Here is a 57671-nt window from a genome sequence, read left to right as displayed (position 1 = left end):
TCCTCGGCGGACGGAGGATCTGCAGCGTCGTCGACGACGGCCGCCTTGGCTGGCCTGTTACCCCCACCTTCAGTCATGGGCTCACTGTAGCAATGGCGGCAGTGGCAGGGGAGATCAGGTTAAGGTAGGCAGCATGACTGCAGCCCATGTGACCTTGTGCTTCCTCCTCCGCGACGGCGCGGACGGCGGGCACGTCCTCCTCGGCACCAAGAAGACTGGCTTCGGAAGGGGCAAGGTAGTGGGGGTCGGCGGCCATGTGGAGCCGGGGGAGACCGCCTCTCAGGCCGCATGCCGGGAGGTCATGGAGGAAATCAACGTGGTGGTTGCCGCGAAGGACCTGATTCCGGCGGGCACTGTGGACTTTGTGTTTCCGGCAAGGCCGGAGTGGAACATGGCCACCACCGTGTTCCTGACCCGTACGTGGGAGGGGGAACCTTCGGAAAGCGACGAGATTGCGCCGGCATGGTTCCCGGTGATGCAACTCCCGGTGGACCGGATGTGGGCCGACGCCGAACACTGGCTGCCGGCCATGATCGCAGGCCAGCGCATTGCGGTGCGGGTGGCCTTGGCAGCAGATAACGAGAGCGTGGCTGACGTCCACACCATTGAGTGGGTGGAGCAGCCGTAGCAGCTACGTGGAACGTACGACGCCGGGCCGGTCGCCTTTCGGTGACCGGCCCGGCGTCGTACATTTCCTGCACTAACCCGAAACGTTAGGGAACGTGCCGTTCTTCAGGCCCGTTGTATTCGCTCAAGGGACGGATGAGGGAGTTGGAGGCCACCTGTTCCATGATGTGGGCGGTCCAGCCGGTGATGCGGCTGGCGACGAACAGCGGGGTGAACGTCTGGGTGTCGAAGCCCATCAGGTGGTAGGTGGGGCCGGCCGGGTAGTCGAGGTTGGGCTTGATGGCCTTGGCCTCGTCCATGGCCTGCTCCAAGCCGTTGTACAGCCCAAGGAGTTCCGGGCGCCCGTAGTGGGCGATCATCTTGTCCAAGGCGGCCTTCATGGTGGGCACGCGGGAGTCGCCGTGCTTGTAGACACGATGTCCGAATCCCATGACTTTCTTTTTCTGCGCCAGGGCGTCTTCCATCCAGGCCCGGGCTCGGGTGGCGGCTTCGTCGAGGGACTCTTCGCTGCGGATGCCGATCTCGTCGAACGTGTGCATCACTGCCTCGTTCGCGCCACCGTGCAGCGGACCCTTCAATGCGCCGATCGCGGCGGTCACCGCTGAGTGCAGGTCAGCGAGCGTGGAGGTGACCACGCGGGCGGTGAACGTGGAGGCGTTGAACGAGTGCTCGGCGTAAAGGATCATGGAGACGTTGAACGCCTCCACCACTTCGGGCACCTGTTCCTCGCCGAACGTCATCCAAAGGAAGTTGGCCGAGTAGTCCAAGTCCCCGCGCGGTTCCACGGGTTCCTGGCCGCGGCGTCGGCGCTGGTCGTAGGCAACCACCGAAGGCATGGCAGCCCAGAGGTCGATTGCCTTCTTCATGTTTGCTTCGGGTGATGAATCCTCAGCCAGTTCATGCCGGGCGCCGAGCACGGATGCTGCCGTGCGGCACACATCCATGGGGTGGGCGCTGGTGGGCAGGGCATCGATAACCTGTTTGACCACGGGGTCCAGGGTGCGGCCGGCGCGTTCCCGGGCAGTGAATTCAGCCAGTTCTGCGTCGTTGGGCAGTTCGCCGTTCCACAACAGGTACGCGACTTCTTCGAAGCTGCATTTGGCGGCCAGTTCCTGGACCGGATACCCGCGGTAGAGCAGCGAGTTGGTGTCCGGGTTGACCTTCGAGACGGCGGTGTAGTCCACCACGACTCCGGCAAGGCCTTTTTTGACGTCTTCAGCAGCCATGCTGAACTCCTTCGTTCATAATGCAGGCGCACCGGTGATTCCGGAGTACCTGCTTTCCCCTTGATGAATCCGGTACCTAGCGGATGCCAGGAACCTGGAAGTTAAAAACGCCGGTATCGAATTGGTTGTATGCCTCGTAGTCGACGAGTTCGTAAAGGCGTGCACGCGTGAGCATGTTTTCCACTTCCGCCTCTTGGGTCCCCGCAGCCCTGATCGATTCCAGAGTACGCTCTGCAGCGCCCATGGCAATGCGGAGGAGTGTGACGGGGTAGATGACCATGTTCACGCCGACGCTGTGGAGTTGGTCCACGGTGAAGAGCTCGCTTTTGCCGAACTCTGTCATGTTGGCCAAGATGGGCACGTCCACGGCGTCGCGGATGGCTTGGAACTCGCTCAGGTCGCGCATGGCTTCGGGGAAGATCGCGTCGGCGCCAGCGTCCACGAGTGCTTTGGCGCGGTCCTGAGCGGCCTGGATTCCTTCGACGGCGCGGATGTCCGTGCGGGCCATGATGAGGAAGTTCGGGTCCCGGCGGGCGTCTGCCGCGGCACGGATGCGTTTGGTGGCGGTGTGGATGTCGACGACGTTTTTGCCGTCCAGGTGGCCGCAGCGTTTGGGGTTGAATTGGTCCTCGATGTGGCAGCCGGCCAGTCCGGCGTTTTCGAGTTCCTGGATGGTGCGGGCCACATTCATGGGTTCACCGAAGCCGGTGTCGGCGTCCACCAGGGAGGGCAGGTCCGTCATCCGGGCGATCTGCCCGGCCCGGGTGGCCACCTCGGTCAGAGTGGTGAGGCCGATGTCGGGCAGGCCGAGGTCGTTGGCCAGGACGGCACCGGAGATGTAGACGCCGGCGAAGCCCTTCTCCTCGATCAGGCGTGCCGAAAGCGGGTTGAATGCCCCCGGGAACTGCTGCACGGTCCCGGAGGCGAGGAGTTCCCGCAGCTTGAGGCGTTTCTGTTCGGGGGTGACTTTGGAGTACAGCATTTAGAACAGTCCCTTGGGTGCGTTGTTGAGGTCGATGACGCCGGGTGCTGCGGTGATGTTGAGTTGGTCCAGTTCGCCTTCGCCGAGTTCGGTGACGCGTTCGACGGCGGCGAGGAACCTTTCGATTTCGGCTTCCTCCACGAGACCGGCAGCGAGGGTGCGGAACTTGTTGATGTACTGTTCGCGGGCGAACGGCCGGGCGCCGAGCGGGTGGGCGTCGGCCACGGCGATCTCGTCCGTGACAACAGACCCATCCGTGAGTGTGATGACAACAGTGCCGCCGAAGGCCTTCTCCGCGATGTCCAGGGAGTGGTACCGGCGGGTCCATTCCGGGTCTTCCACCGTGGTGACCTTGTGCCACAATTCCACGGTGTCCGGGCGGGCGGCGCGTTCGGGGGCGTAGGAGTCCACGTGGTGCCACGCGCCGTCCTGCAGAGCGACGGTGAAGATGTACGGGATGGAGTGGTCCAGGGTTTCGCGGGATGCGGTGGGGGAGTACTTCTGGGGGTCGTTAGCCCCGGAACCGATCACGTAGTGGGTGTGGTGGCTGGTCTTGATCAGCACCGATTTCACGTTGGCCGGGTCAGTGGTTTCCGGGTGCTCTTTGTGGAGTTTGCGGGCGAGGTCGATCCATGCCTGGGCTTGGTACTCGGCGGAATGTTCCTTGGTGTAGGTGTCCAGGATGGCGCGCTTGGCTTCGCCGGGCAGGGGGAGGGGTACCTCGTAGGAGGCGTCCGGGCCGTCCAACATCCAGGCGATCACGCCGTCTTCGCCTTCGTAGATCGGCACCGGGGAAGTCTGTCCCCGCATGGAGCGGTCCACGGCTTCGACGGCCATCTTGCCTGCGAAGGCCGGGGCGTGGGCCTTCCAGGTGGAAATTTCGCCCTTGCGGGACTGCCGGGTGGCGGTGGTGGTGTGAAGCGCCTGGCCCACGGACTGGAAGATCGTCTCAACGTCCAAGCCCAACAACGTGCCGATACCAGCGGCGGCGGAGGGGCCGAGGTGGGCCACGTGGTCGATCTTGTGCTTGTGCAGGCAGATGGCCTTGACCAGGTTCACCTGGATCTCATACCCGGTGGCGATGGCACGGACCAGGTCCGCGCCATTGGAACCCACGTGCTGGGCAACAGCCAGGATCGGCGGGATGTTGTCCCCGGGGTGGGAGTAATCCGCAGCCAGGAAGGTGTCGTGGTAGTCGAGTTCGCGCACGGCCACGCCGTTGGCCCAGGCGGCCCACTCGGGGGAGACCTGCTCGCTGATACCGAAAACATGGGAACCCTTGCCGCCGGTGGAAGGGCCGTGAGTGAGGGCCTGCGCGCGGGCCGCGACGATCGGTGCCCGGTTCAGCGACGCGATGGCCACGGAGGCGTTGTCGATGATCCGGTTGATCACCATGTCGGTGACCTCGGGGGTGACTTCGACGGGGTCGGCGGCGACCACGGCGATCTTGTGCGCCAACTGCTCCTCGCGGGGCAGGTTCTCTTCGCTCTTGTAGACACGGACGTGATGGTTCTTAACCATGGTGCTCCTTCTAGGCAGGGTGTTTCAGGGCAGTGTGGGTGGCTTTGACGTGGGTGAGGCTGCGGTGCAAGTGGACTGTGGTGGCGGCCTCGGCCAGCCGGGAGTTGCCCGCGGCGATGGCCTCGGCAATCGCGGCATGTTCCGCAGCTGCGGCATGAAGCCGGGAAGAGTCATCGGCTGCCAGACGCCGGACGCGAACCAGATGGACGCGCAGGCTCCTCATGGCATGTGCCAGGTAGGAATTGGAGATCGCAGCATCGATCGCGTCGTCCAGGCGGCTCACCAAGGCGTAGTACTCGTGGCGTGCGGGATCGTCGTCGCTGAGCAGCTCAGGCGCCAGCAGCAGCTGGGCATGCAACTCGACGAAGACACCCGGCTCACCACGTTCGGCAGCCAGAGCGGCGGCCCTCACTTCCAGGGTTTCGCGCAGTTCGAAGAGTTCGTCGATGCTGTCCAGCGAGATATCGGTGACGACGACGCCGCGGCCTCCTGCCGCCGTCGTCAATCCTTCCGCGGTGAGCCGGCTCAGCGCCTCCCGGACCGGGGTGCGGGACACTCCAAGGCGTTCGGACTGCTCCACTTCGGCGAGGACCGTGCCCGGCCGAAGACGCCATTCAATAATGTCTTCACGGAGGGCGTTGTAAGCCCGATCACTGGCACGCATATCCTCAGTGTATACATGAAGGGGGTCATATGGCACTACTGGGGGCAAGAATTCATTCTGTGTATACATTCAAGCCAGCGCGATGAAATACGCGTTGAACGGGTCCTCCTCCAGTTCCTTCACCTTCACGGACCGGAAACCGGCATCCCGAAGCATGTCCGCAGCCCGCTCCCTGCCCCATACCGTGCCCAGGCCCTCGCCGCCTTGTCCCAGGGAGACGGCCATGCAGTGGAACGAAGAGATGGTGTACAGAAACGCAGCCCAGGGGAGGTGCACGTTCTCCTCAAGCCGGCTTGAAGCGTTGATGTCCACCATGAGGAAGGTTCCGCCCGGTTTGAGGGCAGCGCAGATGTTCTTCAGGACCTCTGCCGGGTGGGCTTGGTCGTGGATGGCGTCGAACGCTGTCACCAAGTGGAACGCCTCCCGAACTTCCAGGCGGCCAACATCCTGGAGTTCGAAGCGGACGTTGGACAGTCCCAAGGATGATGCCTCTGCCGTGGCGGTTGCCAACGCTTCGGCGGAGAAGTCGTACCCGGTAAAGGTGCTGTCAGGGAAAGTGGCCCCCAGCAGATTCAGGGCATGGCCCTCCCCGCAACCGATGTCGGCTACGGAAATGCCGCTGCGCAGTGCCCCCAGGCAACCCGTCAGGGGGATAATCGCCTCCACGAGTGACGCGTCGTTCACGGCGGCGCTTTCAGAAGCCATGATGTGATGGAATCGCGGGTAATCCTCGTAGCGTGTTCCCCCGCCCGCCCGGAACGCGTGGAAGATCTTCGGGGCGACTTCTCCCATGAGCGGCACGTACTGCAGTGTGCGCGCGAGATTTTCGGTGCCGGCACCGGTGAGGACAGGAACGAATTCCGGACGCAGGAAATACGTTCCATCGACCGGTTGGTAGTCCACGAACCCGGCCGAGGTCATGCCGCCCAACCATTCCCTGACATACCGCTCATTGAGGCCGGCGGCATCGGCAATGAGGCCACTTGGCGCCGCCGGGAGGGCAGACAGCGTCTCGAACAGGCCTGTTTGGTGGCCCAGGGCCACCAAAAGGGCGATGGAAGAATCGTTCAGGATTCCGATTAACCGGCCGGTGGCCTGTTGGACGGCTTCCGCCGCCGTGGATGCTTCCTGCTGCTCAGCCTGGGTACTGTTCATCGCTGGTCCCTTGATGATCCGGAGGCCGGCTTGTGCCGGCCGGTTGTCCGTACTTCAAGGTATGGCTGCCGCCGTGGCCGCAGCGTCCGGGAAATGATGCATTTTTATGCTCTCCGTGGGCAAAAATATGCAGGCCTCAAGCCGGGGGGCGCTCTGATATTCCGTGGTGACGCGCCCAAGCGGCCGCCGCGGTCCTCGAGTTGACGCCGATCTTGGTGAAAATGTTCGCCAAATGGCGGCCGGCTGTTTTTTCGGAGATGGTGAGGGTTTGAGCTATTTCCCTGTTGCTGGAGCCGGACAGCACGCAGCCCAGTACTTCCCTTTCCCGGGCTGTCAGCCCCTCCGGCCCGTGATCAAGAGCCGGCACGGACAACGGGACAGCGCCGAGTTGGGCACGGATGGCGACGGCAGTGGAGCGCTCGGCGTCGGCCGGGCCGGACTCGCCGAGCGCTGCCCGGACGGATGCCATCCGTTCATGGATCCGCGCCAGCTCGTAACGTAAATGCTGGGAGCGGTAACCCTGTGCTGCCGCCTCGAACTCGGGCAGTGACTGGATCCAATGGCCTTCGGCCATCAAGATAGCACCCCTGGCATGATGTGCCCAGGCAAGCAAGCCCGCCGTTCCGTAGTAGGCAGCAGTTCCTTCCAGCTCGCAGCAATACACCTCGGCGCGTTGAGCGTCCCGTGGGGCAAGCAACTCTACGAGCGGCAGCAGCAACCAGGCCCGCCCCAGGCGTCCCCGGTCTGCCAACGCTGCGCGAAGGTCCGTGAGCGCCTCGTCGTTCCTTCCGGCATCAGCCAGCAGCAAGGCCGAGCCTGGCTGGGCATCAATGCCCAAGGCACGCGCCGTGGCATACGCCGTCGCGGCGCCGGACCGGTTTCCTTGCCGTCGTCGAATATCGCCCAGTTCACAAAAGCAGTCTGCCGCGATCCAGGCATGAGCATGTCGGAGGCGCTCGCCGAGGTGCGCCAATTCCTCCTCCGCCTGCTTCCAGCCCCCTTCAGCACTGATCAGCTGCAGTTCGTGGACACGTGCAATCCCCGAGTACATGAAGGACGTTGACAGTCCGGCGCACCAGGCGGCCAAAGCGTCGGTCCACGCCCTCATCCGTGAGTAGTCCGCCAATTCATAGCAGAGATGGATGACGGAACAGTAAATATCGCCTCCCCACTCCGCTGACACCTGGCCGGCCATCACGGGAAGCAGAGCCTGATCGAGGTCCTCGAAGCCGCGACGTGCCTGGCCACTGCGGACGGCAGCGAGACCGGACAACATGAACGCGAAACTTCCCAGCTCGGGAGCTTTCTGCCGGCTGTTCATGGCCGTCAGCTGGCGGGAAGCAGCCAGGGCCGAGTCCGCATCACCTTCGAGGTAGATTGCGTCGTTGCCCTCCAGATACAGCAGGTAGCCGTGTTCCGGAGACTCGGGAAGGCTGTCCAGCAGTCGTCGTGCCCGGTTCAGCCACGCAGATGACACGGCGATGTTCCCGCGGACTCCCCACTGCAAGGACAAGGTCAGTGCAGACTTGGCGGCGGCCTGGAGCTGTTGACCCGCCACCAAGCCGCGAAAGACGTCTTCGGACAGCGCCATGGATCCTTGAACGTCGCCGAGCCACCATTTGGAGCGTGCCAGGATTTCCTGGTCTTCCAGGCTCAGTGGGAATTCAGCACCGGCACGTTCCATGCTCCGACGCGCAGCATCCCAGTCTCCGCGGGCAAATGCCTCGCGGGCGTCCACCAGCTGGTGCGGCGGTGGCGGTAGCGGGGGTCCGGGGAGCTGCTGTGGTGACATGGTTCTCCATAAGTCGCCACCAGCTTACCGCCGGGCCGCACGGGACGGGAGGACCTATCCGCGGTTCCAGCCGTACTCGTTTTCCGGCCGGCCAGGGGTGCCGTACCGGGGCGCCCTGGTGACTGTGCCGGCGTCGGCAAGGTATTCCAGATACCGGCGCGCGGTGACGCGGGACATGCCCAGGGCGTCCATGACTTCGCTAGCGGAAACCGCTTCCTGCCGCGCGCGCATCAGGTCTTTCACGGCTTCCAGGGTGGACCCCGAAAGGCCCTTTGGCAGCGGTAGTTCCGTCGGAGCGCGGAGGCTCGCAAAGGCCTGGTCCACATCGCTTTGGGAGGCTCCTGACTTGGAGATTCCTGACATTGAACCGGCCAGCTGTTCACGGAATGTCCGGTAGCTGCTGAGCTTGTCCGCAAACGTTGCATACGTGAAGGGCTTGATGAGGTACTGCACGACGCCGATGGAGACGGCGCTGCGCACGATGTTCAGTTCCCGGACGGCCGTGATGGCAATGATGTCGGCAAAAACTCCCGCAGACCTCATGCGCCGGGCAACGTCGAGCCCGTGAAGGTCAGGCAGATTCATGTCCAGCAGGACCAAGTCCACGGGGGACCCCGATGCAGCGAACTCCCCAAGGATGCGCAGTGCCGACTGGCCGTCAGGGGCAGTTCCCACCAGCGAGAACCCGTCCAGGCGGCCGACGTAGACGGAGTGGGCGTCCGAAGCTATGGGCTCGTCCTCCACTACCAGGACGCGGATGTCTGTCATGCCTTCTCTTCCTCGGGAACCGACGCGGGCAGCAATACATGGAATTGCGCTCCGCCGGGATTGCTGATGGTCATCGTACCGTTGAGCCGATCCACGGCCTGGCGTACCAGGGCAAGGCCGACGCCGCGCCCGTGGGAACCGCGCGGGCTTTTATCCGGAGACTTCGTACTGAAGCCGTACTGCAGTACGTCATCAATGGACTCCGGATTGATGCCGCTCCCGGAGTCCCGGACCGTGAATTCGACGGCGGCAGGCCCGGCTTCCACGTCCAGCTCCACCTTCCGTGGGAAGTCACCGGCAGCCGCGGCGTCAATCGCATTGTCCAGCAGGTTTCCGAGGATGGTCACCAGATCCTGGATCTCCAGTCCACGGACACCGGAGCTCCCTGACGTCCGGACCGCCAGCTCCACCCCGCGTTCGTGGGCTTCTGCCGCCTTGCCCATCACCAACGCACTCATGACGGGCTCATCCACCGATGCCACCATGTCATCAGTGAGTTGCTGGCTGAGTTCAAGATCCTTGGTGGCAAAGTCCAAAGCCTGGGGTGTGCGGCCAAGTTCCAGCAGGGAGACGATCATGTGGAGCCGGTTTGCGTGTTCATGTGTCTGCGCGCGCAGCGCATCAGAGAGGGTTTTCATGGTCTGTAGTTCCGTGCCCAGGGATTCGATCTCGGTACGGTCGCGGATGGTGGCCACTGTGCCGTAGACGGCGGCTTTCTGTCGGCTGCGCTCAGGCACCGGCCCTACTGCAGGGGCCTGATTCACTACCAGGATGCGGGAACCGGTCAGGTGAATCTCATCGTGTGCGGGCCTGCCCGATTCGAACAGCGCCCGCAGGCTGCCGTCGAAGGGGAGATCAGCGAGTTTCGGGGCATCGTCAGGGGAGCGGTCGGCGTCGGAAGGCTGCAGGCCCAGCAACTCGGCGGCCTGGTCGTTGTACATCACCGCCTTGCCATGGTTGTCGATCAGGATCACACCCTCGCGTACGGAGTGCAGGACCGACTCGTAGTAAGCGAAGAGCTGAGCCAGCTGTTCCGGTCCCCAGCCACGCGTTACCGACCTCAAATACCGTCCAAGGAGCCACGAAGCCACGGAGCCAAAGCTCAACACCACCAGGGCTATGCCTCCGATCACTCCCAGGCGCTCGGCCACATCCGTGTCTACTGTCCGGACGGTAACCCCCGCCGCCACCAGGGCTTTGACGGTCCCGTCGGCAGCTTTGACCGGTGCGATGGTTCGAACCGACGGACCCAAGGTGCCCGCCGTGACCTCTGTGAACGTCTCGCCCCGCAGCGCGGGCTCAATGGTTCCGATGTAGGGCTTGCCGAGCTCCTCAACCCTCGGGTGCGTCCAGCGCGTCCTGTCCGGAGCCATGATGGTGATGAAATCGGCGTCAGCATCATCCATGACGTCCAGCGCGTACGGCTGCAGCCTGGCACTGGGCTGCGCAGCTGAAGCCGCTTCCAGTACCAACGGATTGTCGGCTACGGACGTCGCCACGGCCAGCATCCGACCCCCGGCGTTGTCATAGGCCCTGTCCCGGGCTTCCACCACGGAAAAGGCTCCAAACACCGCCGTCAGGACCAGGACAAACAGCAGGTTTGCCACAAACAATCTGCGGGCGATGCTCCAGCTGTGAAACACGTGGACCTCCATGACCAATATGACCGCAACGGTGATGTGTGTCACCAACGGCTCAATGATGGATATCACACAAGGGCAGCGGAGTGGACATCAGTGCAGGACCGCAGCGCCTTACACAGTATCCAAAGGAGAATCCCATGACCTCTCAACGTGGAGAGTCGGCAGTAGCTGCCAAAGCTGGACGCAAGGGGCTCGACAAGTCGCATTACTTGTACATCGCGGTCATCCTGGCCGTAGTACTCGGCGCCGTGGTCGGCTTGATGTTCCCCGAAGTCGGCAAGTCACTCAAGCCACTCGGCGATGGCTTCATCAAGCTCATCAAAATGATGATCGCGCCGGTCATTTTCTGCACCATCGTCCTGGGCATCGGCTCCATCGCCAAGGCTGCCACCGTTGGCAAGGTGGGCGGCCTCGCCCTCGGTTACTTCGTGGCCATGTCAACCTTCGCCCTGGCCATCGGCCTCGTGGTGGGCAACCTCATCCACCCGGGTGAGGGACTCAAGCTGACGCCCTACGATCCCACCAAGAAGGCGGACACCAACAGCACTGTTGACTTCCTTCTGGGCATCATCCCCGGTGATATCCCGGTCCTGCCTACACTGCTTGCCGCGATCCTGGTCGGTTTCGCCTTGCAAAAGATGGGCAAGCAGGGAGCCCCTATCCTAACCGCGATCGGACACGGTCAGCGCCTCGTCTTCCGCATCCTCATCATGATCATGTGGCTGGCCCCGGTAGGCGCTTTCGGTGCCATCGCCGCCGTCGTTGGTGCCACAGGCGCCCAGGCTATCCTCAGCATGTTCACCCTGATGCTGGCCTTCTATGTCACCTGCGCACTGTTCATCGTGGTCATCCTCGGAACCCTGCTTCGTGCAGTGGCCGGCGTCAACATCTTCAAGCTCATGAAGTACCTGGCCCGCGAGTACCTCCTGATCTTCTCCACCTCCTCGTCCGAGGCTGCGCTGCCCCGCCTGATTGCCAAGATGGAACACCTGGGTGTCTCCAAGCCGGTAGTTGGCGTCACCGTTCCCACGGGCTACTCCTTCAACCTTGACGGCACGGCGATCTACCTGACCATGGCGTCGCTCTTCGTCGCCAATGCCATGGGCACCCCGCTGGATCTCGGCGCCCAGATCTCCTTGTTGGTCTTCATGATCATCGCTTCAAAGGGCGCTGCCGGTGTCACTGGAGCCGGACTTGCCACCCTTGCCGCAGGTCTTCAGGCACACAAGCCGGAGCTTCTCGGCGGCGTGGGCATGATCGTGGGCATCGACCGCTTCATGTCCGAGGCCCGGGCCCTGACCAACTTCACCGGCAACGCAGTGGCGACCGTGCTGATCGGTACCTGGGTGAAGGAAATCGACAACGGCCAAGTGGAGCGCGTCCTCTCCGGCAGCGAGCCCTTCGATGAGCAGACCATGATCGCCCACGGCGGCGAAGAAGAGGCCGCCCCTGAAGCTGAAACCCGCGAAAAGGCAACCGTCTAACCCGGGCAGGGATCAAAGCATCGCATCAGTACAGAAGGCCGGCACCTCTCCAGGTGCCGGCCTTCCGCATGTGGCCGCCAAGGAGCGGCAACGAAGGCAACCTTCTACCTCAGCTAGAGGGTCAAGGCTCACGAGCCGGACAAAGTCAAGTTCCCCAAATAACCGTGTCGGGCGCTGTAGCCTAGGTGGGTAGTAGCGCTGTAGCTGGGGGCCAGCGGCAGGGAAGATCGTCGTCGAAAGAGTGGTTAGATACGTGAGCATCGAACGAGGAACAGCTACGCTGGGAGGCACCGAGCTCGATCTGGAAGACGCCATCATGGGGCCGACAGGCCGCCCTTACCGCGAATTTCCGGAACCTGCTCCACTTGCTTCCCACGGACCGGCGAGAGTCATCGCCATGGTCAACCAGAAAGGTGGCGTGGGTAAAACCACCTCCACCATCAATCTCGCCGCTGCGCTCGCCGAATACGGCCGGCGTGTCCTGCTGGTGGACTTCGATCCCCAGGGTGCGCTCTCCGCGGGTCTCGGCGCCAATCCGCACGAGCTCGACCTCACCGTGTACAACGTCCTGATGGACCGCAAGGTGAGTATCCGGGATGCCATCCAGCAGACCGGCGTCGAGGGCGTTGACCTTCTTCCCGCCAACATCGACCTTTCCGCCGCGGAAGTCCAACTCGTCAACGAGGTTGCACGCGAGCAGGTATTGGACCGCGCGCTCAAGAGCGTCGAGGATGATTACGACGTCGTCCTGATCGACTGCCAGCCGTCCCTGGGACTGCTGACCGTCAATGCACTCACTGCCGCCCACGGCGTCATTATTCCGCTGATCTGTGAGTTCTTCGCTTTGCGGGCGGTGGCCCTCCTGGTGGAAACCATTGAAAAGGTCCAGGACCGCCTCAACCCACGGCTGCAAGTGGACGGTGTCCTGGCTACCATGTACGACGCCCGCACCCTGCACAGCCGCGAAGTGATTTCGCGCCTCGTGGAAGCCTTCGGTGACAAGGTCTTCGAGACCGTCATCAAGCGCTCCATCAAGTTCGCGGATGCAACCGTGGCCGCCGAGCCCATCACCAGTTATGCAGGCAACCACATTGGCGCCGACGCCTACCGCCGGCTTGCCAAAGAACTGATCTCGCGCGGCGGCGCGCCCTAGCCGACCGTGGGACCGTCTCTCGCTCCGGCTACGGAAGCGGGCGCTGCCGCCACCACCACGGAAGCGCCCGACGCCGGTACCTCCGAAGCACGCAAACCCGGCTTTGAGGTACGGCTGGCCAACTTCACGGGCCCGTTCGATCTCCTGCTTGGCCTGATCTCCAAGCACAAGATGGACATCACCGAAGTGGCGTTGGCCACCGTCACCGATGAGTTCATCAAGTACATCCGCCGGCTCCAGGAACTGGGGGAGGACTGGGCGCTGGACGAAGCCAGCGAGTTTCTGGTCATCGCCGCCACTCTGCTGGACCTCAAGGCCGCGCGACTCCTGCCGGCCGGTGAGGTGGAGGACGCCGAGGATATTGCGCTCCTGGAGGCGAGGGACCTCCTGTTCGCCCGCCTCCTGCAGTACAAGGCTTTCAAGCAGGTAGCCGGGATCCTGGGCGAAACCCTGGAACAGGAAGCGCGTCGTTATCCGCGCCAAGTCGCCTTGGAAGTCCATTTTGCCGCGCTGCTGCCCGAACTCGTATGGCGCCATACCCCGGAACAGTTCGCGGAACTTGCCGCCAAGGCGCTGAAACCCAAGGATGCGGCTCCAGCTGAGGTGGGTCTGGACCATCTCCACGCTCCGCCGGTCAGCGTCAGGGAGCAGGCTGAGATCATGGGCTACCGCCTGAAACTGGGCGCGCCCTTGTCCTTCCAGACGTTGATAGCCGACGCCGAAACCACCCTGGTGGTCGTGGCACGCTTCCTTGCATTGCTGGAAATGTTCCGGGACCGCGTGGTGGCTTTCGAGCAGCCCGAACCCTTGGCAGAGTTGACGGTTCGGTGGACCGGCGACGACGCCGGGTGGGACAGTTCCAGCCTGAGCGAAGAGTATGAAACTGGCGTCGTGCCGGAAGACGGAGAGTACAGCAGTGAATGAGCAGGAAACGGCCCAGGAGGGGCTGGCTGACCTGGAAGCGCTGCCCGGCGGTGCGCGGGCAGCCTTGGAGGCGGTGCTCATGGTCATCGACGAGCCTGCTACCTCGGAAGAGTTGGCCGCCGGACTCAACGTGACGGTCTCCGTCGTCGAGGATTTGCTGCATGACCTGCAACGGGAGTATAGCGGCTATACTGTTAAAGCCCCGGACGTGGATGCTGTCGGCTTTGCCGATGCCAGCACTGCACCCCGGGGTTTTGAATTGCGGAATGTCGCCGGCGGGTGGCGCATCTATTCACGGTCGGACTTTGCCGACATCGTGGGCAGGTTCGTACTCGAAGGGCAGACCACCAGGCTCACTCAAGCAGCGCTTGAAACCCTGGCGGTCATTGCTTATCGGCAACCGGTCTCCAGGGCCCGGGTGTCTGCCATTCGTGGCGTCAACGTCGATTCGGTAGTCCGGACCCTCACCCAACGGGGTTTGATCGAGGACTCCGGAAACGATCCCGAATCCGGGGCTGTCCTGTACCGGACAACCTCGTACTTCCTGGAGCGGATGGGCATAGGCTCAGTGGCTGAACTGCCACAGCTTTCGCCACACCTTCCAGGTTTGGAAGGGATTGACGAGTACTACGACGCCAGCCGGATGTAGCCACAGGCCATGCCCGGCACCGCAAGAAAACTTCATATGGATTCACGGCACCTTCAGGGTGCACAGCGACAAGGGGCAGACGATGTCTGCCCGGCTGGCTAGTGTTGATTGCAGCACGGAAAGCCGGCCATTACTACACAAGGACGGGTCATGACACAGGCGGGACGCCAGAGTTCACCACGTAACAGTTCGGGACGCAACAGTTCTGGACGCAATGAGGCCAAGGGCGGCGCAGGGCGCACCAACGCCGGCGGCTTCTCCGGCCGCGGCGGCAGCGCCGGCGCTGGAAAGCGCAACTTCACCCAGGGCGAGGGCCGCCCCTTCAAGGCTCCGAAGCCGCGCGAAGCGGCACCATTCGATCCTGACAACCCCACAACTGCGGGCGACTTCGACCGTGGCCAGGCAGCCAGGCCCGCGAAGCCCTTCCGCAAGCCCGGCTCCAACAAGCCCGGCTTTGGCAAGGCACCCGGTACGCCGGGCGCACTGAAGCCCAAGGCCAAGCCTGCCAGGCAGTACGGCTCCAAGGCATTCGGCAGCGAACGATTCGGCCAGAACCTCGGTCCCATCCGCAAGCCGGGCCGCAACCGCGGTCCTCGTCAGGAAGTCCCGCAGTCGGACCTTCACGATGTTGACGGCGTACGCCTGCAGAAGGTCATGGCCCAAGCCGGCGTGGCTTCACGCCGCGTCTGTGAGGAAATGATCCTCGAGGGACGCGTGGAGGTTGATGGCGTAGTGACCACCGAGCTTGGTATGCGCGTGGATCCCACAGCTGCCGTGATCCACGTCGATGGCATCCGGATCCAGCTCGACGAAACCCTCGTCTATATGGTCTTCAACAAGCCCAAGGGCGTCGTCTCCACCATGGAGGACCCCGAAGGCCGTCCCTGCATCAGCGACTTCCTGAAGAACAACAAGAACAAGGGCGAACGCCTGTTCCACGTTGGCCGTCTCGACGTCGCCACTGAGGGGTTGCTGCTGCTGACGAACGACGGCGAACTCGCCAACCGCTTGACGCACCCTTCCTATGAGGTACCCAAGACGTACCTCGTCCAGGTGCGTGGACCGTTCCCGCAGGGCGTGGGCGCGAAGCTGAAGAACGGCGTCGAGCTCGAAGACGGTGTTGCCGCAGTGGACTCGTTCCGGTTGGTGGACTCCACCCCGGGCCACGTCCTGATCGAGGTTGTGCTCCACTCAGGCAAGAACCGCATTGTGCGCCGCATGTTTGACGCCGTCGGGTTCCCGGTGGAACGCCTTGTCCGCGTGAAGGTCGGCCCCATTGGCTTGGGCGACCAGCGCCAGGGCAGCATCCGCAACCTCGGCAGGCAGGAAGTCGGACACCTCCTGGCATCTGTAGGGCTCTAGGGCATGTCGGCATTCGGTACGCACGGCCGGGGCCATCTTGATGGCCCGGTCGTCGTTCTCGGTACGGGCTTGCTGGGGGCCAGCATTGGTCTCGGGCTGCGCGGGCGCGGAGTTCCGGTCTTCCTGTCCGATCCTTCGCCCACCAATCAGGCGGTCGCGGTGGATATCGGAGCGGGACGGCCGTTGGGCGAGTTGGGCGAAGAACCCCAGCTGGTAGTTGTCGCGGCTCCGCCGGACGTTACCGCCGACGTCGTGCAGAAGGCTCTGGCGGACTACCCGTCCGCCGTCGTCGTTGACATCGCGAGCGTGAAAGCGACCATTCAGGCGCAGCTGCGCGAGCGTGGTGTGGACCTGTCCCGCTACGTGGGGACGCATCCTATGGCCGGCCGTGAGAAGTCAGGCCCGGTTGCTGCCCGGGGAGAGCTTTTCACCTCCATGCCGTGGGTTGTATGCCCGTCCGGGGAAACCTCTGATGCAGCGCTTCAGGCTGCCCGGTCGCTGGCCGGGGATCTTGGGGGAATCGTCTCCCAGTTCACGGCAGACGAACACGATGAAGCTGTGGCCCTGGTATCGCATTTGCCCCAGATCATGTCCTCGCTGCTGGCGAGCCGTCTGCAGGGTACTCCGCTGCATGCCCTTTCCCTGGCAGGCAACGGGCTCCGGGACACTACCCGCATCGCCGCCAGCGATCCCACCCTTTGGGTGCAGATCCTGGGAGGCAATGCGGAAAAAGTGGTTTCCATCCTGCATGGCGTTCGCGAAGACCTGAACCGCCTGATCGGAACGCTTGAAGAGCCGTTGGCGCCCGGCGCGCGGCTGGATCTTGCGCAGCTGATCAGTGAAGGCAATGCAGGGCAGGCGAGGATCCCCGGTAAGCACGGCGGGCCTCCGCAGGCCTACTCGTGGCTCACCATCCTGGTGGACGACACACCGGGCCAGATCGCCCGCCTCCTCACGGAGATCGGCGAGATTGGCGTGAACCTCGAGGACCTCCGGCTCGACCATTCGTCGGGACAAAACGTGGGCATGGTGGAGCTCTCCGTGCTTCCCAGCAAGCACGACCTCCTTGTTGAAGCTTTGACTGACCGTGGATGGCGGGTACTCCAGTAATGACGCGTGAATTTTTTGGACCGGAGACGGTAGCCCGCCCGGGCAAGCCGCTGGTGATTGCCATCGACGGCCCGTCCGGATCGGGTAAATCCAGCGTCAGCAAGGAAGTTGCCCGGCGCTTGAAGCTGGCCTACCTGGATACGGGTGCCATGTACCGGGCCCTGACCTGGTACTGCCTCAAGACCGGCGTTGACCTCCAGGACGGCGCAGCAGTGGAGCAGGCTTCCAAGGCCATGCCGTTGGAGATCAGCACCAGCACCGCAACGGAGTACGTGGCAGTGGATGGCACCGACGTCACGGACGAAATCCGGGATCCCTTGATCTCCTCGTCCGTCAGCGCTGTTGCTACTACGCTCGGTGCCCGCACCGAGCTCATCCGCCGCCAACGTGAGCTGATCGACCAGCACCACCACCGCATGGTGGTCGAAGGTCGGGACATCACCACCGTCGTCGTGCCCAATGCCGAGGTCCGCATGCTCCTGACCGCCAGCGAGGAAGCCAGGCTTCGGCGCCGGGGTATCCAGCTGGGTGGCACCCAGAGCAAAGAGCAGTTGGCAGCCCAGGTCACCCAGCGTGACGCCAAGGACTCCACGGTGGTGAACTTCACCCAGGCAGCTGATGGCGTGGTGACGCTCGATTCCTCGGACCTGAACTTCGAGGAAACAGTGGAGACCGCCCTGGCGATCGTCAGCAAGGTGATCTATGGCGACTAAGGAACAAGGACACGGGCTTCCCGCTCCGTGGACCAAAGTGTGGAGCCGCCCCGTCGGGTGGTTCCTGGACCATGTCATGTACCGGACCGTCGTGACGGGCAAAAGCAACGTGCCCGCCGGCGGACCGGTGATTTTCGCCGCGAACCACATCAGCTTCCTCGATGGGCCCGTGATGTTCGGAGCCTCCCCGCGGCCGATGCACATCCTCGTTAAGAAGGAGATGTTCAGGGGCTTCCTTGGAGCTGTCCTGCGGGGCTCCGGACAGATTCCGGTGGACCGTTCGGGGGATCGGGCCGCCCTGCATCTCGGCAAGCAACTGCTCGACGACGGCCGTTGCGTCGGGATTCTTCCGGAAGGCACGCGGGGGAGCGGTGCAGCCGAAAGCATCAGCAACGGGGTTGCCTGGCTTGCCATTAACTCCGGAGCAACAGTCATACCGGTCGCCATCCTCGGAACCCGCCAGGGCGACGAGCACCGCGACCATATCCCCAAACCACGCCGCAAGCTCCACGTGAGCTTCGGCGAACCCATCACGGTGAAGCGCCGGAAGGGCGAACCGGGGCGTGTTTCAATGGACAGGGCGGCTGCGGAAATCCGTGAAGCCCTGGCCGATCACGTCCAGGATGCCATCCGGGCCACAGGCCAGGGCCTTCCCCAGGATCCTGCACCCGGAGAATCCACTCCGCAGCACCGCCATACAGCAGTAGCCGGGACGCCGGCAGACCACCCCTAAGGAAAGTGCAATGAGCGATACGACTCAAAAATCCGGCCTCCACGGAGCCGGCGACGACGAATACACGCCCACCGGCACCGACCAGGTGGCTGAAAACCTGGCTGCCCTGGACGATGACGAGGCCGAGCTCCGCGCGGCCACCCTCCGGGCCGGCCTGGACGACTACGATCTCGACGACGAGGATGCCGCACTTCTCAGCGGTGAATACGGCGATGAAGGAGACGAAGGTCCCCTTAAACTGGACCCCGTGCTGGCCATCATCGGACGCCCCAACGTGGGCAAGTCCACGTTGGTCAACCGCATCCTGGGCCGCCGCGAAGCCGTGGTGGAGGACACCCCGGGCGTTACCCGCGACCGCGTCATGTACTCGGCCCGCTGGAACGGCCGCAACTTCACCTTGGTTGATACCGGTGGATGGGAGCACGATGCCAAGGGCATCCACGCCCGCGTAGCCGAGCAGGCCGAGATGGCCGTTGAGCTTGCCGACGCCGTTCTCTTTGTGGTGGATTCCGCCGTTGGCGCCACGGCCACGGACGAGGGCGTCATGAAGATGCTCCGCAAGAGCAAGAAACCGGTCATCATGGTGGCAAACAAGGTGGATGACTTCGCACAGGAAGCTGATTCGGCAACGCTGTGGGGCCTGGGCTTCGGGGAACCGTACCCGGTATCGGCACTGCACGGACGTGGCGTTGCCGACCTCCTGGACCATGTCATGGATACCCTTCCCGAGTTCTCCCTGGTGGAAGGCGTTGAGCGCTCCGGCGGTCCGCGCCGTATCGCCTTGATCGGCCGTCCTAACGTTGGCAAGTCCTCGCTGCTGAACAAGCTTGCAGGCTCTGAGCGCGTCGTGGTGGATCCCCTGGCCGGCACCACGCGTGATCCCGTGGACGAATTCATCGAACTTGGCGACCGCACGTGGCGTTTCGTGGACACTGCAGGTATCCGCCGCCGCCAGCACATGGCCCAGGGCGCCGATTTCTACGCTTCCCTGCGGACGCAGGCCGCGCTCGAAAAGGCGGAGGTCGCCGTCGTGCTTCTTGCCGTCGACGAGGTCCTCAGCGAGCAGGATGTCCGCATCCTTCAGCTGGCCATTGAATCCGGCCGTGCGCTGGTCCTCGCCTTCAACAAGTGGGACCTGCTGGACGACGAACGCCGCCGCTACCTGGAACGCGAAATCGAGCAGGACCTGGCGCACGTTGAGTGGGCGCCCCGCGTCAACATCTCCGCCAAGACCGGCTGGCACAAGGACCGCCTGGTTCCTGCCCTGGACATCGCACTGGAGAGCTGGGACCGCCGCATCCCCACGGGCCGCCTCAACGCGTTCCTCGGCGAGCTCGTCGCTGCACACCCGCACCCGGTCCGTGGTGGCAAGCAGCCCCGCATCCTCTTTGGCACCCAGGCTTCCAGCCGCCCGCCGAAGTTCGTGCTCTTCACCACCGGGTTCCTGGACCCCGGCTACCGTCGCTTCATCACTCGTCGCCTCCGCGAAACGTTCGGCTTCGAGGGCACGCCCATCGAGGTCAACATGCGCGTCCGCGAGAAGCGTGGCAAGAAGCGCTAAGTGAGACGGGCATCACAGCCGAGTTTGGCTGTGATGGCGTCTCCGGCCTCCAACTTCGTGTAAGCTTTTGGAGGTGGTTCGGCCGGACTGCTTAGGTGGGACTCTTCGGAGGAAAACTTAGGCGGAGAACGGTGGAACCAGCGGGCTGTAGCGCAGCTTGGTAGCGCACTTGACTGGGGGTCAAGGGGTCGCAGGTTCAAATCCTGTCAGCCCGACAATGAAGGACCGGAATCACGCGGAGACGCGGGATTCCGGTCCTTTCTTGTTTCCGGCCTTATTCGTTTCACCCGGCGTTCAGCGTCGGGTGAAACGGCGGGTGGCGGGGTAGGGCTAAACCCTCTGCAGCGCTCCGAGTGCCCGCACCAACGGTTCAAGCTCCGGCACGGATTCGGCAGCCTCAAGGGCGGAGGCCAGCGTTTCATCATGGACAGGCTTGGCGGCCTCGAGCAGTTTCTGGCCGGTCATTGTGAGCTCGGTGTAGATGCCGCGGCGGTCGTCGGCGCACAGGATGCGGGTGAGCAGGCCGCGGTCCTCCAGGCGGTTGACCAGGCGGGTGGTAGCGCTGCTGGACAGGGCAGTGGCGCGGGCCAGCTGCTGCATCCTCATGTGCCAGCCGTCCTGGCGGCTCAGGGCATCCAATACCGTGTACTCCACTACCGACAGGTCGCTTGAAGCCTGGAGCGCTTTCTCCAGCTCCGCCTCGATGCTTCCATGCAGGGCGGCAAGGGTCCGCCAACCCTGTGCCCTTACTTCTACGGCGTCATCCTTGATGCCCATGTTTGCTGTGCTCCTGACTTGATGTCGTGTAGATCGGGACGCCCGAACTAGTTGCTTGCGCAAGTATCTAGCGTGTGCAACTATATATAAAGCGTCTGCAACTATATTCTACGGTTCCTGTCGACGCACTTCCACTTCACGCGGGAACCGACCATCTAAGGAGTTCCACATGCCCGCAGGGTTGATTGCCCTTGCCCTCGGCGGATTCGGCATCGGACTGACTGAGTTCGTCATCATGGGCCTCTTGCCCGAGGTTGCCACCGATTTCCAGGTCAGCGAGGCTTCGGCCGGCTGGTTCATCTCCGGCTATGCCCTGAGCGTTACGGTGGGCGCCCTCCTGGTCACCGCCGCCGTCACCAGGCTGCCGCGCAAGCCTGTTCTCATCGGTCTGCTCGTACTGTTTATTGCCGGCAACTTCCTATCCGCAATCGCCGACAGCTACACGTCGATGCTCTTGGGGCGCATTGTGGCCGCGCTCTGCCACGGCGCCTTCTTCGGCATCGGTTCGGTGGTGGCCGCCAGCCTGGTTCCGGCCCACAAGAAAGCCGGAGCCATCGCCATCATGTTTACGGGCCTTACTGCCGCGAACGTCCTGGGTGTGCCGTTCGGAACCCTGCTCGGCCAGAACTTTGGCTGGCGTTCAACGTTTTGGGCCATCACCATGATTGGTGTGATCGCCCTGGTGGGAATCGCGCTGATGGTTCCCAAGGCTTCCACTGAGCCCACCAAGGGACTGCGCAGTGAATTGGGCGCCTTCAAGTCAGGTCAGGTGTGGCTTTCGATCACCGTGACCGTTCTCGGCTTCGGGGGCATGTTCGGTGCCTTCACATACATCGCGTTCACGCTGACGGAAGTATCCGGATTCGAATCCGGGGCTGTGCCATGGCTCCTGGTGCTCTTCGGCGGCGGCCTGTTTGCCGGTAACTTCCTGGGCGGCAAGGCTGCCGACAAGGCCCTCGACGCTTCCCTCATTGCCATCCTCGCCGGGCTCGTCGTGGTGCTGGTCTTCTTTGCGCTGACAGCCTCCAGCAGTATCGCCACACTGGTATCCCTTGCGCTGATGGGCGGTTTTGGGTTCGCCACAGTTCCAGGACTCCAGATGCGGGTCATGCACTTCGCGTCTACTGCACCTACGCTGGCGTCCGGCGCCAACATCGGTGCCTTCAACCTGGGCAACGCCCTCGGGGCGTGGCTGGGCGGCGTGACCATCACCGCCGGCCTGGGATACACCTCGCCCATCTGGGCCGGTGCCGGCATTACCGTCGCTGCATTGCTGGTCATGGTCCTTGCTTCCGCTGCCGCCAAGCGCGGGGGAGTCGCGGCAGTTGCTGCAACGCCCGACGTCGAACGCGAGCCACGCGAGGCTACCGTCGCCTGACGTGTGCCAACAGCAAAAGAAGCCCGCCGCGGATTGTTCCGCGGCGGGCTTCGTGTTGTGGGGTGCTCTAGGCGTTTGGTGTGGGTCCCTGCGTCTGCGCTGCTGCGGTTTTCGCCGCCTTGACGCGCTGGCTCTCCGCCTGCTTCAGCGCCTTCATTTGTTTGCCCCGTCGCCGCCAAAGAGCCCACAGGACTGTGACGGCGATGAAGACCACCACTGCCGCAATGGCCGAAACGGCAGTCCAGGTTGTAAAGAAGCCGGCGTCCACACTCAACGTCCGCTGGCCTGCATGGGCTGATTCCGTAGTGCCAAAGGCAATACCGGCGGTCAAGAGGTTGGGGGTGGCGATGGCGACTGCCACCAGGACAATGACGATCTTCCACGGCCAGGCGACTGCCTTGCGGGTGGCTTGCCAGGCCACAAGGAGGGGGATGAAAGTGAAAACAAAACCATAGAACATGCCCACCAGGACACTGGCTCCGAGATCCCGCTTGATCTGACCGGCAATGACATCGGACCACCAGCGGGGCAGAATGGCGCCCAGAATAAAGTAGGCGGCCACAGCGACAAGCAATGCCACCAGTATCAGGATTATTTTGACGCCCCAATTGCGCTTTTTCGGAGCTGGCACTTGTGCTTGTTCAGTCATGGGTCAATCATGGCAGAGACCCCCTTGGGCGCAGGGGAAATGTGCCTATACTTTCAGCGGTGGCCACCAGCACAGGCCGCCGTCGAGGTTCGTCATTGTCCCGATGAAAGGCCACTCGTGAGCAATATTCCAGAAGATCTTTCCTATACCGCGGAGCACGAATGGGTTACCGCTCCCGATGCCGAGGGCATTGTGCGGATTGGTATTACCGACTTTGCGCAGGACGCCCTGGGTGACGTCGTCTACGCCCAGATGCCTGAGCCCGGGACGAAGGTCACCGGCAATGAGGTGGTGGGGGAAGTCGAGTCCACCAAGAGCGTCAGCGACATCTACGCCCCCGTGAGCGGCGAGGTCATTAATCGCAATGACGCGTTGGACACCGATCCTGCGCTGATTAACTCGGATCCGTATGGCGAAGGGTGGCTCATTGAGGTCAAGCTCGCAGAAGCAGATGCAGTGGATTCCCTGCTCAGTGCATCAGAGTACGAACAACAGGTAGGCTAAAGTTATCTGGCCCGCCAGGCTGAATTTCCTTAGCGGGAAAAGCGCGACGGCGGGCCAGCAACCGATTTGCCCGGCGGTACCGGGAAGCGGAAGTGGCTGGCAGGTTTTTGAACTGCCGGCAGATGAGGAGGAAATTCCATGGTTGGCGGCGAACAGAATCAAGCCAATGTCGGGAACGGCGCGGAGGAACAGCCTACGTCGGAGACCACCTCCATCAGCATCACGCCAACGTGGGACGAGCCAAGCATCGCCCCCAAGTTGGCCCCTGAAGAGCGCGCATCCGTGGAAGCACTTCCGCCCAACTCGGCTTTGCTCATTGCCCACAGCGGGCCCAATGCCGGAGCGCGGTTCCTTTTGGATGCGGACACCACCACTGCGGGCCGGCACCCGGATGCGGACATCTTCCTGGATGACGTCACGGTGTCGCGCAAGCACGTCCAGTTCCTTCGCACGGCATCAGGCTTCGAACTGGTGGACATGGGCAGCCTCAACGGAACATATGTCAACCACGACCGCGTTGACCGCGTGCACCTGAAGAGCGGCAACGAGGTGCAGATCGGCAAGTTCCGGTTGACCTACTACCTGAGCCCTGTCCGCGCAGCAGGCCAAGTCTGACGGGGTACCTGCCTGTGGCTATCGCCCAGCCGGACCGCCGCGGACCGCAGGTCCTGAACATTGGGGAAGTCCTCGCCCAACTGAGTGACGACTTCCCTGGAATGACTGCGTCCAAGATTCGTTTCCTGGAGGAAAAGGGACTCATCAATCCCAAGAGGACCGCTGCAGGCTACCGGCAGTACGCGGACGGTGACGTCGAGCGCCTCCGGTTCGTCCTTGCACTTCAACGCGATCAGTACCTTCCGCTGAAAGTCATCAAGGATTACCTGGACGCCATCGATCGCGGAGAGCGCCCGGAGAATTTGCCACCCGGCGTGACAGTGGCGCCCCAAGCTGTCTCGGCCGGAATGGCTGCTGAGAGGCAAGGAAGGGCTCGGGCGCTGACCGAGGAGCAGTTGCGCTCCGAGTCGGGAGCGAGCGTGCCGTTGCTGGAATCCCTGCTGAGCTTTGGGCTCATCAGGCACGTCGGCGGCCGCTTCGATGAACACGCCCTCCAAGTGGCACGGGCCTGCGTGCAGCTTGAAGGGCACGGCCTCGAACCGCGGCACCTTCGTCCTTTCCAGGCTGCGGCAGACCGTGAGTTCGGCTTGGTGGAACGGGCCGTAGCGCCCCTGACGTCCCGCCGCGACGCCGCGTCCCAAGCCCGCGCAGCAGAAGCTGCCCGCGAGATCAGTGAACTCTGCCTCACTCTTCACAGGGCGCTCGTCCATGATCGCATCTCCCGGATGGACAGCTGATGATCGAAGTCGAAATCGTAGGCGTCCGCATTGAATTGCCGTCCAACCAACCCCTGGTGCTCCTTCGCGAACTCAATGGCGAACGGCATGTGCCTATCTGGATCGGCACCCCGGAAGCCAGTGCCATCGCTTTGGCCCAGCAGGGAGTGGTTCCGCCCAGGCCCATGACGCACGACCTCCTGGTGGACGTTGTCGAATCGTTGGGGCACTCCATCATCAGCGTCAACATCGTTGCTGTTGAGGACAACATCTTTTACGGACAACTGCAGTTCGACGACGGCACTGTGGTCAGTTCCCGGGCTTCGGACGCGCTGGCGCTGGCTCTCCGGGCCAAGTGCCGCATTTGGTGCGCAGATGCCGTGATGGAAGAAGCCGGCGTCCGGATCACCGAACACGACGAAGGCGAAGACTCCGAGCCGGATCCCAGCGTGGACGAAGAACGGGAAATGCGCCGCTTCAGGGAGTTCCTGGACGACGTGGAACCCGAAGACTTCGAAGGCTGAGACACCCTAAGCCTAAAGTTGAGGGTGAAAGTTTCGACACGACTGGAAATTGGGGCCAAGGTCTTTGACCTCGGCCCCCGACGGGCCTAACGTCGAAGATATCAAGTTCCCGTTGCATACACTGCCTGCGCAAGTCACACTGGAAGGTGCGGGCTTGTGGGAATTACACTGCTGCATTTCAGTGTTGTAACAGGGTATGCACCGTCCCCAAGGGAACTGAGAACAAGGAGGTCACGTGAGTCCGAAAGGCGAAGCAGGCGAGCTGAAGCAGGCCTCGACCGGCATTGCTGCGCCCGCATCCGGCGCCCAAGGTTTACTCTTCACAGAGGACCTTCCTGTGCTGGACGAGGACGCGGGCTACCGCGGTCCCACCGCATGCAAAGCCGCAGGCATCACGTACCGTCAACTTGATTACTGGGCCCGCACGGGCCTGGTGGAGCCGGCTGTGCGCGGCGCGGCCGGATCAGGGTCCCAGCGTCTCTACGGATTCCGCGACATCCTGGTTCTCAAAGTGGTCAAGCGACTCCTTGATACAGGTGTTTCCCTGCAGCAGATCCGAACCGCCGTGGAGCACCTCCGTGAGCGGGGTGTTGAGGACCTTGCGCAGATTACCCTGATGAGCGACGGCGCAAGTGTCTATGAATGTACCTCTGCGGACGAAGTCATTGACCTTGTCCAAGGCGGACAGGGCGTCTTCGGCATCGCCGTTGGACGCGTATGGCGGGAAGTAGAGGGAAGCCTGGCCGCACTTCCGAGCGAGCACGCCGTGGAGCAGTCCTTTCCCGACGACGAGTTGAGCAAGCGCCGCGTGGCCCGACGCATCAGCTGAACGCCGGCACGGCGCAGCAAATCCCGAACCGCAGCAAAGCTTAAAGAGAAAGAGCCTCTTCCCATCAGGGAGGAGGCTCTTTCCATTGGCGGAAACCCTGCGGTTCCGAGGCTGATTTCAGCCACGGCGCATCAGTCAGCGCTGCCGGCGGTCCCGCAAGGATGGCTGTCCCGCCAAGAGGCTCTCCAGGAGCGCATCGAACAGCTTGGCGGAGTTCTTGGCTGAATCACCGGGCCAGTGGTGCACGGAGTGGGCTGCACCCTGGATCTGCTGCCAATTCGCCTGTTCCGGAATGTGGGGAGTCAGCAGCAGGTCACCGAACATGGACTCCATCTCCGCCAGGCGGAAGGTGTGCTCTGCGGAGCCTGTCCTGACCCGGTTGGCTACGATGCCGGCGGGAGCCAGATTGGGAGCAAACTCCTGCCGGAAGAGTTGAATGGCCCGCATGGTGCGTTCAGTACCGGCCACGGAGAAAAGCCCGGGCTCAGCTACAAGGACCACCCGGTCACTGGCGCTCCACGCCATGCGCGTCAACCCGTTGAGGGACGGAGGGCAGTCCACCAGGACCAGCTCGTAATTGGTGGTGCCGGCCAGTACTGCTGACAGCCTGCGGAGGTCGCGCCGCCCCAGGTCCGGGCGGTCATAGATGCCGGTGAACGCTGAACCTACTGCGACATCAAGGGTGCCGTCGCGGGAACCGTTGGAAACCCAGCTGCTGCCCGCCACGTTTTCCTGGAGACGGGCCTTGCGGGGGCTTTTCAGCATCCGGCCAATGTCGAGTTGCCCGCCAGGCTGAACCCCCAGTGCCGTGGTGGCGTCGGCGTGGGGATCGAGGTCCACCACCAGGGTAGGAATGCCGGCGGCAAGGGCCGCGGACGCCAGACCAGTGGTCACGGACGTCTTTCCCACTCCACCTTTGAGGCTGCTGATGCTGACTACTTGCACTTGAAAACCCAAAACCTAACGCCGGTTGCCGTATCGCGCTGATTCGGCTCCGGAAGCGCCGGAGCCGGGGCTTGCCGAAGCCCCCTCAACATCATATGGTGCATCGCGGCCGAATCCCGCTTTCTACGCGCCCGGCCGCGGGAGACAAGGGCGGCAATAGCATGCCGTCGGATCGCGCGCACGCATATACGGCCCACATGACGATTCCTTTGTGATGGTTGCCACAAAGATTTGTGTTTGATGCTGGCGGCACTACACACTGTGACCACCGACCGATCCACCCGCAATGATGCAGGAGAAGTATGTTTTCGAAAATTCTGGTGGCCAATCGCGGCGAAATCGCGATCAGGGCGTTTCGCGCTGGTTATGAACTGGGCGCCAAGACCGTAGCCGTCTTCCCGCACGAGGACCGCAACTCGATCCACCGGCAGAAGGCCGACGAAGCTTACCTGATCGGCGAGGTGGGCCATCCCGTCCGCGCCTACCTGGACGTGGAGGAGGTTGTCCGCGTCGCCAAGGAAGCCGGCGCAGACGCCATCTACCCCGGCTATGGCTTCCTCTCGGAGAACCCGGACCTCGCACGTGCTGCCAAAGCAGCGGGAATTACCTTCGTGGGCCCGCCTGCGGAGGTGCTGGAACTCGCCGGCAACAAGGTTGCAGCCTTGGAAGCCGCCCGCAAGGCCGGTGTGCCCGTCTTGAAGTCCAGCCAGCCTTCCAAGGACCTTGACGAGCTCATCGCGGCTGCGGACGACATTGGGTTCCCCATCTTCGCCAAGGCTGTCGCCGGTGGTGGCGGCCGCGGAATGCGCCGCGTTGAGACGCGCGAAGCCCTCCCGGAGGCCTTGCAGTCCGCCATGCGCGAGGCTGACGCTGCGTTCGGCGATCCCACCATGTTCCTTGAGCAGGCCGTGCTTCGTCCCCGGCACATCGAAGTGCAAATCCTGGCTGACGCCGAGGGCAATGTCATGCACCTCTTCGAACGTGACTGTTCGCTGCAGCGCCGCCACCAGAAGGTGGTGGAAATCGCACCGGCGCCAAACCTGGATGAGAACATCCGGCAGGCGCTCTACCGCGATGCCGTAGCTTTCGCGAAAGCCCTCAACTATGTCAACGCAGGAACGGTTGAGTTCCTCGTGGACACCGAGGGTGAGCGCGCCGGCCAGCACGTGTTCATCGAAATGAACCCCCGCATCCAGGTGGAGCACACCGTCACCGAGGAAATCACGGATGTGGACCTCGTCCAGGCGCAGATGCGCATCGCCTCGGGTGAGACCCTGGCGGACCTTGGACTGAGCCAGGAGTCCGTTTCCATCAAGGGCGCCGCGCTGCAGTGCCGCATCACCACGGAAGATCCCGCCAATGGCTTCCGGCCGGACGTCGGAAAGATCACGGGATACCGCTCTGCCGGCGGTGCCGGCGTCAGGCTCGACGGCGGCACCGTTTACTCGGGTGCCGAGATCAGCCCGCACTTTGACTCCATGCTGGTCAAGCTGACCTGCCGTGGCCGGGATTACCCGGCAGCGGTGGCCCGTGCCCGCCGTGGCCTCGCAGAGTTCCGTATCCGAGGCGTGTCCACCAATATCCCGTTCCTGCAGGCTGTCCTTGCGGATCCGGACTTCAACGCCGGAAACGTGGCCACGGACTTCATCGACAAGCGCCCGGAGCTGCTGAAGTCGCACATCTCCGCCGACCGTGGCACCAAGCTGCTCACATGGTTGGCTGAGGTGACTGTGAACAAGCCGAACGGTGAACTGACGGTCCACTCAGATCCGGCCAGTAAGCTGCCGCCGATCGAGGGACCGGTTCCCACCTCAGGTTCGCGCCAGAAGCTGATGGAACTCGGGCCCGAGGGCTTCGCCAAGGCCCTTCGCGAGCAGCAGGCAGTGGCTGTCACGGACACCACCTTCCGAGACGCCCACCAGTCGCTCCTGGCCACCCGCGTCCGCACCCGTGACCTCGTCGCGGCCGGTCCGGCGGTGACTGCCCTGATGCCGGAACTCCTTTCCGTGGAAGCCTGGGGCGGTGCCACGTACGATGTCGCCCTGCGTTTCCTCGGTGAGGACCCCTGGGACCGTCTGGCCGCACTGCGCCAGGCACTTCCCAACACCTGCCTCCAGATGCTCCTCCGCGGACGCAATACCGTTGGCTACACGCCGTACCCCGAGGAAGTGACTGAGGCTTTCGTTAACGAAGCAGCAGCCACCGGCATCGATATCTTCCGTATCTTCGACGCCCTCAATGACGTCAACCAGATGGCTCCGGCCATCCGGGCCGTCCGGGCCACCGGAACCGCCGTCGCAGAAGTGGCGCTTTGCTACACGGGCAACCTCCTTGACCCCAACGAGGACCTGTACACCCTTGACTACTATCTGGACCTCGCCCAGAAGATCGTCGACGCCGGTGCACACATCCTCGCCATCAAGGACATGGCAGGCCTGTTGCGTCCGGCTGCGGCCACAAAGCTGGTGACGGCGTTGCGCGAGCGCTTCGACCTGCCGGTGCATCTCCACACGCACGACACCGCCGGCGGGCAGCTCGCGACCCTCCTGGCTGCCGTCGAAGCCGGCGTGGACGCCGTTGACGTCGCAGCTGCCTCCCTTGCCGGGACCACCAGCCAGCCTGCCGCTTCTGCCTTGGTGGCAGCCTTGGCCAACACCCCGCGGGACACCGGCCTCAACCTGACCAACGTCGGCGCCATGGAGCCATACTGGGAAGCGGTCCGCCGCGTCTACGCCCCCTTCGAGTCAGGCCTGCCGGGCCCCACAGGCCGTGTGTACCAGCACGAAATCCCGGGCGGCCAGCTGTCCAACCTCCGCCAGCAGGCTATTGCCCTGGGGCTGGGGGAGCAGTTTGAAGCCATTGAGGACATGTACACCGCTGCCGACCGCATCCTGGGCCGGCTGGTCAAGGTGACGCCGTCCTCCAAGGTGGTGGGTGACCTCGCCCTGCACCTGGTTGGGTTGAACGCTGATCCGGCGGACTTCAACGAGAACCCCCAGAACTACGACATCCCTGACTCCGTGATCGGTTTCCTGTCCGGCGAACTCGGAGATCCTCCCGGAGGCTGGCCCGAGCCGTTCCGTACCAAGGCGCTGCAGGGCCGCAGCGTCAAGGTCCGCGATGTGGATATCAGCGCCGAAGACAGCGCTGCGCTCAAGGCCGATTCCACGACGCGCCAGCACACGCTGAACCGCTTGCTCTTCGCCGGTCCCACCAAGGACTACCTGAAGAGTGTGGAGACCTACGGCAACATCTCCGTGCTGGATACCCGTGACTACCTCTACGGTTTCCAGCAAGGCTCAGAGCATGTGATTGAGCTGGAAAAGGGCGTCCGCCTTATTGCCCAGCTCGAAGCAGTGTCCGAAGCCGATGAGAAGGGCATGCGCACGGTGATGTGCACGCTCAACGGCCAGTCCCGCCCGGTGGTTGTCCGTGACCGTTCGGTAGTCAGCAACGTCAAGGCAGCAGAGAAGGCCGATCCTGCCCAGCCGGGCCAGGTTGCAGCCCCGTTCGCGGGTGCCGTGACGGTCACGGTCAAGGCGGGCGACGTAGTCAACGCAGGCGATACGGTGGCCACCATTGAGGCCATGAAGATGGAAGCATCCATTACGACGCCGGTAGCAGGCACAGTCTCACGCCTGGCCATATCTTCGGTGGAGCAGGTCCAAGGTGGCGACTTGCTGCTGGTGATCGGCTAGCAATCCACCCATAAAAGTACCCCGTCCGGAAATGTCCGGACGGGGTACTTTTTTGTCGTGGTTCTCTAGGAAGCGCGAGGAGCCGAGTACATTTCCTCGATCACGGCGTTGAAGTCCTTCATGACCTGTGCCCGCTTGACCTTGAGGGACGGTGTGAGGTGCCCTGAGGCTTCCGTAAAGTCCGCCGGAACAATCCGGAAAGACTTGATGGCCTCAGCCTGGGACACTGACTGGTTGGCCTTGCTGATGAGTTCCTGAACCGCAGCTTTCACTACTGCGTGGTCTGCGGCCTCGCCCAGCGACGTGCTGGATGGCAGCCCGTGGCGTTCCAACCAGCCCGGGAGGGCTTCCTCATCGAGGGTGACCAGAGCGCCGATGAAGGGGCGGTTGTCTCCCACCACCAAAACCTGGGAGACCAGTGCATCAGCGCGGATCTGGTCCTCAAGCAACGCGGGAACCACGTTCTTGCCGCCGGCCGTCACGATGATTTCCTTCTTGCGGCCAGTGATCTTGAGGAATCCGTTGCTGTCCAACTCGCCAATATCGCCGGTGCGGAACCAACCGTCGGCGAAGGTCTCTTCCGTGAGGTCTTCGCGCTTGTAGTAGCCGCGCATGACGCAGACTCCCTTGGCGAGGATTTCGCCGTCGTCGGCAATCTTGACGGAGTTCCCGGGCAGGGGAGCCCCAACGGTGCCAATCCTGATCATGGAAGGCGTATTGACGGAGATGGGCGCGGTTGTTTCGGTCAGTCCGTAACCTTCCAGGATCTGCAGGCCAATGCCCTGGAAGAAGTGGCCAAGGCGTTCACCCAGGGGGCCGCCGCCCGACACAGCGTGGGCCACCTGCCCACCCATGGCCGCGCGGAGTTTGCCGTAAACCAATTTGTCGAACACTGCGTGCTTGATCTTCAGGCCGAGGCCCAGCGAACCTGCCTCGCGGGCTTTGGAGTAGGCGATCGCGGTGTCCACGGCGCGGTGGAAGATGGCACCCTTGCCGCCGTCTTCAGCCTTGGTCAATGCCGAGTTGTACACCTTCTCGAAGACACGGGGCACGGCAAGGATGAACGTTGGTTGGAAGCTTTGGAGGTCGGCCAGCAGGTTCTTGATGTCCGGGGTGTGGGCTACCTGGACGCCGCCCGCCACGGCAAGCACGGAGATGAACCGTGCAAAGACGTGGGCCAGGGGCAGGAACATAATGGTCTTTCCCGACTCATTGATGATCTCGGGAAGGGACGCGCGGGCATTCTCGGAGAGCTCCACAAAGTTGCCGTGGGTCAATTCGCAGCCCTTGGGCCTGCCGGTGGTGCCGGAGGTGTAGATGATGGTGGCGAGGTCGGCCAGGCCCGCGGAGGAGCGGCGGGACTCGAGTTCGTCGTCGGGTACGCCTGCCCCGGCTGCCCGCAGGGCATCCAGGCCCGCACCCTCAAGCTGCCAGACGTGGGCCACCGAGCTGATGTCCTCGGCTGCTACTGCCTGGCGTATGACGTCCTCGTGGTGTGCTGCTTCGCCGAACGCTGCCACCGCACCTGAGTCCCCCAGGTTCCAGGCCACCTGGGAGGGAGATGACGTTTCATAGATTGGGACCGAGACTGCTCCGGCGAACCAGATGGCGAAGTCCACCAAGGACCATTCGTAACGGGTCCGGGACATGATGCCCACCCGGTCGCCGGTGGCCACGCCGCTGGCAATCAGGCCCTTTGCCAGGGCCCTGACATCAGCGAGGAAGTCCGTGGCCCGGATGTCCTGCCACTGCCCATTGCTGTCCAGCTTGGAGAACAACGCTGGGTTTGACGCCTTTTCTGCTTCCCGGATCACGAAGTCCGTGATGTTGGTTTCCGGGGCGATGTTGACGAGGGGAGGAACACTGATTTCACGCACGGTAGCTCCTTTGATATCCACGGGCCACGAGGGGCTGCTTTCACTCTAGTATGCCCGCTCGCGGAGGTGTGTCCTATTTCACCTACTGGCGAGTAACTTTACGGATGCCCCGTCATTTCAAGCAACTCGGGGCCCCGTCGACCCGCCGATGCAGGGGCCCGCAGTCCAGCGGAATATGATGATGGGATGCCCGCACTACGGTCCTCTTTTCGTGCCAGACCCAAGCCACCGGCCTCAGCATGGAAGGACGTGCCGTGGGCTGCCCGCCGCAGCCATTTGGGCCGTCGCGGCCTGGCAATTGGAATAGACATCGGCGGCACCAAGGTTGCGGCCGGCGTGGTGGATGCCGAAGGGCGGGTCCTCGCCGAAGCCCGCAGGTCCACTCCCGGTGCCGACCCCCGGGCAGTCGAACAGACCATCGTGGAGCTGGTGGACGAACTCAGCGCCGAGCACCGCGTGGCTTCCGTCGGAATCGGCGCAGCGGGATGGATGGATCTCGACGGCGGGACTGTGCTGTTCAGCCCGCACCTTGCCTGGCGCAATGAGCCCCTCCGGGCCAGCCTGCAGAAGCTGCTGCGGCGTCCGGTCCTCCTGACGAACGACGCCGATGCCGCCGCCTGGGCCGAGTGGCGCTTCGGTGCCGGCCAGGGCGAAAGCCGCCTGGTATGCGTGACGTTGGGCACGGGCATTGGCGGGGCCATGGTCATGGATGGCCGGGTGGAACGAGGACGTTACGGCGTGGCCGGAGAATTCGGACACCAGATCATCTTCCCTGGCGGACACCGTTGCGAATGCGGGAACCGCGGGTGCTGGGAGCAGTACGCCTCCGGCAACGCCTTGGGGCGCGAGGCCCGCCAACTTGTCCGGACCAACTCACCGGAGGGCCGGGCTCTGTTGGAAAAGGCCGGCGGAACTGCAGAGAACCTCACAGGGGCAGCAGTCACGGCGTTGGCACTGGAGGGTGATGCGACATCCCGCGAACTTCTTGCAGATCAGGGCGAATGGCTGGGATTGGGATTGGCCAACCTGGCCGCTGCCCTTGACCCCGGGATGTTCGTGATCGGCGGGGGACTTTGCGATGCCGGGGAATTGCTGGCCGGACCGGCCCGGGAGTCGTTCGCGAAGAACCTCACCGGCAGGGGGTTCCGACCCATGGCGGGGATTGCGCTCGCGGCCCTCGGTCCCCGTGCCGGCATGATCGGCGCCGCGGACCTTTCACGTGTCAGCGGACGCGCCCACAGCTAAGCTGTTCGCCGGAGAGGGGGCGTCGGCACCTAGATGCGGGCGCCGTCGTCGTCCTCATTCTTTTCCTGCGGAAGCCGCATGATGAGGAACACCACCGACGCCACGAAAGCTGCAACAATTCCCAGGATCGCAACAAGGGGAGCGGACCGCCAGAACATTGCGGTGAAGAGCAGCGCGATGGGCCCTCCCACTGCACCAACCCACGCCAGCATGGTCAACGGCTCCGTGCCGGCAAGGCTCGGAGGCTCCTCGGGAACGAAGGCGTCATCGTCGTCGTCCCCTACCTCGAAGTCACGTGGCCCCAAGGGGCGGCCGGCACCTTCGGAAGGCTCGGGAACCGCGGCCGCTTCGGCGGGCGGCGTGGTCAATCCCAGGGGGTCGAAATCCTTGAAGGCCTTGTTGGACCCACGCTGTGGCCCCCCGGCGTCGCCGGGAGCCGGGTCCAGGGGACCGGCCGACGGCGGGCTCCCGGCGGCGGAGGCTCCTGTCCCCTCCAACCGGGCCACCAGATCCAGCCACACGGCGTCGTCGTCCTTGTTGGCGCTCTGATCGGCAGAGTTGGCATCAGGCCTGTTCATGGGCAGTGTCCTTTTCGGGGGAGGGCCCGTGTCCGGCCAGGGTTGCTACGGTTTGTTGAATGAAGTCCACGGTACCCGCGAAGATCTCCGGGGCATCGTTGTCGAGAGTAGCCACGTGGTAGCTGTTGCTGAGGTATCTGACGTCTACCGGTGCGTTGACCCGGGCGCGCAGGAAATTCAGGCTCGCTTCTGAGATCACGTTGTCCACGGTGGATTTGTAGACCCGGACAGGGGAGTGGATGCGGGGCAGGTTCGCTGCAGTGTCCTTGTACATCTTCTTCAATTGGTGCGCTGCGGCAACAGGTGTGCGGGCGTAGGCGCCTTCATTCTGGTCCGGTTTGAGGATGTCGTTGGCAATGGCCGGCGTTGTCTTCACCACGTACTTAAGCGCAGCGACAATGACTGCCCGTGGATCATCGAGGACCAAGCCGGGATTGACCACCACGGTTCCTGCCACCGGACGCGTCGCCGCGATGCGCAGCGCCAGGGTGCCACCCATGGACAGGCCGGCGCTGAAGACGTAATCGCACTCGGCGGCCAGTTCAAGGTAGGCGTCATCCACTGCCCGGTGCCACTCCTGCCAGGACCGGGTGGCCATGTCCTGCCACGTGGTGCCGTGCCCGGGCAACAAGGGCAGCCTGACAGCATAACCGGCCGCCGCCAGATGCTCGGCCCATGGCCTGACACTGTGCGGACTGCCGGTAAAACCGTGGGACATGACGACACCCACGCGGGGGCCTGTCCCGTTCCAACTGCTGAGGAACGGCGAGAAATCCGGAAGCATGTTCATGATGACTCCGAGGCTACTCTGTCCCCGGCGTGCTGACGGAAAAACCTGGCTGATTCTTCGAAAATGGTGGGTGCGTCAACATCCAGTGTGGCCACATGGCCGCTGTGCGGAAGCGTCACCACTTTCAATCGGGAGGACGCGATGTGGCGCTCAATGGCCGCTACAGAACTGGGCGGGACCACCTCGTCCACGGAGGACTTGAAAACCAAGGCCGGAGCCTGCACCTTGGGCAATCCGAGAGTGGCCGCCCGAAAGAGCTTCTTCAGTTCATGGACTGACTTCAGGGGCGTCTTGGAGTAGTCGCCATCCTGGGTGGAGACCGGAGCCGGTTTGTCTTCGACGATGGGTGTAGTGGTGGGCATGACGTATTTCAGTGCAGCTACGTACCTCACGCGGCGGTCATAGAAGCTCAAGCCCGGATTGACCAGGACCAGCCCGGGAACATCATGCAGGGAAGCCACCCGCAGTGCCACAGCGCCGCCCATTGACAATCCCGCCACGAAACACTTTTCAGTCTGCCCCGCCAAGTCCAGGTAACTCTGCTCAAAAGTCCGGTACCAGTCCTGCCACCGCGTTGTTGCCAGGTCCTGCCACGTGGTTCCGTGACCGGGCAGCAGTGGTACTGAAACGGCGAATCCTTGCTCGGCCAAGTACTCCGCCCACGGGAGGACACTGAGCGGACTACCGGTGAATCCGTGGCAGATGGAAACTCCGGTGCTGGCATTGGGTCCGTGCCCGGCATGGTGGAAGGCAAGCGGCGCTGCAGGTGTGTGGCGTTCCGTCATGTGTCCCATCGTGTCACTGTTCCGGACATTTCTCACTGGAGTAGGGTTGCAGTTGAGTGCCCGCCGGGTTGCCGGAAGCATGCCAACCGTCGGCCGTGAGAGGACAACCGTGTTCTATTGGGTCATGAAAAGGATCTTCCTGGGTCCCATCCTCAAACTCCTGTTCAGGCCATGGGTCAAGGGCTTGGACAACGTCCCTGAAAGCGGCGCCGCAATCCTGGCGTCCAACCACCTGTCCTTTTCGGACTCCATCTTCCTGCCTCTGATGGTGCACCGGCCGGTGATCTTCCTGGCCAAGTCCGAGTACTTCACCGGCAAAGGCTTCAAGGGGCGGCTCACGGCGCTGTTCTTCAGGCTGAGCAACCAGCTCCCCATGGACCGTTCCGGAGGGGCGGCATCCGAGATGTCGCTGCAGGCAGGCAAGGACGTCCTCGCCTCCGGGGGCCTGTTGGGAATCTACCCGGAAGGCACCCGCAGCCCTGACGCCCGGCTCTACCGCGGCAAGGTGGGTGTAGCGCGGCTCGCCCTGCAAACGCGGGTCCCCGTGGTGCCGGTCGCCATGATCGGGACGGAGAAAGTCCAGCCCATCGGTAAGCGGCTACCCAGTATCCGCCGGGTTGGCATCATCTTTGGACAACCCCTGGACTTCAGCCGCTACTACGGCATGGAGGACGACCGCCTGATCCAGCGGGCAGTGACGGACGAAATCATGTACGCCTTGATGCGTCTCTCCGGCCAGGAATACGTTGATGAGTATGCCGCCGTGGTCAAGGCGCAGTTGGCCGGCAAGGGCCCGGAGCCTGTCCACCAGCTCGAGGTCACAGAGGAGGCCACCGAAGACATTGCGGAGGACAGGGATGAACCTGGAGCCGGCGGGGACGGAACATCCCGGAAACTGTGACGCGGGCAGCCGCATCGGTTACGCCCTCTGTCCCGCAACCTTGCCGGAGGCTACTACTCTTGAAGGGTGACTGAGCTAACCGCGAACACCGCATCCTCCACAGCAGATCCCCTCGCCAGCACCGCCCAAAGCGGGGCAGCAAACTATCCCGGGCTCGACGCCTGGCGGGACCTGCCGATCTCCCAGCAGCCCACTTGGTCCGACGCCGGCGTTTTCGAGGCTTCGGTCAAGGAGCTTTCCGTGGTGCCGCCGCTGGTTTTCGCCGGGGAAGTGGACGTTCTCCGGGAGCGACTGGCAGCTGCGGCACAGGGCAAGGCTTTCCTCCTGCAGGGCGGCGATTGCGCTGAGACGTTTGAGGCCGCCACCGCGGACAAGATCAGCGCCCGCGTGAAGACCATCCTGCAGATGGCAGTGGTGCTTACCTACGGTGCTGCCATGCCCGTCATCAAGATGGGCCGCATGGCCGGCCAGTTTGCCAAGCCGCGCTCGTCCAACGATGAGACCCGTGACGGCGTGACGCTTCCCGCCTACCGCGGCGACATCGTCAATGGCTACGACTTCACCCCGGAGTCCCGCGCCCATGACGCCGGCCGCATGCTGAAGGCGTACCACACCTCTGCTTCCACCCTGAACCTCATCCGTGCGTTCACCCAGGGTGGCTTCGCGGACCTGCGACTCGTTCACCAGTGGAACAAGGGCTTCACGGAAAACCCGGCGCACGCCCGCTATGAGTCGCTGGCACGCGATATTGACCGTGCCATCAGCTTCATGGACTCTTGTGGTGCCGACTTCGAGGCACTGAAGCGGGTCGAGTTCTTTGCCAGCCACGAAGCGTTGCTGCTCGACTATGAGCGTGCCCTGACCCGCATCGACTCACGCACGGGCCTGCCCTACGACACCTCCTCACACTTCCTGTGGATCGGCGAGCGGACCCGTGAACTGGACCACGCGCATGTCGACTTCCTCTCCCGCGTGCGGAACCCGATCGGCGTCAAGCTTGGGCCCACCACCAGCGGTGACGATGCTTTGCGCCTGATCGACAAACTGGACCCCAACCGGGAACCGGGCCGCCTGACGTTCATTACGCGCATGGGCGCTACGAACATCCGCGAAAAGCTGCCAGCTGTCGTCGAGCGCGTCACCGCCTCAGGGGCGCAGGTGCTGTGGGTCACCGATCCCATGCACGGCAACACTGTCACGTCACCGAACGGCTACAAGACCCGCAACTTCGACGACGTCATCGATGAGGTCCGTGGCTTCTTCGAGGTCCACCACTCGTTGGGTACCGTCCCCGGCGGCCTTCACGTCGAAATGACCGGCGACGACGTCGCTGAGTGCCTGGGCGGTGCTGATCCCATCGACCAGGACGCTTTCCTGGACCGCTACGAGTCAGTGTGCGATCCCCGCCTCAACCACATGCAGTCCCTCGAGATGGCCTTCCTGGTGGCAGGAGCCCTCTCCAAGCAGTAGGCAAGCAGCAAAAAAGGCGCGGTCCGGATGAATCCGGACCGCGCCTTTTTGCTGTCTTCAGCTGATTGGAGCGGGCCGCTAGACGACAGTCAGGGTAACAACGGAATCTTCCGGCACTTCAGTATTGACGGGGCTTTGGTCACGGACGGTGCCGAAGAAGCCGCCGAGGATCTTGTTGATCTCCACCTTGAAACCCAGCTTCTTCAACTCCTTCTCAGCCTCATCGGCCTGTTTGCCAATGAAGCTGGGAACCTTCACCATCTTGGGCCCCTTGGACACGGTCAGCGTCACGGCTTCGCCCCGGATGAGGGTGCCGTTGGCCGGCGTCTGGGAGACCACTGCGCCCTTGGGGACCGACCTGTCATTGACGGTCTCCGGAGCGATCACTGCTTTGAGCCCGGCGTCCTGGAGGGCCTTGACTGCGGCGTCCTGGGCCTTGCCGCGGACGTCCGGCACAGGAATCGGCTGAGGGCCCTTGGAAACTTCCAGGGCCACAGGCGTACCGTGCCGTACTTCAGTGCCCTTGGCCGGGTCCTGGGCAATCACGACGCCGGCAGGTACTTTCTCGTCAAAGGCTTCGGTGACGTTCCCCAAGGCCATTTCCGCGGCATTGAGTGCCGTCTTGGCCTCGTCCAGGGTGCCGCCGGTCAAATCGGGCAAGGGGAAGAGTTGGGCCCCCTTGGAAACGAAAAGGGTGATGGGCTGGAACTTCCGTACTTCGGCGCCGGATTCGGGCTCAGTTCCGACCGCGAGTCCGGCCAGGATGTCGTCGTCGAAGACGTCTCGTGGCTCCGATTGGAAGCCAGCAGTACGGAGGAGTTGTTGTGCCTCGGCAACAGTCTTGTTTTTGACGTCGGGTACGGTCCCGGGTGATCCCGGCCCCATGCCGAAGAACCACCCGGCTGCGGCCGCGAGCATCGCCAGGATGATGATCACGATGGTCCAGATCACGCCACGACGGCGGGGATTGCCTTCCCTGAGGGGGCGGACAGGGGTTGCGGCAGCGCGTGCGCGGTCTTTGGTCTGTTGCCTCTCGAGCCTCTTCAGCTCACGCTTACCCGGTTGGCGAAGATCCTGCTCGACATCCCCGCCTGACGCTGCCCTGGAGTGCTGAACAGCAGAACCACCGGCGGCCATGATGGTGGTCGGGTTGCTCTGGTGGCTGATGAACTCGGTAGGTGAGGCCGTGGTTGGCAGCGCTTCCGTGGGACTGCCGGCGCCGCCACCCAGCGCGGTGGTTGCGGACGCGGCGGGGTAGGGGTTGGGTCCCGGGCCTTGCCGGTGGTCCAACTGTTGGTCGGTCAGCGTGGTTCGGATGTGGCGGAGTTCGGCCAGGAGGGCAGTGCCGTCCACAGGCCTGTTCTCTGCATCTGTTGACGTGCACCATTGAACCAGTTCGTCAAGGTCTTCGGCCAGTCCGGGAACAATGTCCGAGGGGCGTCCCACCACCGCGTTGACGTGCTGGTACGCCACCTGAATGGGGGAGTCGCCGTCGTAGGGCTGCTTGCCGGTTAGCATTTCGTAGAGCATGATGCCCGCCGAGTAGATGTCGCTCCGGGCATCTGCAGGTTGCCCCAGAACCAGTTCGGGAGCCAGGTAAGCCACGGTGCCGATCAGGGCGCCGGTGCTGGTGTTGGCTGAGACCGCCCGGGCCAGGCCAAAATCACCCACTTTGATACGGCCGTCGTCGGCGATGAGGACGTTCTCGGGCTTGATGTCCCGGTGGATCAAGCCGGAGCTATGGGCAGCGGCCAGTCCTTCGATGACAGGATCGATCAGTGCCAAGGCAAGCCTCGGTGCCAGGGCGCCTTGCTCGGTGAGGACGTCGCGGAGGGTGTGGCCCTTGACGAATTCCATCACCAGGTAGGCGACGTGTCCGTCTTCGCCTTGGTCCAAAACGCCCACAATGTGGGGGTGGGAAAGGCTGGCGGCGGCTTTTGCTTCGCGGCTCAGCCGCTGCAGGAAGGTGGGATCGTTTGCCAGGTGTGGGTGCAGGACTTTGAGGGCCACGTCGCGTTCAAGGCGCTGGTCCGTGGCCAGGTAGACGGTGGACATTCCGCCCTTGGCGAGGCGGGAACGGACCAGGTACCGGCCGTCCACCATGGTCCCAATGAAGTGGTCCTGCGTTGGTTCTTGCACCATACGATCCTAAACGAGACAGGGAAGGGGCCCGAATCCACATTGGGCTGGCCAATGGGATCCGGGCCCCTTCCGAGGTGCTGCTGAAGCCTAGCCGAAAGTGCGCTGGCGGGCCTTGATCGATTCAACGTAACGCTTGGTGTCGTCGTACATGCCGTACTTGCTGACCGAGTACTGGCCCTGGTAGTAACCGGCAATCGCGGTGTCCAGGTCCTTGCTGGTGGCGATCAGTGCGCGGATGATGGCGACACCTGCCGTGGCGTTGTCGTAGGGGTCCAGAAGGTTCAGCTTGCGGCCCACCAGGTCCGAGGCCCACTGGCCGGACGACGGAATGACCTGCATGGTGCCGATGGCGTTGGCAGGTGATACAGCCCGCTGGTCAAAGCCGGATTCCTGTTCCGCGAAAGCAAGCGCCAGGGAGGGGCTGACGCCCATGCGCCTGGCCGTATCTGCCACGATGCTCTTCATTTCGGCGCGGCTGGGCACCGGGGAAGCGTTGAGGAGGGCCTTGTTCTCGTTGGCCGAGCTCACCACGGCCGCCGGGTAGGTGAAGCCCAGGAAGGTGCTGGGAACCAGCGGCTTGGTCTCGCCGGCCGGCTGAAGTCCGGGTCCGGGGATGGTGAGCTTCTGGCCCGGGTAGATGACTGTGGTTGCAGACACCTTGTTGGCGGTCATCAGCGCGCTCAGTGAAACGCCGTGGCGCGAGGCGATGGAGCTGAGTGTATCGCCGGCCTTGATGGTGTAGGAACCTGTGCTTGCCGAGGGGGCAGGCGCGGGCGCCGGGGCAGGCGCGGGGGCAGCGGGCGTGGAGGGCGCAGAGCCGCCGCTGACCTTGATCTTCTGGCCCGGATAGATGATGGAGCTTCCATTGAGGTTGTTCCAGCTGAAAATGCTTGACAGGGGTACGCCATGCTTGGCGGCAATCGCGCCCAGGGTGTCACCGGAAACCACTGTGTAGATGCCGGCGTTGCCAGGGGCGCTCGGGGCCGCCGGCGCGGAGGGCTGGGCGGGCGTGCTCGTGGCGGTGCCCGTGAGCTTGATGGTCTGGCCCGGGTAGATCAACGTGGTGGCCGAAAGCTTATTCAGCTGGAGGACTGCATTGGTGTCCAGGTTGAAGCGGCGGGCGATCGCGCTGATGGTATCGCCACGAACGATCGTGTAAGTATCCGGAACCGAAGGGGCCATGGGGCGCAGGGCTGCGGGCAGCGTGGCCGCCACAGCCTGTGCGGGGATGACGGTGCCGGCATTGACGGCTTGCGCCTTCATTGCTGCAGCAAGTGTGGCAGGGACTTTGCGGGGCTGGGGTGCCGGGGAAGCCATGGACGGCTGGGCCAGGGCAAGCGAGGACAAGACCACGGCGGGAAGCGCAGCCGTGGTTGCCGCAATAACCGGCATGCTCATGGTTCGTTTCGGCGAGCGGGGCGTCGTCATGAAGTGTCCTCATCTCAACAGCGGGGTGTTGGGTGGCGCTGTTGTCAGTGTTGCCAATGTTACTGATGTTATCAATGGTGCAAGTGTGATCAGTGTGAATCTCTCACACTTATTCAATCGACACAACAATTCCTGTCGTACGGGATTATGGATACCGAATTATTGCCAAGAAATGGCGACTTAAAGGCGGCGGCCGGGTGCCGTCGTCGAACCCCGGCTAGGCGCCGGGCAGTGCGGCGTGGCAACCTTGTTCCGTGAGTAATGTAGAAAGCCTTGTTTCCGACTGGCTCCCGCTGCCGGATGTCGCCGAGCTGCTGGAAGTTTCCATCACCAAAGTCCACGGACTCCTTGATGAGCGTGCGCTGGTAGCCATCAGGCGGGGAGAGCGGAATATCCGCTCCGTCCCGGCCTTGTTTCTTCAGGATGGGCATGTTGTAGACAGCTTGAAGGGAACCATCGCGGTTCTCAGCGATGCCGGCTACAACGACGCAGAGTTGATCATCTGGCTCTTCACCCCGGATGAATCACTGCGGGGCCGTCCCATCGACGCCCTGCGCGAGGGACGGAAAACTGAAATCAGGCGTCGCGCCCAGTCTCTCGCCTGGTAAAGGTGCCTCCCCGGCTGAAAAACCCGGAACTGAATTAAAACGACGACGACGGCGGGTTCCACCGCCGTCGTCGCGTCATGTCCTCCCGGAGCCGGTCACCACTGGCTGAACCACCCAGCTGAGGCTGCGCGTTATGCTGCGCGGCTGACGGCGGCCTCCGCCAACTGCCTCAAGGCTGTGAGCGGCACGTCATCGAGTGGCAGTTGTTCCAACGCTTCAAAAGCCTGGTTGCTCAGCTCGGCAATCCGCGACTCCGTGGCATCCAAAGCACCGCAGTGCACCATGATGCGGCGGATATGGGCTACATCGTCTTCGCCAAGGTCCGGATTACCCAGCATGCGATCAAGGTATTCCGCTTCGTCGGCGGTTGCCTGGTTCAAGGCAAATCCAACAAGCACGGTGCGCTTGCCTTCCAACAAGTCATCGCCAGCCGGTTTGCCGGTGGTTTCGGGATCGCCAAAGACTCCAAGGACGTCGTCCCGCATTTGGAATGCCTCGCCGAGCGGCAAGGAAAACTCTGAGTAGTTCTTCAGCAGCCCCGCGGGGGCGCCGGCAAGCGCTCCGCCCAATGCCAGCGGATGTTCAGTGGAGTACTTTGCTGATTTGTACCGGATGATCGATTGTGCGCGATCCACCGAGCCCGCCCGGTCACGAACAGGGCCGGCCACCTCTTCAAGAATGTCGAGGTATTGGCCCGCCATGACCTCGGCCCTCATGACATTGAAAATGCGGCGCGCGGGGGTTCCCGCGGCGGCCCGCACTCCGATTTCGGTAAAGGACTCCTCGCTGAAGGACAAGCAAAGGTCTCCGGTCAGAATGGCAGCGGCATCCCCAAAGCGCCCGCTGTCCAGAGCCCAACCATTCATTTTATGGAGTTGGCTGAAGCGTTTGTGCACGCTGGGTCCACCGCGGCGGGTATCGGATCGGTCAATGATGTCGTCATGGATCAGCGCCGCTGCCTGGAACAGTTCCAGCGCGCATCCGGCAGTAACGATGTCAGGGTCTCCGGCTTCACCGCCTGCGCCCCTCCAGCCCCAGTAGCACATCAGCGCACGGAGGCGTTTGCCACCAGTGACCAGGTTGGATATTGAGCCGATCAGCGGTTCGACGTCCGGGGACACCGTAGCCATGACTTCCTGTTGCACTGACAGAAAGTCTCCCAGCTTGCCTGCAACGCCGTTGATGAACCCGGTCTGTTCGGATGCCACCTGGGAGAGTGCCGTCACTTGATGGATCCCGACGCCACATTGGCGCCAATGGTGAACGTGGATACGCCTTCCTTCTGCCGTATTGATACGTTCACGGTCTCGCCATCGCCCCTGATGAAGTCCAGTGAGGTGACGTTGCCCACGGCCGCAGGGCCAGGGACAAGCTTGAAGCCCTGGGCCTCCAAGGATGCTTTGTAGTAATCCACCACGCCCTCCGGCGGAGCCTTGACGGTTCCGACCAGTGCAACAGTTGCCAGTGAGGTGCTCTTGTCGAAGCTGCTGGAACGGACGGATGTCTTGGGCATGACGGGGATCAATTGCTCAGGGAAGCCGGGAACAAGGGCGTTCACGGTTGCCGTTGCACCGGGCGCCGGGGTGGCTGACTCCGTGGCCGTTGCAGTCTCCGGTGCTGACGCAGACGCCGAGGCGGAACCGGACCCCGACGCTGCAGGCGTGGATGGTGTCGACTGCGATGAAGCATCTGTGGGGGAGGGGGCGGCTGAGCCTCCTGAGGGAGGCGTGCATGCCGAAGCCGCTACGGCGACACTTGCTGCGAGCAGGGCAAACCCTCGCGATCGAGGAGTTCCGAAGAGCTTCACAGGGTATCCTTCCGTGGGCTGAGCCTGACTGTGCCTCCAGTTTAGTCAGTGGCCGGGCATAGTATTGCCGATGTGAGGCAGGAAGCATTCGGCAGCGGCCCAGGGGCCGGTCATGAGCCCTCCCGCAGCGCTGGTAATGCACTGCGGGAACTGAGGCGAACCAGCATACTTCACGTTGATATGGACGCGTTCTTTGTCTCCGTTGAACTCCGCAGCCGGCCGGATCTTCGGGGAAAGCCAGTCATTGTGGGATTTCCCGCCGAACGGTCAGTGGTCCTCTCTGCTTCTTACGAAGCCCGGGCCACCGGAGTAAAGTCCGCGATGCCGATGTCCATAGCCATGAGGCGCTGTCCCTCCGCGGTGATCATCAATCCGCGGCACACGGTGTACTACGAAGTGTCAGGCCAGATCATGGAGATCTTTGCCTCCATTACGGATCTGGTGGAACCCCTCAGCGTCGACGAAGCATTCCTGGATGTTGGCGGTGCGATTCGCCGGCTCGGTTCACCCTTGGAGATAGGCCACCTCATCCGGCGCAGGGTTCAGTCAGAGCTGGGCATCACTGCATCCGTGGGAATCGCAAGCACCAAGTTCGTTGCCAAGATCGCGTCGACGCGGTGCAAGCCCGACGGAATCCTGCAGATCAACGCCGAGGACACCCTTGACTATCTCCACAGCCTTCCGGTCAACGCATTGTGGGGTGTGGGTGGAAAGACCGGAGAAGTGCTCGCCCGGCTTGGCATCCGGACAGTGGCAGATGTGGCAGCTACTCCCTTGGCCTCTTTGAAGAAGGTCCTGGGTGCCAGCGGCGAACATGTCCACCGCCTGTCCATGGGGGTCGATCCTCGACCGGTGACCCCCACCAGGTTGGAGAAGAGCATCGGAGCCGAGGAGACGTTCTCCAACGACACCGGGGATGATGCCCTGTTGCACAAGGAACTGCTGCGCCTATCGCACCGGACGGCGGGCAGATTGCGCAGTTCAGGCATGCTGGCCAGAACCGTCGCCTTGAAGCTGAGGTACTCGGACTTTTCAACCGTCACGCGGAGCCGGACCGTCCACGCCCCGGTGGACAGTGCGCAGATGATCTACCAAGTGGCTGTGCAACTGCTGGAGTCCCTGGGCCCGCGGTCAATGAGTGTCCGACTCGTAGGGGTTCGGGCCGAGCAGCTTGAGCCTGCCGGACAGACGTCCCTTCAGCTGAGCCTGGATCGCCGGGATGATAACTGGCGGGCAGCGGAGCAGGCATTGGACCGCGTTTCAGAACGTTTCGGTTCCAAGACCCTGCTTCCTGCAAGGCTCCTGGAACCGGGAAAACCTCCCACAGGCACCTGATCGGCTGTGAGCTTGGTCCCGCCGGGCTCCGGGCGTCTTTCAGAACGGCGTCGGACAAACTATCCTATTTATTACAGAGATTTAGATCGTCTGGACAAACTGTTTCCTGAACAGTCGGCCCTGAGATGCCCGCTGAACCACGAGGGAATTTTGGGAACGATTTTCTTGGTCCGATCGTTTTGGAAACAGACGCACAGAATGCGTTGTGTCCAGACGCTGGCTGACTAAAGGAGGTCGCGATGCCCCTCTCGGAGCACGAACAGAAGCTGCTTGAGCAACTGGAAAAGCAACTTCATGAGGACGATCCGAAGTTCGCCAGCACCATGGGCTCGGATCCCATTCGCAGTTGGTCAACCCGGCATGTGATTATCGGCGTGCTCGGCGCCATTGCCGGCATCCTCCTCCTGCTCGTGGGAGTGTCGATGCAGGCGATACCAGTGGGTGTCCTCGGCTTCGTCGTCATGGGTGCTGGCGTTTACTTCGCCACGCTGCGCGGAGCAGCCTTTGGCAAAGCCGGCAAAGGCAAGCCCGCGAAGGGCAAACCCAAGAGTTCCTTCATGAGCAGCTTGGAAGAGCGCTGGGACGAGCGGCGCCGCGACGATTCCTGAGCGTTCGTTCCACTTTCCACCACCGGCATTGCCGGCCATCCTGCTTGACGCGCGCCCCTGACGGTCCCTAGGGGTGACGAAAGACCCGCAAACTGCGGGTCTTTTTGCGTTTAAAAGGGTTTGTGGGGACCTCCTCCCCTTCCCACCCCCGTCTCCACTTTCCACCACCCACCACCTTCAAGCTGCACAAATATCGGGATTTGATGCCTGGCTGCTTGCTGGGGATGGACGCGCCGAACCGGTGGGATCATCCGCCCTCCACTTTCCGCCACGGCCCTGAAAGCCGCGCGGTTTCGGTCATCTGAAAACTCAAGGTGGTGGAGAAACGCCCCATGGTGCGTTGACTGTGGGGCTTTGTGGAGTAAAGTGGAGCACATAAGAGGGTAGTGGCAGTGTTGGGAATGAACGGGCACCTTAACTGAGGGGCGGTGGGGCCAGATGTTTCTGGGCACTCATTCGCCGCGTCTCGATGAAAAGGGCAGGATCATCCTTCCCGCCAAGTTCCGTGAGGAGCTTGCCGAGGGGCTGGTCCTTACCAGGGGCCAGGAACGCTGCATCTACGTCTTCAGCCAGAAAGAGTTCGAACGTATTCACGAATCGATGCGGGAGGCGCCACTGTCTTCCAAGCAGGCCCGTGACTACATTCGGGTTTTCCTGTCCGGAGCCTCTGATGAAGTACCTGACAAGCAGGGGCGCGTGACGATTCCGCCGGCGCTCCGGGCGTATGCAGGCCTCGGTAGGGAACTGGCCGTGATCGGTGCCGGTACCCGGGCGGAGATCTGGGATGCCGAAGCCTGGAATGAGTACCTCAACGAGAAGGAAGCAGCCTTCTCGGAAACGGATGACGACAATCTGCCCGGGTTCATCTAGCCGGTCGGAGGAAGCAGCAGTACCGCTTCTTGAATGGGATCTCCAGCCGCCCATCGAACAGTCTTCCTGGCTCACCTTCCCCTGAGCCAGGCCGGCCGAACGATAGGCGCGGATGGGGATCCGATTCAAGAAACAGCAGGCAAGCGATTGAGGAAAGAGGAGGCAGCGTGGAAGAGCAGGACGCGGCAAAGCCCACATCGGAGCGCCACGTACCCGTCCTCAAAGACCGCTGCATTAATCTCCTTGCCCCCGGCTTCGAAGCTGCCATCAAACGCGGCGAGACACCCGTTGCCATTGATGCGACCCTTGGCATGGGGGGTCACTCCGAGGCGATGCTGCAGCGTTTTCCGGACCTGCACCTGGTAGGCATCGACCGCGACGAGGAAGCCCTTGCCCTGGCCGGCGCACGCCTGGAGCCATTTTCGAACCGGACGGACCTGGTTCACGCCGTCTATGACGAAATCGAAGATGTCTTGGCGGACCTTGGCATCCCCGAGGTTCATGGCATCCTCATGGATCTGGGCGTGTCCTCCCTGCAGTTGGATGAGCGCGAGCGTGGTTTCGCCTACTCCTACGACGCCCCCCTGGACATGCGGATGGACACCAGCCGCGGCCAGACGGCTGCCGATGTCGTCAACAACTACAGCGAAGACGATCTGGTCCGCATCATCCGTAAATGGGGCGAAGAGAAGTTCGCGGGGCGAATCGCCAACAGGATCGTGAATGCCCGGGCCGGGAAGCCCTTTGCAACCACAGGTGAACTGGTGGAACAGATCCGCAGTGTAGTCCCCGCCTCAGCCGCAAAGAGCGGTGGACACCCCGCCAAACGCACGTTCCAGGCGCTGCGGATTGAGGTCAACGAGGAACTGGATGTGCTGGAGCGGGCCGTTCCTGCAGCCGTGGCCGCTACGGCCATGGGAGGTCGGATTGTGGTGATGTCGTATCACTCGCTGGAGGACAAAATCGTGAAGTCGGTTTTCCAGGCCGGATCCAAATCCTCAGCCCCACTGGGTTTCCCCGTGGAACTTGAAGAACACAAACCCGAGCTAAAGACCATCACCAAGGGCACCGAAGTGCCTACGGCAGCAGAAATCGCCGAGAACCCCCGCGCGGCGTCCGCCCGGTTGAGGGCAGTAGAGCGCATCAAACCGAGGAGAGACGCATGAGCAACGCCGCAGCGAAGACACTGCCCTCCGTGGTGGGCAACACCGCCCGTGCGCTGCCCGCCCCTGCCGGCAAGCCCGACGCCGGACGCAAGGCCCGCACTCCGCTCTCCCTGGTGCGAAACGCTCCGGGCAAACGCCGGACGCCTTTTGTTGTCCTCTGCTTCGTGGCCATGGCGGCTGCCCTCCTGACCGTACTTGTCTTGAACATTTCAGTGTCCACTGCCCAGTACCAGTTGGTGCAGCTCAAGGCGGAGGCAGCCACGCTGAACAAGGAAAACCAGGATCTGACACAGAAGAAGCAGAACTTCGAAGCTCCCCAGAATCTGGCAGCAAAGGCTGCAGAATTGGGAATGGTTCCTTCTACCGTCAAGGGACAGATCGACCTGAATACGATGACCGTCACCGGAAAGGCAACGCCGGCAGCTAAGGGAGATGCTCCCTTGGCACAGCTTGCTCCTCCGGCCGTGGCGGGCATGCTGGATGTAGTTCCCTCGGTGACAACCAAGGAACCGCTGGAGAACCTCAAGCCGGTATCACCGGTGGCGCCGCCCACTCCGGCAGCTCCTGCCCAAACTCCGGCGTCACCGGCAGGCACGCCTCCGGTTGAACTCAATGGGGGATCCGTCCCGGCCCCCCAGCAGAAGGCACCCGGGCAGTAGTCCATCAGTCCACTGAAGCTAGGCCAGCAGCAAGGAATCAACGTGGCTCAGAACCCCGGCACATCGAAAAAAACGAAGACGCCGGCGGCAAGAAAGCGGCTCCGCGTTGGTCTTGGCATCATGCTGACCCTGCTCTTGGTTGTGGGTGGGAAGCTCTTCATGGTCCAGGGCCTGGACATGGGAGGAATGGCCGAAGCCGCACTGGCGAAACGCCTCACGCCCCAGGTCCTGCCGGCAGAACGCGGACAGATTGTGGACGCCAACGGAACTGTGTTGGCCAGCAGCGTCATCCGCTACAACCTGGTGGTCGATCAGGTATTGAACACGAACACAGCCACGTTCAAGCGATACAACGAGAAGTCTGACGAGATCGAGACTATTACCAGGGAGCAGGGCATCTCGGAGCTGGCTACGCTCCTGGGGTCCGACGTGGAGAAGATCCGCGAGGCGCTGACCGGTGACAAGAAGTACTTCGTGGTGGCCAAGGACATCAAGCCTGAACTTGAAGACCGCATCTCCAAATTGAACATCCCCGGAGTGGTCCCTGAAGGCGTCAGCAAGCGGGTGTACCCCAACGGCAGTGTTGCCGGTGGCGTGGTGGGTTTCCTTCAGGACGGGACCACCGGGCAAGCTGGCATCGAGCAAACCCAGGACGGGATTCTCCGCGGTGTTGAAGGCAAGCGGGTCTTTGAGATCGGCGCTGACGGCCTGAGGATTCCGGTGGCCACCGATGAACTGACTCCGGCCGTGGACGGCAGCGACGTCAAGCTGACCATCAACACCGATATCCAGTACTTCGCACAGCAGGCCATCCAAAGCCAAGTGGACAAGATGAACGCCGAGTGGGGGTCCATCATTGTGATGGACACCAAGACCGGCAACTTGGTGGCCCTGGCTGATACCAACGCCCCGGATCCCAATGACCCAGGAAAAGTCGATGCCAAGGATCGGGGCGTGCGTTCCGTGACGGCCGCCTACGAACCTGGGTCCGTGCAAAAGATGATCACCGCAGCGGCTGTCATCGAGGAGGGCAAGTCCTTCCCCTTGGATCACTTCACTATTCCCACGGCGTACACCATCGACGGGCAGACGTTTACGGACGCCTTTGAGCACGGCACGGAGGAACGCACCCTGGCGGGCATCCTGGGATGGTCCATGAACACCGGAACCGTCATGGCAGGCAGCAGGTTGACCAAGGAACAGCGCTACGACTGGCTGAAGAAGTTCGGCATAGGGGAGCAAACTGATATCGGGTTGCCGGCTGAGGCCACGGGCATCCTCGCCAAGCCTGAGCAATGGGACGAACGGCAGCAATACACGGTGCTGTTCGGCCAAGGCGTTTCCCAGTCCACCCTCCAGACAGTCCGGGCATTCCAGAGCATCGCCAACGACGGCGTGATGCTGCAGCCCAGGCTTATAGACAGCTACGTCACCCCCGAGGGGGAGGAGCAGAAAGTTGCGGCCAAGGATTCGCGCCAGGTGGTGTCCAAGGAGACCGCGCAGCAGGTCCGGGACATTCTGGAGAGCGCCGTGACCGAGGGCCAGATCAAGGACGCGGCCATCGACGGCTACCGGGTTGGTGCAAAGACGGGAACATCCCAGGCGCCCCGTGAAGACGGTTTGCCCGGCTTCGACGGCTACACCGCTTCGATGGTGGGCATGGCACCGATGGATGACCCCCGTTTCATCGTCGAAGTGGTCCTGCAGCGTCCCAAGGGAAACATCTACGGCGTCACCAACGGGCCGGTCTTCCGATCGGTGATGGCGCAGGTCCTGCGGACCTATAACGTGGCGCCGTCCACAGGAACTCCCGCGCGCCTGCCACAGTTCGTCAAGTAAGCTTCTTGGGCGTCTGTTTCGGCCAAATTCGATCCATCACTAACGGCCCGGGCGCCGCTGGCCCCCAGCCGGTCGTTCCACGAGCACCAACGGAGAACTACGTGTCAGAGCACAATGAGGCAGCTACCAACGTCACGACGCCGGACGCAGGCCGGTCCGGCTTCCGCCCAGGGTCTGTGGCCGCGGTGCCTTTGGCCACCATCGCGGAGGTCCTTGGCGTTGCCGCCCCTGAGGGAATCCATGACGGGGGAGTAACGGGTATCACGCTCAACTCAAGGGCCGTGGAACCCGGCGACCTCTATATGGCGTTGCCGGGAGCTTCGCGCCACGGTGCCGACTTCGTTCCCCAAGCAGTGGAAGCCGGTGCAGTTGCGGTGGTGACGGACGACGCCGGGGCACGCCAGCTTGCGCTGGCCGGCGAACAGCCCGTGCCTGTCCTCATCATTGACCAGCCGCGCACAGCGGTGGGTCCTTTGGCCGCTCTGATCTACCGAAGCCAGCCCTCCGAGGGTGGCTATCCGACGCTCTACGGCGTCACCGGAACCAACGGCAAGACAACCACCACCTACTTCATCAACTCGCTGCTGCGGGCGCTTGGCAAGAAACCGGGGCTCATCGGCACCATCGAGATCGTGGCGGGCGGCGAACCCATCCCCAGCCTGCTGACCACACCTGAGTCCACGGACGTCCACGCCCTCTTGGCGTTGATGCGGGAACGCGGCTTGGAGGCTGCGTCCATGGAAGTGTCATCCCATGCGATCTCCTTCCGACGTGTGGATGGTGTGATGTTCGACGTCGCGGGCTTTACCAACCTCACACAGGACCACCTGGACCTGCACGGAAGCATGGAAGAGTATTTCCGCACCAAGGCAGATCTTTTCACTGCAGGCAGGGCCCGGCACGCCGTTGTGACCGTGGACGACGAGTGGGGGCGGAAGCTCGCGGAGTTGGCAGATATCCCTGTCACGACGCTCTCTGCCAAGGACTCCACTGCCGGTGCTGATTGGCAGGTAGCAGCGATCACCGCCCGCGGGCTCGGCTCGGAATTCGAACTACGCCACGTCGACGGACGCGTCCTGCGCGTCCACACGGGTCTGCCTGGGGACTTCAACGTGGCCAATGCAGCACTGGCCGCCATCATGGTCCTGGCGTCCGGCGTCGATGAACGGACTCTGCAGGGTGCGTTGGATGCCCGCGACCCATTTTCCGTTGGTGTTCCCGGACGAATGCAGCTGGTGTCAACAGAACCGGCGGCCGTTGTTGATTTTGCCCACAATCCCGACGCCCTGGCGCGTGCCCTTGAGGCCGTGCGTTCGCCACAGGAGGGGTCCCGCGTCATTGTGGTCTTCGGTGCCACTGGCCAGCGCGATCAAGGCAAGCGGCCCACCATGGGCGCCATTGCCGCGCGCTTGGCTGACGTGGTGATTGTCAGCGACGACGATCCCCATGACGAAGATGCCGCCTCAATCCGCGCCGAGGTCCTGCAAGGTGCCCACGAAGCACGCGACACAGAAGGACTGTCCAGCGAGATCATTGAGTCCTACCCAAGGGACACTGCGATCCGGCTGGCCGTGGAGATGGCCTCTGTCAACGACACCATCCTGATCGCCGGACGTGGCCACGAAGTGTGGCAAGAGGTCAAGGGCGTCAACCTTGCCCTGGACGACAGGGTGGAATTGCGTGCCGCCTTGACATCCAAGGGATTCAGCGTTTCAACGGACCAGCGGATAGAGTCCTAAACCGAGATGATTGCACTTACTGCGGCGGAGATCGCCGACATCACCCATGGCCGATTGACCGGAGCTACGGACGTCGTGCCCACCTCCGTCGTCACTGATTCACGGGAGGCGGCTCCCGGTTCCCTGTACGTGGCCAAACGGGGCGAGCACGCCGACGGACACGACTTCGTTGATGCGGCGTTCGAGCGCGGCGCCGTCCTGGTCCTGGCCGAACGTGAAGTGACCGATGCCGCCGGAAGCCCTTTCCCCGCCGTCGTGGTTGATGATGCGGTTCTGGCCATGGGCGCGTTGGCAGCGGAAAGCGTCCGACGTATCCGGGCTGAACGTGCGCAGCGTGGCGCGGACTTTACCGTCATCGGCATCACGGGCTCGGCAGGCAAGACCACCACCAAGGACCTCCTCGCCGGAGTGCTTTCGGTGGCCGGCACGACGGTGGCCCCGCAGGGTTCCTACAACGGTGAGGTGGGCGTGCCGCTGACGGTTTTCGCCGCTGACGCCGATACCCGCTACCTGGTCATTGAAATGGGCGCCACGGGCCTTGGGCACATCAAGTACCTTGCGGACATGGTCAAACCTGACATCGGTGTTGTGCTGGTGGTTGGCACGGCCCACGCAGGTGAATTCGGCGGCGTCGAAAATATCGCCAAAACCAAGGGCGAGCTCGTCGAAGCCCTCGGGGAGCAGGGCACAGCCGTGATCAACCTGGACGATGGCCGTGTTGCCGCCATGCGCAGCCGGACCAAGGCCAAGGTCCTGGGCTTCACGTCGTCACCGGCGACCACCGAGGAAGTCGAAGCCCGCAACGTGGTGGTCAATGGCCAGGGATTCCCCGGGTTTGAACTCGTCTTGCCCGACGGCGGGCCTGCGGTTCCGGTGCGAAGCCGCCTGATCGGCGCCCACCACGTCACCAATCTGTTGGCCGCCGCAGCTGCCGCGTTTGCCGCAGGAATCCCGGCAGCCACTATTGCCGCCTCCCTGAGCTCACAGTCTGCGGCCAGCCGCTGGCGCATGGAGCGGACAGAGCGCGCGGACGGCGTGACCATCATCAACGATGCCTACAATGCCAATCCCGAGTCGATGCGGGCAGCGCTGCGGACCCTGGCAGACCTTGGGCAAGGCAGGAGGACCTGGGCGGTCCTTGGGGCCATGCTGGAGCTGGGGGAGGACTCCATTCGCGAGCACACCGCAGTGGGCACGCAGGTGGTCCGCTTGAACATCTCGCGGTTGGTGGTGGTGGGTCGCGAAGCACGCGCCCTCTACATCTCTGCCATCCAGGAAGGATCCTGGGGAGACGAATGTTCGTTCACCGAGACGGTGGAAGAAGCCTATGAGCTTCTTCAGAACGAGCTTGAACCCGGTGACCTGGTGCTGTTCAAATCCTCCAACGGCGTGGGGCTGCGGCATTTGGGTGATCGGATAGCATTACCTCCACGGGCCGAGCCCACCGGAGACAACGCGGCTGAAGCAGCCGCAAGCGAAGGGAACGAGCTGCTGTGATTGCACTTTTGATCGGCGCCGGCGTCGCCCTTCTGGTGGCCCTGATAGGGACACCCTTGTTCATCAAGTTCCTGGTGGCCAAGAGCTACGGGCAATTCATCCGTGACGACGGCCCGACGTCCCACCACACCAAGCGCGGAACGCCCACCATGGGCGGAACCGTGGTGGTGGCGGCCGTCCTCATCAGCTACTTCGTGACCCACCTGATCATGTGGATGATGAACCCGCGCTCACCCGGGCCCTCTGCGTCCGGGCTCCTGCTGCTCTTCCTGATGGTGGGGATGGGCTTTGTGGGCTTCCTGGATGACTACATCAAGATTTCCAACAAGCGAAGCCTGGGACTGAACGCCCGCGCCAAGCTGATCCTCCAGGCCGCCGTGGGCATCATCTTCGCTGTCCTGGTCCTGCAGTTTCCCAACGAGGACGGATTGCGCCCTGCATCCACCCAAATCTCGCTGGTGCGCGACATCCCCTGGCTGGACCTCGCCTTCGGCGGAACCGTGCTCGGCGCGATCCTCTTCATCGTATGGTCCAACCTGATCATCACAGCGGCCACCAACGGAGTGAACCTGACCGACGGCCTGGACGGGCTGGCGGCCGGCGCCTCCATCATGGTCTTCGGGGCCTATACCATCATGGGAATCTGGCAGAACAACCAAGCCTGCGGATCGCCGCGTGAAGCGGGCAGCGGCTGTTACCAGGTCCGGGACCCCATGGACCTTGCCTTGTTGGCAGCCATCCTCAGTGCAGCTCTGGTGGGCTTCCTGTGGTGGAATACGTCGCCGGCCAAGATCTTCATGGGTGACACGGGGTCCCTGGCGATCGGCGGCGCCGTTGCAGCCTTCGCCATCCTGTCCCGCACTGAACTGCTGCTGGCCTTCATCGGCGGGCTCTTTGTCCTGATCACCCTTTCGGTGATCATCCAGGTGGGCTTCTTCAAGCTCAGCGGCGGCAAACGTGTCTTCAAGATGGCGCCGCTCCAACACCACTTCGAACTGAAGGGCTGGGCGGAGGTCACTGTGGTGGTCCGTTTCTGGATCCTCGCCGGTCTCTTCGTGGCCGCCGGCCTTGGAATTTTCTACGCTGAATGGGTGGTACTGCTGTGAATGGAAGCCCGGAGACAACGCCGTCCGCTACGGACAGGCTCAACGGACTTACCAGCTGGGACGCTGACTGGAGCGGCCTGCGGGTGGTGGTAACGGGAATCGGCGTGTCCGGCTTCTCGGCAGCTGACACACTGATCGAGCTCGGAGCCAAAGTTGTGGTGGTTGACGCGGCCACCACTCCCAAGGCCAAAGCCCAGGCAGACACCCTGAAAATTGTTGGCGCGGTGGACGTTTTGCTGGGTGAAGACGCCGTCAGCGCCCTGCCGTTGATCGATGACTCTTTGCCTGAACTGGTTGTAACTTCGCCGGGATGGCGGCCCGACCAAGCGCTGCTGGCTGCCGCCAAGCGCAAGCACATCCCTGTCTGGGGAGATGTTGAACTGGCGTGGCGCCTCCGCATCCGCGAGGGACGCAAGACGGCGGATTGGCTCACCATTACCGGCACCAACGGCAAGACCACCACCGTGGGCATGACCGAGTCCATGTTGCAGGCGGCGGGGCTCAAGGCCATCGCCGTAGGCAACGTGGGAACGCCCATCCTTGACGCGCTGCGGGATCCGGTGGAGTACGACGCCTTCGCTGTTGAGCTCTCCAGCTTCCAACTCCACTGGAGCCACTCCCTTTCACCGGTGGCCAGCGTGTGCCTCAACGTCGCTGAAGACCACGTGGACTGGCACGGATCGTATGCCTCCTACCTCGCGGACAAGGCCAAGGTGTATGAGAACACCCAAAAGGCTGCCGTCTACAACGCGGAGCAAATCGAAACAGAACGCATGGTGGAAAACGCCGATGTGGTGGAAGGGTGCCGCGCCATTGGGTTCACCACCAACACGCCTGCCATCAGCATGCTGGGTGTAGTGGACGGTCTGCTGGTTGACCGTGCCTTCATTGCCGAACGCAAGGACTCGGCAGCGGAGTTGGCCGCGATGTCCGACCTCGGACCCGTGGCGCCGCGGCACATGGTAGCCAATGCCCTGGCTGCTGCTGCGTTGGTGCGCGCCTACGGGATTGAGCCGGCAGCGGTAAAACAGGGCCTGGTCAACTACCTGCCCGGCGCCCACCGGATCCAGGTGGTGGCCAAGCAGAACGAGGTTTTGTGGATCAACGACTCCAAAGCCACCAACCCCCATGCGGCGTCCGCCGCGTTGTCTTCCTTCCAAAAGGTTGTGTGGATCGCTGGAGGACTGTCCAAGGGAGTCAACTATGACGACCTCGTCAAGGAACATGCGCCCCGGTTGAAGGCGGTTGTGCTGATCGGTACCGATACGGAGGCGCTGGAAGGTTCCCTCCAACGACACGCACCGGATGTCCCCGTGATAGCGCAGGCGAAGGGCGACACTGAAAAGGTGCAGACCGTAGCCGGCAACGCCGCTTCGCCTATCTACGGCGAGGCCATCATGGCCCAGGCCGTGGCGTCGGCGGCCCAATTGGCCACGCCTGGGGACACCGTCCTGATGGCACCCGCGGCTGCATCCATGGATCAGTTCTCTTCCTACGCTCACCGCGGCGATGCTTTCGTCCAGGCAGTTCGCGAGCTTGTGGAAGGGCAGGCACCGACCACCGAGGAGTAACAATGGTCAGCACGCCCACCCGCACCCGCGGCAAGAACCCACGGGACGGGAAACCCAAGGCTCCGGCCACGCCGGGTAAGAAGCCTTCCGGGCTCCGCGGACACCTGCGCAACTTTTGGGAAAGCCTTGAAGGCAAGGACAAGACGCCCAACAGTTCCACGTACTACCTCATCCTGGGCTGTGCCCTGGCGCTCACTGCCATCGGAATCATGATGGTGTTGTCCGCTTCAAGTGTCGAGGCGATTTCCGAAGGGAAATCGCCCTACGCGGATGCCTTGAAGCAGGCCGGTTTCGGCGTGGTCGGTCTGATGGGGATGTATGTCATTTCGCGGACCAACGTGAACTGGATGAAGAGGCTGTCCTGGTGGGCCCTCGGTGCGGTGGTGGTGCTCCTGGTCCTGGTGCAGGTGATGGGCAACACCGTCAACGGCAACAAGAACTGGATCGACCTGGGCGGGATAACCCTCCAACCTTCCGAAATGGCAAAGCTGATCCTCTGTATCTGGATCGCTGCTGTCCTTGCGCGCAAGCAGAAATTCCTCCACCGCTGGTGGCATGTCATCATTCCCGTGGTACCCGGAGCCGGACTGGTCATCGCCTTGGTGATGCTGGGCAACGACCTCGGGACGGTCATAGTCATCGCAGCCATCACGGCTGCGGGACTCTACTTTGCGGGCGTGCCCGGCCGGATGCTCGCCATCGCCGGCATCATTGGAGCTGTGGGTGCCGTGCTGGGGACCGTCAGCAGTACCAACAGGATCTGCCGCATCACCTCCTGGCTCGGAACGGCGTCCCAAACGTGTACTGACCAATTCGATTTCGATTTCCAGTCAACCAACGGCATGTACGGGCTGGCACAGGGTAGCTGGACCGGTTTGGGCCTTGGGCAAAGCCGTCAGAAGTACAACTGGCTCCCCGAGGCCCACAACGACTTCATCTTTGCCATCA

53 protein-coding genes and 1 tRNA gene (2 of these 54 only partly in view) are annotated in these 57671 nt (G+C 63.0%); 34 read left to right on the top strand and 20 right to left on the bottom strand.

Annotated elements, in window-relative coordinates:
* Positions 1 to 77 carry the beginning of a hypothetical protein gene (locus ACIQLI_RS07615; protein ID WP_354232747.1) on the bottom strand. It extends 682 nt beyond the left edge of the window, so 77 of the gene's 759 nt are visible here — the first part of the coding sequence; its start codon is at positions 75 to 77; its stop codon lies off the left edge, out of view.
* A 56-nt stretch (positions 78 to 133) separates the two neighbouring features.
* Between ACIQLI_RS07615 and ACIQLI_RS07610 the strand changes: the two genes are divergently transcribed.
* On the top strand, positions 134 to 628 hold the full coding sequence (locus ACIQLI_RS07610; protein ID WP_400386723.1) for an 8-oxo-dGTP diphosphatase: 495 nt from the start codon (positions 134 to 136) through the stop codon (positions 626 to 628).
* An 85-nt stretch (positions 629 to 713) separates the two neighbouring features.
* On the opposite strand, the gene ACIQLI_RS07605 is transcribed toward ACIQLI_RS07610, so the two are convergent.
* From ACIQLI_RS07605 to ACIQLI_RS07570, 8 genes are all read right to left on the bottom strand, one after another.
* On the bottom strand, positions 714 to 1853 hold the full coding sequence (locus ACIQLI_RS07605) for a bifunctional 2-methylcitrate synthase/citrate synthase (RefSeq protein ID WP_400386720.1): 1140 nt from the start codon (positions 1851 to 1853) through the stop codon (positions 714 to 716).
* A gap of 76 nt (positions 1854 to 1929) precedes the next feature.
* Entirely contained in the window at positions 1930 to 2835 is a 906-nt protein-coding gene (gene prpB, locus ACIQLI_RS07600) for a methylisocitrate lyase (RefSeq protein ID WP_400386717.1), read from the bottom strand.
* Positions 2836 to 4356 (bottom strand): MmgE/PrpD family protein, encoded by a 1521-nt coding sequence (locus tag ACIQLI_RS07595; protein ID WP_400386714.1) that lies wholly within the window; start codon positions 4354 to 4356, stop codon positions 2836 to 2838.
* 10 nt (positions 4357 to 4366) lie between these two features.
* Positions 4367 to 5020 (bottom strand): GntR family transcriptional regulator, encoded by a 654-nt coding sequence (locus ACIQLI_RS07590; protein ID WP_400386711.1) that lies wholly within the window; start codon positions 5018 to 5020, stop codon positions 4367 to 4369.
* A gap of 69 nt (positions 5021 to 5089) precedes the next feature.
* Entirely contained in the window at positions 5090 to 6175 is a 1086-nt protein-coding gene (locus ACIQLI_RS07585) for a class I SAM-dependent methyltransferase (protein WP_400386708.1), read from the bottom strand.
* Positions 6176 to 6311: 136 nt separating this feature from the next.
* Complete coding sequence (locus ACIQLI_RS07580) at positions 6312 to 7967, bottom strand: LuxR C-terminal-related transcriptional regulator (protein ID WP_400386705.1); 1656 nt, start codon at positions 7965 to 7967, stop codon at positions 6312 to 6314.
* A gap of 54 nt (positions 7968 to 8021) precedes the next feature.
* Complete coding sequence (locus ACIQLI_RS07575; protein ID WP_354232755.1) at positions 8022 to 8735, bottom strand: response regulator; 714 nt, start codon at positions 8733 to 8735, stop codon at positions 8022 to 8024.
* On the bottom strand, positions 8732 to 10378 hold the full coding sequence (locus ACIQLI_RS07570; RefSeq protein WP_400386777.1) for an ATP-binding protein: 1647 nt from the start codon (positions 10376 to 10378) through the stop codon (positions 8732 to 8734). Before ACIQLI_RS07570 ends, ACIQLI_RS07575 begins: the two co-directional genes overlap by 4 nt.
* Before the next feature lie 137 nt (positions 10379 to 10515).
* Here ACIQLI_RS07570 and ACIQLI_RS07565 point away from each other — a divergent pair, with 137 nt between their 5' ends.
* The 10 genes from ACIQLI_RS07565 (at position 10516) to ACIQLI_RS07520 (ending at position 20282) form a co-directional block, all read left to right on the top strand.
* Positions 10516 to 11862 carry a cation:dicarboxylate symporter family transporter gene (locus tag ACIQLI_RS07565; RefSeq protein ID WP_400386702.1) on the top strand — a complete coding sequence of 449 codons (1347 nt, stop codon included), beginning with the start codon at positions 10516 to 10518 and terminating at the stop codon, positions 11860 to 11862.
* A 253-nt stretch (positions 11863 to 12115) separates the two neighbouring features.
* The gene (locus ACIQLI_RS07560; protein ID WP_089594468.1) at positions 12116 to 13015 is read left to right on the top strand and encodes a ParA family protein; all 900 of its coding nucleotides are present in this window, start codon (positions 12116 to 12118) and stop codon (positions 13013 to 13015) included.
* 6 nt (positions 13016 to 13021) lie between these two features.
* Complete coding sequence (locus ACIQLI_RS07555; protein ID WP_400386698.1) at positions 13022 to 13939, top strand: segregation and condensation protein A; 918 nt, start codon at positions 13022 to 13024, stop codon at positions 13937 to 13939.
* Entirely contained in the window at positions 13932 to 14588 is a 657-nt protein-coding gene (locus ACIQLI_RS07550; protein ID WP_400386695.1) for an SMC-Scp complex subunit ScpB, read from the top strand. The genes ACIQLI_RS07555 and ACIQLI_RS07550 overlap by 8 nt, the downstream gene beginning before the upstream one ends.
* Before the next feature lie 150 nt (positions 14589 to 14738).
* Positions 14739 to 15950, top strand: coding sequence for a pseudouridine synthase (locus ACIQLI_RS07545; RefSeq protein ID WP_354232759.1), 1212 nt, complete (start codon positions 14739 to 14741; stop codon positions 15948 to 15950).
* A gap of 3 nt (positions 15951 to 15953) precedes the next feature.
* Positions 15954 to 17060, top strand: a complete 1107-nt coding sequence (locus ACIQLI_RS07540) for a prephenate dehydrogenase (RefSeq protein ID WP_354232760.1) — start codon at positions 15954 to 15956, stop codon at positions 17058 to 17060.
* On the top strand, positions 17060 to 17773 hold the full coding sequence (gene cmk, locus ACIQLI_RS07535; RefSeq protein ID WP_354232761.1) for a (d)CMP kinase: 714 nt from the start codon (positions 17060 to 17062) through the stop codon (positions 17771 to 17773). The genes ACIQLI_RS07540 and cmk overlap by 1 nt, the downstream gene beginning before the upstream one ends.
* Positions 17763 to 18506 (top strand): lysophospholipid acyltransferase family protein, encoded by a 744-nt coding sequence (locus ACIQLI_RS07530; protein ID WP_400386690.1) that lies wholly within the window; start codon positions 17763 to 17765, stop codon positions 18504 to 18506. The genes cmk and ACIQLI_RS07530 overlap by 11 nt, the downstream gene beginning before the upstream one ends.
* A gap of 10 nt (positions 18507 to 18516) precedes the next feature.
* Positions 18517 to 20067 (top strand): ribosome biogenesis GTPase Der, encoded by a 1551-nt coding sequence (der, locus tag ACIQLI_RS07525; RefSeq protein WP_089594474.1) that lies wholly within the window; start codon positions 18517 to 18519, stop codon positions 20065 to 20067.
* 141 nt (positions 20068 to 20208) lie between these two features.
* Positions 20209 to 20282 (top strand) — tRNA-Pro (locus tag ACIQLI_RS07520).
* Between the two features lie 115 nt (positions 20283 to 20397).
* Here ACIQLI_RS07520 and ACIQLI_RS07515 read toward each other — a convergent pair.
* Entirely contained in the window at positions 20398 to 20844 is a 447-nt protein-coding gene (locus ACIQLI_RS07515) for a MarR family winged helix-turn-helix transcriptional regulator (RefSeq protein ID WP_400386687.1), read from the bottom strand.
* Positions 20845 to 21013: 169 nt separating this feature from the next.
* On the opposite strand from ACIQLI_RS07515, the gene ACIQLI_RS07510 reads away from it, so the two are divergent.
* The gene (locus ACIQLI_RS07510; RefSeq protein ID WP_400386684.1) at positions 21014 to 22222 is read left to right on the top strand and encodes an MFS transporter; all 1209 of its coding nucleotides are present in this window, start codon (positions 21014 to 21016) and stop codon (positions 22220 to 22222) included.
* A 67-nt stretch (positions 22223 to 22289) separates the two neighbouring features.
* On the opposite strand, the gene ACIQLI_RS07505 is transcribed toward ACIQLI_RS07510, so the two are convergent.
* Complete coding sequence (locus ACIQLI_RS07505; RefSeq protein WP_354232765.1) at positions 22290 to 22871, bottom strand: hypothetical protein; 582 nt, start codon at positions 22869 to 22871, stop codon at positions 22290 to 22292.
* 117 nt (positions 22872 to 22988) lie between these two features.
* Here ACIQLI_RS07505 and gcvH point away from each other — a divergent pair, with 117 nt between their 5' ends.
* From gcvH to ACIQLI_RS07480, 5 genes are all read left to right on the top strand, one after another.
* Positions 22989 to 23375, top strand: coding sequence for a glycine cleavage system protein GcvH (gene gcvH / locus ACIQLI_RS07500; RefSeq protein ID WP_354232766.1), 387 nt, complete (start codon positions 22989 to 22991; stop codon positions 23373 to 23375).
* Between the two features lie 138 nt (positions 23376 to 23513).
* Positions 23514 to 23990, top strand: a complete 477-nt coding sequence (locus ACIQLI_RS07495; protein ID WP_089594479.1) for an FHA domain-containing protein — start codon at positions 23514 to 23516, stop codon at positions 23988 to 23990.
* A 20-nt stretch (positions 23991 to 24010) separates the two neighbouring features.
* The gene (locus ACIQLI_RS07490) at positions 24011 to 24727 is read left to right on the top strand and encodes a MerR family transcriptional regulator (protein WP_400386774.1); all 717 of its coding nucleotides are present in this window, start codon (positions 24011 to 24013) and stop codon (positions 24725 to 24727) included.
* Complete coding sequence (locus tag ACIQLI_RS07485; RefSeq protein ID WP_026548570.1) at positions 24727 to 25230, top strand: bifunctional nuclease family protein; 504 nt, start codon at positions 24727 to 24729, stop codon at positions 25228 to 25230. The genes ACIQLI_RS07490 and ACIQLI_RS07485 overlap by 1 nt, the downstream gene beginning before the upstream one ends.
* 235 nt (positions 25231 to 25465) lie before the next feature.
* The gene (locus tag ACIQLI_RS07480; protein ID WP_089594480.1) at positions 25466 to 26059 is read left to right on the top strand and encodes a MerR family transcriptional regulator; all 594 of its coding nucleotides are present in this window, start codon (positions 25466 to 25468) and stop codon (positions 26057 to 26059) included.
* 135 nt (positions 26060 to 26194) lie between these two features.
* On the opposite strand, the gene ACIQLI_RS07475 is transcribed toward ACIQLI_RS07480, so the two are convergent.
* Positions 26195 to 27004, bottom strand: coding sequence for a ParA family protein (locus tag ACIQLI_RS07475; RefSeq protein ID WP_354232768.1), 810 nt, complete (start codon positions 27002 to 27004; stop codon positions 26195 to 26197).
* 302 nt (positions 27005 to 27306) lie between these two features.
* Here ACIQLI_RS07475 and ACIQLI_RS07470 point away from each other — a divergent pair, with 302 nt between their 5' ends.
* Entirely contained in the window at positions 27307 to 30702 is a 3396-nt protein-coding gene (locus ACIQLI_RS07470; protein ID WP_400386678.1) for a pyruvate carboxylase, read from the top strand.
* A gap of 65 nt (positions 30703 to 30767) precedes the next feature.
* On the opposite strand, the gene ACIQLI_RS07465 is transcribed toward ACIQLI_RS07470, so the two are convergent.
* Positions 30768 to 32579, bottom strand: coding sequence for a long-chain fatty acid--CoA ligase (locus ACIQLI_RS07465; protein WP_354232770.1), 1812 nt, complete (start codon positions 32577 to 32579; stop codon positions 30768 to 30770).
* Between the two features lie 186 nt (positions 32580 to 32765).
* On the opposite strand from ACIQLI_RS07465, the gene ACIQLI_RS07460 reads away from it, so the two are divergent.
* Positions 32766 to 33824 carry an ROK family protein gene (locus ACIQLI_RS07460; RefSeq protein ID WP_354232771.1) on the top strand — a complete coding sequence of 353 codons (1059 nt, stop codon included), beginning with the start codon at positions 32766 to 32768 and terminating at the stop codon, positions 33822 to 33824.
* Between the two features lie 29 nt (positions 33825 to 33853).
* Here ACIQLI_RS07460 and ACIQLI_RS07455 read toward each other — a convergent pair whose 3' ends face one another.
* From ACIQLI_RS07455 to ACIQLI_RS07445, 3 genes are read right to left on the bottom strand one after another with little or no spacing between them, the layout of a single operon-like run.
* Positions 33854 to 34402: a hypothetical protein gene (locus ACIQLI_RS07455; protein WP_354232772.1), complete on the bottom strand. Its 549-nt coding sequence runs from the start codon at positions 34400 to 34402 to the stop codon at positions 33854 to 33856.
* On the bottom strand, positions 34389 to 35192 hold the full coding sequence (locus ACIQLI_RS07450) for an alpha/beta hydrolase (protein WP_400386674.1): 804 nt from the start codon (positions 35190 to 35192) through the stop codon (positions 34389 to 34391). Before ACIQLI_RS07450 ends, ACIQLI_RS07455 begins: the two co-directional genes overlap by 14 nt.
* Positions 35189 to 35977 carry an alpha/beta hydrolase gene (locus tag ACIQLI_RS07445; RefSeq protein ID WP_400386671.1) on the bottom strand — a complete coding sequence of 263 codons (789 nt, stop codon included), beginning with the start codon at positions 35975 to 35977 and terminating at the stop codon, positions 35189 to 35191. Before ACIQLI_RS07445 ends, ACIQLI_RS07450 begins: the two co-directional genes overlap by 4 nt.
* A 109-nt stretch (positions 35978 to 36086) precedes the next feature.
* Between ACIQLI_RS07445 and ACIQLI_RS07440 the strand changes: the two genes are divergently transcribed.
* Both ACIQLI_RS07440 and ACIQLI_RS07435 read left to right on the top strand, forming a co-directional pair.
* Entirely contained in the window at positions 36087 to 36878 is a 792-nt protein-coding gene (locus tag ACIQLI_RS07440; protein ID WP_354232819.1) for a lysophospholipid acyltransferase family protein, read from the top strand.
* Between the two features lie 66 nt (positions 36879 to 36944).
* Complete coding sequence (locus ACIQLI_RS07435) at positions 36945 to 38348, top strand: class II 3-deoxy-7-phosphoheptulonate synthase (protein WP_089594486.1); 1404 nt, start codon at positions 36945 to 36947, stop codon at positions 38346 to 38348.
* Positions 38349 to 38426: 78 nt separating this feature from the next.
* Here the strand turns inward: ACIQLI_RS07435 and pknB are convergent, their stop codons facing one another.
* Both pknB and ACIQLI_RS07425 read right to left on the bottom strand, forming a co-directional pair.
* Positions 38427 to 40490: a Stk1 family PASTA domain-containing Ser/Thr kinase gene (pknB, locus tag ACIQLI_RS07430; RefSeq protein ID WP_400386667.1), complete on the bottom strand. Its 2064-nt coding sequence runs from the start codon at positions 40488 to 40490 to the stop codon at positions 38427 to 38429.
* Between the two features lie 87 nt (positions 40491 to 40577).
* A complete protein-coding gene (locus ACIQLI_RS07425; protein WP_354232776.1) occupies positions 40578 to 41918 on the bottom strand; it encodes a LysM peptidoglycan-binding domain-containing protein in 1341 nt (446 codons plus the stop codon).
* A gap of 254 nt (positions 41919 to 42172) precedes the next feature.
* Between ACIQLI_RS07425 and ACIQLI_RS07420 the strand changes: the two genes are divergently transcribed.
* Positions 42173 to 42526, top strand: a complete 354-nt coding sequence (locus tag ACIQLI_RS07420) for an Rv2175c family DNA-binding protein (protein WP_089594489.1) — start codon at positions 42173 to 42175, stop codon at positions 42524 to 42526.
* Between the two features lie 131 nt (positions 42527 to 42657).
* Here ACIQLI_RS07420 and ACIQLI_RS07415 read toward each other — a convergent pair whose 3' ends face one another.
* Together ACIQLI_RS07415 and ACIQLI_RS07410 are read right to left on the bottom strand one after the other, a co-directional pair.
* Positions 42658 to 43752: a polyprenyl synthetase family protein gene (locus tag ACIQLI_RS07415; protein WP_400386663.1), complete on the bottom strand. Its 1095-nt coding sequence runs from the start codon at positions 43750 to 43752 to the stop codon at positions 42658 to 42660.
* Positions 43749 to 44039, bottom strand: coding sequence for a hypothetical protein (locus ACIQLI_RS07410; protein WP_400386660.1), 291 nt, complete (start codon positions 44037 to 44039; stop codon positions 43749 to 43751). Before ACIQLI_RS07410 ends, ACIQLI_RS07415 begins: the two co-directional genes overlap by 4 nt.
* On the opposite strand from ACIQLI_RS07410, the gene ACIQLI_RS07405 reads away from it, so the two are divergent.
* The 12 genes from ACIQLI_RS07405 to ftsW form a co-directional block, all read left to right on the top strand.
* Complete coding sequence (locus ACIQLI_RS07405; RefSeq protein WP_354232779.1) at positions 44038 to 44355, top strand: hypothetical protein; 318 nt, start codon at positions 44038 to 44040, stop codon at positions 44353 to 44355. The genes ACIQLI_RS07410 and ACIQLI_RS07405 overlap by 2 nt on opposite strands.
* Positions 44356 to 44405: 50 nt before the next feature.
* The gene (gene dinB / locus ACIQLI_RS07400) at positions 44406 to 45668 is read left to right on the top strand and encodes a DNA polymerase IV (protein WP_400386657.1); all 1263 of its coding nucleotides are present in this window, start codon (positions 44406 to 44408) and stop codon (positions 45666 to 45668) included.
* 239 nt (positions 45669 to 45907) lie between these two features.
* On the top strand, positions 45908 to 46276 hold the full coding sequence (locus tag ACIQLI_RS07395; protein WP_089594493.1) for a DUF3040 domain-containing protein: 369 nt from the start codon (positions 45908 to 45910) through the stop codon (positions 46274 to 46276).
* A gap of 438 nt (positions 46277 to 46714) precedes the next feature.
* On the top strand, positions 46715 to 47146 hold the full coding sequence (gene mraZ, locus ACIQLI_RS07390; RefSeq protein ID WP_026542500.1) for a division/cell wall cluster transcriptional repressor MraZ: 432 nt from the start codon (positions 46715 to 46717) through the stop codon (positions 47144 to 47146).
* Between the two features lie 167 nt (positions 47147 to 47313).
* A complete protein-coding gene (gene rsmH, locus ACIQLI_RS07385) occupies positions 47314 to 48312 on the top strand; it encodes a 16S rRNA (cytosine(1402)-N(4))-methyltransferase RsmH (RefSeq protein WP_400386653.1) in 999 nt (332 codons plus the stop codon).
* Complete coding sequence (locus ACIQLI_RS07380; protein WP_400386650.1) at positions 48309 to 48971, top strand: hypothetical protein; 663 nt, start codon at positions 48309 to 48311, stop codon at positions 48969 to 48971. The genes rsmH and ACIQLI_RS07380 overlap by 4 nt, the downstream gene beginning before the upstream one ends.
* A gap of 42 nt (positions 48972 to 49013) precedes the next feature.
* Positions 49014 to 50810: a peptidoglycan D,D-transpeptidase FtsI family protein gene (locus ACIQLI_RS07375; protein WP_400386648.1), complete on the top strand. Its 1797-nt coding sequence runs from the start codon at positions 49014 to 49016 to the stop codon at positions 50808 to 50810.
* A gap of 101 nt (positions 50811 to 50911) precedes the next feature.
* Positions 50912 to 52549 carry a UDP-N-acetylmuramoyl-L-alanyl-D-glutamate--2,6-diaminopimelate ligase gene (locus ACIQLI_RS07370; RefSeq protein ID WP_400386646.1) on the top strand — a complete coding sequence of 546 codons (1638 nt, stop codon included), beginning with the start codon at positions 50912 to 50914 and terminating at the stop codon, positions 52547 to 52549.
* Positions 52550 to 52555: 6 nt separating this feature from the next.
* Entirely contained in the window at positions 52556 to 54046 is a 1491-nt protein-coding gene (gene murF, locus ACIQLI_RS07365; protein ID WP_400386643.1) for a UDP-N-acetylmuramoyl-tripeptide--D-alanyl-D-alanine ligase, read from the top strand.
* Positions 54043 to 55152 (top strand): phospho-N-acetylmuramoyl-pentapeptide-transferase, encoded by a 1110-nt coding sequence (gene mraY / locus ACIQLI_RS07360; protein WP_089594499.1) that lies wholly within the window; start codon positions 54043 to 54045, stop codon positions 55150 to 55152. The genes murF and mraY overlap by 4 nt, the downstream gene beginning before the upstream one ends.
* Positions 55134 to 56723, top strand: a complete 1590-nt coding sequence (gene murD, locus ACIQLI_RS07355; protein WP_400386641.1) for a UDP-N-acetylmuramoyl-L-alanine--D-glutamate ligase — start codon at positions 55134 to 55136, stop codon at positions 56721 to 56723. The genes mraY and murD overlap by 19 nt, the downstream gene beginning before the upstream one ends.
* A 2-nt stretch (positions 56724 to 56725) precedes the next feature.
* Positions 56726 to 57671, top strand: partial view of a putative lipid II flippase FtsW gene (ftsW, locus tag ACIQLI_RS07350; protein ID WP_400386638.1) — the 5' portion only. Its footprint extends 356 nt past the window's final position; the window shows 946 of its 1302 coding nt (coding positions 1–946); it begins with the start codon at positions 56726 to 56728; its stop codon lies beyond the right edge, outside the window.

It is taken from the genome of Paenarthrobacter sp. NPDC091669, from assembly GCF_044756725.1.
GTDB lineage: Bacteria > Actinomycetota > Actinomycetes > Actinomycetales > Micrococcaceae > Arthrobacter > Arthrobacter bambusae_C.
This window is presented reverse-complemented; position numbering and strand designations above follow the sequence as displayed.

Excerpts from the sequence above, each read along its gene's own strand:
- ACIQLI_RS07565 (WP_400386702.1), top strand. The coding sequence starts at position 10,516 with ATGACCTCTCAACGTGGAGAGTCGGCAGTAGCTGCCAAAGCTGGACGC.
- ACIQLI_RS07410 (WP_400386660.1), bottom strand. The coding sequence starts at position 44,039 with ATGCCCAAGACATCCGTCCGTTCCAGCAGCTTCGACAAGAGCACCTCA.
- cmk (WP_354232761.1), top strand. The coding sequence starts at position 17,060 with ATGACGCGTGAATTTTTTGGACCGGAGACGGTAGCCCGCCCGGGCAAG.
- murD (WP_400386641.1), top strand. The coding sequence starts at position 55,134 with ATGGGTGGTACTGCTGTGAATGGAAGCCCGGAGACAACGCCGTCCGCT.
- ACIQLI_RS07590 (WP_400386711.1), bottom strand. The coding sequence starts at position 5,020 with ATGCGTGCCAGTGATCGGGCTTACAACGCCCTCCGTGAAGACATTATT.
- ACIQLI_RS07530 (WP_400386690.1), top strand. The coding sequence starts at position 17,763 with ATGGCGACTAAGGAACAAGGACACGGGCTTCCCGCTCCGTGGACCAAA.
- ACIQLI_RS07425 (WP_354232776.1), bottom strand. The coding sequence starts at position 41,918 with ATGACGACGCCCCGCTCGCCGAAACGAACCATGAGCATGCCGGTTATT.
- ACIQLI_RS07405 (WP_354232779.1), top strand. The coding sequence starts at position 44,038 with ATGACGGGGATCAATTGCTCAGGGAAGCCGGGAACAAGGGCGTTCACG.
- ACIQLI_RS07495 (WP_089594479.1), top strand. The coding sequence starts at position 23,514 with ATGGTTGGCGGCGAACAGAATCAAGCCAATGTCGGGAACGGCGCGGAG.
- ACIQLI_RS07470 (WP_400386678.1), top strand. The coding sequence starts at position 27,307 with ATGTTTTCGAAAATTCTGGTGGCCAATCGCGGCGAAATCGCGATCAGG.
- ACIQLI_RS07395 (WP_089594493.1), top strand. The coding sequence starts at position 45,908 with ATGCCCCTCTCGGAGCACGAACAGAAGCTGCTTGAGCAACTGGAAAAG.
- ACIQLI_RS07505 (WP_354232765.1), bottom strand. The coding sequence starts at position 22,871 with ATGACTGAACAAGCACAAGTGCCAGCTCCGAAAAAGCGCAATTGGGGC.
- ACIQLI_RS07445 (WP_400386671.1), bottom strand. The coding sequence starts at position 35,977 with ATGACGGAACGCCACACACCTGCAGCGCCGCTTGCCTTCCACCATGCC.
- ACIQLI_RS07460 (WP_354232771.1), top strand. The coding sequence starts at position 32,766 with ATGCCCGCACTACGGTCCTCTTTTCGTGCCAGACCCAAGCCACCGGCC.
- prpB (WP_400386717.1), bottom strand. The coding sequence starts at position 2,835 with ATGCTGTACTCCAAAGTCACCCCCGAACAGAAACGCCTCAAGCTGCGG.
- ACIQLI_RS07595 (WP_400386714.1), bottom strand. The coding sequence starts at position 4,356 with ATGGTTAAGAACCATCACGTCCGTGTCTACAAGAGCGAAGAGAACCTG.
- der (WP_089594474.1), top strand. The coding sequence starts at position 18,517 with ATGAGCGATACGACTCAAAAATCCGGCCTCCACGGAGCCGGCGACGAC.
- mraZ (WP_026542500.1), top strand. The coding sequence starts at position 46,715 with ATGTTTCTGGGCACTCATTCGCCGCGTCTCGATGAAAAGGGCAGGATC.
- ACIQLI_RS07450 (WP_400386674.1), bottom strand. The coding sequence starts at position 35,192 with ATGAACATGCTTCCGGATTTCTCGCCGTTCCTCAGCAGTTGGAACGGG.
- ACIQLI_RS07575 (WP_354232755.1), bottom strand. The coding sequence starts at position 8,735 with ATGACAGACATCCGCGTCCTGGTAGTGGAGGACGAGCCCATAGCTTCG.
- ACIQLI_RS07485 (WP_026548570.1), top strand. The coding sequence starts at position 24,727 with ATGATCGAAGTCGAAATCGTAGGCGTCCGCATTGAATTGCCGTCCAAC.
- ACIQLI_RS07380 (WP_400386650.1), top strand. The coding sequence starts at position 48,309 with ATGAGCAACGCCGCAGCGAAGACACTGCCCTCCGTGGTGGGCAACACC.
- ACIQLI_RS07540 (WP_354232760.1), top strand. The coding sequence starts at position 15,954 with ATGTCGGCATTCGGTACGCACGGCCGGGGCCATCTTGATGGCCCGGTC.
- ACIQLI_RS07610 (WP_400386723.1), top strand. The coding sequence starts at position 134 with ATGACTGCAGCCCATGTGACCTTGTGCTTCCTCCTCCGCGACGGCGCG.
- ACIQLI_RS07455 (WP_354232772.1), bottom strand. The coding sequence starts at position 34,402 with ATGAACAGGCCTGATGCCAACTCTGCCGATCAGAGCGCCAACAAGGAC.
- ACIQLI_RS07580 (WP_400386705.1), bottom strand. The coding sequence starts at position 7,967 with ATGTCACCACAGCAGCTCCCCGGACCCCCGCTACCGCCACCGCCGCAC.
- ACIQLI_RS07510 (WP_400386684.1), top strand. The coding sequence starts at position 21,014 with ATGCCCGCAGGGTTGATTGCCCTTGCCCTCGGCGGATTCGGCATCGGA.
- murF (WP_400386643.1), top strand. The coding sequence starts at position 52,556 with ATGATTGCACTTACTGCGGCGGAGATCGCCGACATCACCCATGGCCGA.
- ACIQLI_RS07585 (WP_400386708.1), bottom strand. The coding sequence starts at position 6,175 with ATGAACAGTACCCAGGCTGAGCAGCAGGAAGCATCCACGGCGGCGGAA.
- ACIQLI_RS07515 (WP_400386687.1), bottom strand. The coding sequence starts at position 20,844 with ATGGGCATCAAGGATGACGCCGTAGAAGTAAGGGCACAGGGTTGGCGG.
- ACIQLI_RS07545 (WP_354232759.1), top strand. The coding sequence starts at position 14,739 with ATGACACAGGCGGGACGCCAGAGTTCACCACGTAACAGTTCGGGACGC.
- ACIQLI_RS07605 (WP_400386720.1), bottom strand. The coding sequence starts at position 1,853 with ATGGCTGCTGAAGACGTCAAAAAAGGCCTTGCCGGAGTCGTGGTGGAC.
- pknB (WP_400386667.1), bottom strand. The coding sequence starts at position 40,490 with ATGGTGCAAGAACCAACGCAGGACCACTTCATTGGGACCATGGTGGAC.